We start from the raw sequence: 56,922 nt of genomic DNA, 5'->3' as shown, positions 1-56,922 counted from the left end.
CGTGCTGGGCGTCTTCATCCCGCTGGTGCTCTTCGGCCTGGTCCTGATGGCGATCGCGGTCTACCCGTTCATCGAGTCGTGGATCACCGGCGACAAGCGCGAGCACCACATCCTGGACCGGCCGCGCAACGCGCCGACCAGGACCGCTCTGGGCGTCGCCTGGATCACCGGGTACGTGATCATGCTGCTCGGCGGTGGAAACGACATCTTCGCCACGCACTTCCATCTGTCGATCAACGCGATCACCTGGTTCGTCCGGATCTCCTACTTCGTGGGCCCGGTCCTCGCCTTCGTGATCACCAAGCGGATCTGCCTGGGTCTGCAGCGTCGCGACAAGGACAAGGTGCTGCACGGCCGCGAGACGGGCATCATCAAGCGGCTGCCGCACGGTGAGTTCGTCGAGGTCCACGAGCCGCTGAAGCCCGAGGCCCGCTACACGCTGACCGCGCACGAGCAGTACGAGCCGGTCGAGCTCGGCCCGACGGTCGACGAGAACGGCGTGGAGCGCAAGCCGAAGCTCAAGGAGAAGCTGCGCGCCAAGCTCAGCAAGTCCTACTACGGCGAGGGAAGCCAGATCCCCAAGCCGACGAGCGAGGAGTACAAGGAGATCACCAGCGGCCACGGCCACCACTGATCCCTGACCGACAGGTCGCCACAGCAGGAGCCCCGTCCATTCGCTGGACGGGGCTCTTTGCTGCTCTCGGGGCTGGATAGGGTGGACCCATCCCTATCGGCTGTGGACCCAGGAGCGGACCATGAACGTTGTGACCCCGGTCGGCGGCGACAGCGTGGCGGCTCGTTCCTGGCCGGGCGTGCTGAACCCCCTGCTGCGCGGCGAGAACCTGAGCGTGGACGACACCGCCTGGGCGATGGACCGGATCATGAGCGGCGAGGCCACCGACGCCCAGATCGCCGGGTTCGCGGTGGCGCTGCGGGCCAAGGGCGAGACCGTCGAAGAGGTCTCCGGCCTGGTGCAGGCCATGTACGCGCACGCCAACACCATCGAGGTGCCGGGCGCGACCGTGGACATCGTCGGGACCGGCGGCGACCTCGCCAAGACCGTCAACATCTCCACGATGTCGGCGATCGTGGTCGCCGGCGCCGGAGCCAAGGTCGTCAAGCACGGCAACCGCGCCTCCTCGTCCGCGAGCGGCTCCTCGGACGTCCTGGAGAAGCTCGGCGTCAATCTGGAGCTGACGCCGCGGCGGGTCGTCGAGGTCGCGAGGGAAGCGGGCATCACCTTCTGCTTCGCCGTGAAGTTCCACCCCGCCCTGCGGTACGCCGCGAAGGCGCGCAAGGAGCTCGGCGCGCAGACCACCTTCAACATCCTCGGACCGCTCACCAACCCGGCCAAGGTGCGCTCGCAGGCCGTGGGCGTCGCCGATCTGCGGATGGCGCCCATCGTGGCCGGCGTGCTCGCCGCGCGCGGCAACTCCTCCCTGGTCTTCCGCGGCGACGACGGCCTGGACGAGCTGACGACGACCGCCACCTCCCGGGTGTGGGTCGTACGGGACGGGTCCGTGCGCGAGGAGGCCTTCGACCCGCGCGACATCGGCATCGACCTGGTGCCCGTCGAGTCCCTGCGGGGCGCGGACGCGTCGTACAACGCGGACGTGGCGCGGCGGCTGCTGGCCGGCGAGACGGGACCGGTGCGGGACGCGGTGCTGCTCAACGCGGCCGCGGCGCTGGTCGCGCTCGAGCCGACGGACGGGACGCTCAACGAGCAGCTGGCGGCGGGCGTGGCCCGAGCGGCGAAGTCGATCGACTCCGGGGCGGCGAAGGCGGCCCTGGAGAGGTGGGTCGCCGCGAGCAACGCGTGAGAGTGCGTGCTCGCTGAGTGTGACCAAGGGCGCAGTCCAGAATCCGGACTGCGCCCTTGCGCTCGGCGCGACCTATGGCAGGATGCTTTCAAGGTCATGAGTGACAGCGTTTCAGGCCCCGGCTTGCTGTCCGGCAACCCTCCGTCCGTGGCGGGGTGCCCCGGGTGAAGACCAGGCCGTAGGCAGCGAGGTCTACGGCAAGCGCGGACCCCTGCAAGCCCTGGGGTCCTGGTCCTCAAGGGAGCAGTCTCGTGAGCAAGCGAATGCGATAGGGCGTCTGCGCCCCTCCTTCAACACCCCCTCCGTGCGGCCCTCTTGCCGCGCCTGAGGGGCAGTTCCCGTACCCAGCACGGCTGTTGAGCCGCCAGTACGGGCTTGTTCGAAGACCCCCTCCGACCTCTTCGAGGGGGACCCCACGCCTTGTCTTGCAGGGAGATGCCGCCATGTCCGCACGCCCGAACACCGCCGTCGAAGCCCACGCGCCCGCCGCGCCCGCAGAGTCCGCAGCGCCCGCTGCGTCCGCTGGATCGGCCGAGTCCGCCGCCGAACCCTGCTGCGGCGCCCCGCTGCCCGTGCTCGGCAGGGACGTCACCGTCCCGCTGGTCACCGGCGGCGAAGTCGCCTACGCGGCCCTCGACTACGCGGCGAGCGCGCCGGCCCTCCAGCGGGTGTGGGACGACGTGGCCGCCTACGCCCCGTACTACGGCAGCGTGCACCGCGGCGCCGGATACCTCTCGCAGCTCTCCACCGACCTCTTCGAGAACAGCCGCCAGACCGTCGCGGACTTCCTCGGCTGCCGCCCCGGCGACCAGGTCGTCTTCACCCGGTCGACGACGGACTCGCTGAACCTGCTGGCCGCCGCGGTCCCGGCCGGCTGCGAGGTGTTCGTCTTCGAGACCGAGCACCACGCCTCGCTGCTGCCCTGGAGGGACGCCCGCGTCACCTGCCTGAACGCCCCGCGCACACCCCAGCAGGCCGTCCAGACCCTGGAGCGGGCGCTGGCGGACCGCGACCCCTACGGCCCCGCCCTCGTCTGCGTCACGGGCGCCTCCAACGTCACCGGCGAGCTGTGGCCGGTCAAGGAGCTGGCGGCGGCCGCGCACGCCCACGGCGCCCGGATCGTCCTGGACGCGGCGCAGCTCGCGCCGCACCACCCCGTCGACATCGCCGAGCTGGACGTCGACTGGGTCGCCTTCTCCGGGCACAAGCTGTACGCCCCCTTCGGCTCCGGCGTCCTGGCCGGGCGCGCGGACTGGCTGCGGGAGGCGGAGCCGTACCTCGCGGGCGGCGGCGCCTCGCGCACGGTGGCACGCCGCGTGGACGGAGGCGTGGACGTCGAGTGGCACACCACGGCCGCGCGCCACGAGGCGGGCTCGCCGAACGTCATCGGCGCCTACTCCATCGCCTCGGCGTGCAAGGCGCTGACGGAGGCGGGCTTCGAGGCGCTGGTCGCCCGCGAGCAGGAGCTGGTCGCGAAGGTCCGCGCGGGTCTCGCGGAGGTCCCCGAGGTGAAGGTCCTCTCCCTGTTCGGGGACGACGCGCCGCGCGTGGGCGTCATCTCCTTCGTGGTCGAGGGCTGGAACAGCTCGCACTTCGCCGCCGCGCTCTCCGCGGAGTACGGCATCGGGGTGCGCGACGGCCTGTTCTGCGCCCACCCCCTGGTCCGCACCCTCCTCGGCAGCGCCCCCCAGGACCCGGGCGAGTGCGGCGCGCCGGAGGCCGAGCCGGGCGAGCGGTCCCTGAACGCCATCCGGGTCAGCTTCGGCGCGGGCACGCCGGACGAGCACGTGGAGCGCTTCGTGGGGGCGGTGGCCGAGCTGGTCCGCGACGGCGCCCGGTGGACGTACCACACGCAGGACGGCCGCTGCGTCCCGGCGGTCTGACACAGGACCCGAGGCGAGCCGATTCGAGCCGAGCACAGCCGACAGAGCCCGCGCCACCGGCGCGGGCTCTGTCGGCTGTCGGCTGCTGCGGGCGCCGAGGGCGGCGGCTAGGCGTCCAGGCCGATCGCGAACGCCGCCTCCAGATCGTGCTGGGAGTACGTACGGAACGCGACGTGCGTGTCCGTCGCCTCCACGCCGGGGATCTTGCTGATGCTGCCCGGGATGACGTCCGCCAGATCGTCGTGCCTGGCCACGCGGACCATGGCGATCAGGTCGTAGGTGCCGGTGACCGAGAAGACCTCGCTGACGCTGTCCAGCGCCGCGATCGACTCCGCGATCTCGGGGATGCGGTCCACGCTGGTCTTGATGAGCACGATCGCGGTGATCACGGTTGGCTTTCTCCCTCGGTGGCCGCTGCTTGGGCCTTCACTCTAGTCCCCTGCCGGAACCGTCCCCAGGCGTAGAGGAATCCCACCCCGAACCCCACCAGGTGCGCCAGATACGCCACCCCGGGACCGCTCCCGGCGCCCCGGGCCGCCAGCCACTGCAGGACGAACCAGAAGATCAGCACCGCCCACGCCGGAAACCGCAGCGGCAGGAAGAAGAGGAACGGAAAGAGACTGGTCACCCTTGCCTTCGGGAAGAGGTACAGAAAGGCGCCGAGCACCCCCGAGATCGCCCCCGAGGCGCCCACCAGGGTCTGCTCGGAGCCGGCGTTGGCCGCCGCGTAGGCGAGCAGCGCGAGGTAGCCGCAGCCCGCATAGAACAGGCCGAACTCCAGCTGCCCCATCCGCTCCTCGGCCATCGCCCCGAACACATACAGAAAGAGCATGTTGCCCAGCAGGTGGAGCCAGTTGCCGTGGACGAAGAGGGCGGTGAGCGGGGTGGCCAGCGCGTTCGGGGCGCCGCTCGTCAGGTCGGCGGGGATCACGCCCCAGCGCTCGAAGTACGCGCTCTGCGCGGAGAGCAGCCCGTCGCCGACGCCGTACGACGGATTGAGGCCGGAGACCGGACTGACCAGGAAGACCGCGCAGCAGACCGCGATCGCCGCGTATGTCACGGCGGGTCCCGTCGCCGCGCCCCGTACCGCCCGCCACCAACCGATCATGGACAGAGCATGGCGCAGCGGGACCGAACGGTACAGAGTGCCTCGCCGCGCCACGGGGTACCCGCGAGGCCGTAGGGTTACGGGCAGTACACCCGCAGTTCGACGGCGCACCGCGGCAACCGCACTCGCACTCGTATGACGAAAGAGGACGGCACGATGACGACGGTACCCTCGCCGACCGCCGAGACCCGCTGGCGCTGCACCCTGTGCGGCAACCTCACTCGTTTCGACGTCACCCGCTCGTCCAAGGTCGTCGAATACGTCCATCTGGACCTGGCCGGCGAGCCCACGATCGAGGAGCGCGAGGTGGTCAGTGAGACCATCGAGTCAGTGCGCTGTCGTTGGTGCAACGCTGTGGATCAGATCGAGCTGGTGGACAGGCCGGGCGCGGGCTCCTGACGGAGCCGCCCGAACGGGTAATGGGGTGACGGATTGTGGAGCAGCCTGAAAGCGGCGCGGAGCCGGCCGATGCGGCCGGCGACGCCGCGGAGGCGCTCGACCGCCCGCTGCCCGAAGGCGTACGGCGCAGGGTCGTCGCGCTGGTCTCGGACGCGTTCGGCGGGCTGACCGTCGGCGAACTCCCGGCGCAGCTGCGCCAGTACGCCCGTTTCACCCCCAGCCGGCGGGCCAAGTTCGCGGGCAACGCGATGGCCGCCGCGCTGGAGAGCGACCCCGTCTTCCGCCAGCGCATCGGCGAGCGGCTCAGCAAGGCCCAGCCCGAGCTGTCCGGGGCCCTGGAGTCCGGGTCGCCGCCCGCCGCCGCCGATCCGATCGACGTGGCCGCGGCCGCCTATGTGCTGCGGCCCGCCGGATGGGTGAAGCTCGTCGCCGCCGCGGGCGAGGAGGCCCAGCGGGCGGACGCCGAGCGCGCCGACGAGGCGGGCCGGCGCGAGCTGGAGCGGCTGCGCGAGGAGCTGGCCGAGGCCCAGGCGCACACCCGGGCCGAGACCGAGCGGCTGCGCACCGAGCTGGACGCCGCGCGCAAGGAAGCGGAATCGCTTCGCCGCAAGCTGCGCAGCGCCCTGAGCGATGTGAAGCGCGGCGAGGCGGCGCTCCGCCGCCGGGACGCCGACCTGGAGAGCTCAAGGTCGGAGGCGGCCGCCCAGGTGTCCGCGGCCGAGAGCGAGAGCCGCAGGCTCAAGGCGCGGCTCAGCGAAGCGGAAGCGTCCGTGGAGGCCGGCAGGAGGGCCGCCCGGGAGGGCCGCTCGATCGAGGACATGCGGCTGCGACTGCTCCTGGACACCGTCCTGGACGCCGCCCAGGGGCTCCGTCGCGAGCTCGCCCTGCCGCCCGCCGGGATCCACCCCGCGGACACCGTCGACGCGGTCGAGCCGGGCCGTATGTCGCCCAAGGACATCGCCGCCCGCGCCCTCTCCGAGACCGACCCTGCCCTGCTCGACCAGCTGCTCGCGCTGCCGCAGGTGCATCTGGTCGTCGACGGCTACAACGTCACCAAGACCGGGTATCCCACGATGCCGTTGGAGAAGCAGCGGCTGCGCCTGCTCGGCGGTCTGTCGATGCTCGCGGCCCAGACCGGGGCCGAGGTCACCTGTGTCTTCGACGGGGCGGAGCTGGCCGCTCCGGTGCTGCTCGCGCCGCCGCGCGGGGTGCGGGTGCTGTTCTCCAAGGCGGGCGTGACCGCGGACGAGCTGATCCGTCAGCTGGTGCGCGCGGAGCCGCCCGGCCGGCCCGTGGTGGTCGTCTCCACCGACCGCGAGGTCGCCGACGGGGTGGCGAAGGCCGGCGCCAGGCCGGTCGCGTCCGTCTTGTTGCTGAAGCGGCTTTCGCGCGCCTAGTAACTACCGGGCCGAATGCCCGAATTGATACTCCTCGTGACAGACGTTGCGTCAAGTGCTCATTACAGCGTGTGTGATGCGAGTAAAGAAAACACTCCGCAGCCCATAATTTTGTCGTGAGGATTTGAACTGATCACAGGGAGGTCACTAGGGTCGGGCCTCGAACCTTCGCGCGGTTGATCGTCCATCCGGGACGACGGCGAAGGAACCGCCGAGTTCGTCCAGTTCGCTCCTTTTCTCCCCGGGGTGCGACGTGCGGACGCCGGGGATTGAACCCCCCACAGCCCGGTAGGCGGCTCGAGGAAGAAGGAGCTCGCCTTCGTGGCGTCCCACCGTCGTCCCAAGCAGCCGAGCCGCACCCGCGTGACCGTGCTCACCGCGACCGCCGCCGCGGCCGTGGCCCTGACCGCCCAGACCGCGCAGGCCGAGCCGAAGCCGAGCAAGAGCGAGGTCAAGGCCAAGGTCGACAAGCTCTACGAAGAGGCGGAGAAGGCCACCGAGAAGTACAACGGGGCCAAGGAGCAGCAGGAGAAGCTCGACAAGGAGATCGACGCCCTCCAGGACAAGGTCGCCCGCGGCCAGGACGAGCTCAACACCCTGCGCGACAGCCTGGGTTCGGTGGCCAGCGCCCAGTACCGCTCCGGCGGCATCGACCCCGCCGTGCAGCTCTTCCTCTCCGCCGACCCGGACACCTACCTCGACAAGGCGTCCGCGCTCGACCAGCTCGGCGCGAAGCAGACCGAGGCGCTCGCCGACATCCAGGCCAAGCAGCGCACCCTCGCGCAGCAGCGCCAGGAGGCCCAGGGCAAGCTCGCCGACCTGGCCGAGACCCGCAAGCAGCTCGGGGAGAAGAAGCAGGAAGTCCAGGGCAAGCTGGGCGAGGCCCAGAAGCTGCTGAACTCGCTCACCGCGCAGGAGCGCGCCGCGCTCAAGGCCGACGAGACCCGCGCCGACCGCGCCAGCTCGCGCGCGGACCTCGGTCCGGCCACGCCCGCCTCAGGGCGCGCGTCCTCCGCGTTCGCCGCAGCCCAGAGCAAGATCGGCTCGCCGTACGTCTACAGCGCGTCCGGCCCGAACTCCTTCGACTGCTCCGGGCTGACCTCCTGGGCGTTCGCCCAGGCCGGCATCTCCATCCCGCGCACCTCGCAGGCGCAGGCCAACGCCGGCACCCGCATCTACTCGCAGGGCGACCTCAAGCAGGGCGACCTGGTGATCTTCTACGGCGACCTGCACCACGTCGGCTTCTACGCCGGCAACGGCCAGGTGCTGCACGCCCCGCGGACCGGCACGAACGTGCGCTACGAGTCCATCAACAACATGCCCTTCCAGTTCGGCGTGCGCATCTGACGCCCAATCGGGCGATTTCCCGCACCAAGAGCTGACCTGGCGCCCCGCCGTTGACCTGTGGTCTCCGGCGGGGCGTCACTTTGCGTGCCCGGCGCGGTCTTTGGCGCTCCGTGTCCGCCCGGCTACTGTCTGCCGCGCAACATCCCTCGTACAGCGGAAGGGAGCGCGGCCTGTGGCGTCCCATCGCCGTCCCGCACACCCCGGCCTCACTCAGAGCGCCCGGGTCACCGTCCTGTCCGCCGCGGCGGCCACGGCCGCCGCGGCCCTCGGGGCCGCGCCCGCGGTCGCCGAGCCGCGCGAGACCGCAGAGGCGGTCCGGACCAAGGTCGACCGGCTGTACGAGGAGGCCGAGCGGGCCGCCGAGCGCTTCAACAGGGCCGGCGAGCGGGTGGAGCACCTGCGCGAGCAGGTCGCGCAGGCCCAGGACAGCGTGGCCCGGGGCCAGGAGCGCATCAACCGGATGCGGGGCGCGCTCGGCCTGGTGGCGGGCGCGCAGTACCGCTCCGGCGGCATCGACCCGACCCTGGCGCTGCTGCTCTCCGCGCGGCCGGACACCTACCTCGACCGGGCCGCGACCCTGGACCGGATGACCGCGCTCCAGACCTCCGCCCTCCAGGAGCTCCAGCGAGCCCAGCGCGGCCTCGGCCAGCAGCGCGCGGAAGCCCGTCGCGACCTCGCCGAGCTGGAGCTCAGCCGGGCCGCGGTCGCCCTCCACAAGCGCGCCGTCGAGGGCAAGCTCGCCGCCGCCCGGCGGCTGCTGGACGCTCTGCCGGACTCGGAGCGCGACGCCTTCGAACGGGCCTCTCGCTCCGGACGCGACGAGGCGCCCGAGCTGTCGGACCAGGCGCCCTCCTCGGCGCGTGCGGCGGCCGCCGCGGCGGCCGCCCGCAGCGCGGTCGGCAAGCCGTACGTCTGGGGCGCCAACGGGCCCTCCGCCTTCGACTGCTCGGGCCTGACCCAGTGGTCCTACGCCCAGGCGGGCGTCGCCCTGCCCCGCACCTCGCAGGCCCAGCGGAACGCGGGCCGGCAGGTCCCGCTCTCCCAGGCGCGCCCCGGCGACCTGGTGACCTACCGCGGCGACGCCAGCCACATCGGGATGTACATGGGCAACGGGCAGGTCGTCCACGCGCCCTATCCGGGCGCCTCGGTGCGGTACGACCCGGTGGGCATGATGCCCGTCAACGCGGTCACCCGCGTCTGAGCGGCGACGGCGGCCCAGAGTGCGGCCCCCCTCCCTTGAAGCCCTCGCGCGGCGCGTTCCGTACGATCGGCAGCGTGGCAGGTCAGGGGCGCACACGGCGTGAGGCGATACGGAGTACGGCGGGGCTCGGCCTCGCCGTGCTGCTGTCCGCCTCCGGCTGCACGTCCTCCGAGACCTCCGGGACGGACGTGCGCGCGGTCCAGCGGCTGCTGGACAGCCGCGCGGCCGCCGTGCTCAGCCGGGACCGCGACGGATTCCTCGCCGCGCTGGCACCGGAGGCCGGGCGGCTGCGGGCGGCGCAGCTGAAGCAGCTCCAGAGCCTCGCGGACGTGCCGCTGAGCTCCTGGGAGTACCGGGTGGGCAAGGTCGTGCGGCAGGGCGCCCGAGCCGTCGCCGAGGTCGAGCTGCGCTACCGGATCGACGGCTACGACACCGCCCCGGCGGCCGCCGCGCGCTCCGTAGAGCTCGAGGAGCGGGAGGACGGCTGGCGGCTGACCGCCGACCGGGCCGCTCGCGGCGGGCCGCAGCTGCTGTGGGAGCAGGGCGACGTCGACGCCGTACGGGGCAGTCACAGCCTCGTCCTCGGCGTCGGCCAGACCCGTCAGCGGCTGCGGGCGCTCGCCGCCTCCGCCGACCGCGCCGCGCCCGCGGTCTCCGAGGCCTGGCGCGAGAAGTGGGCCGGGCGCGTGGTCATCCTCGTCCCGCCCTCGCTTCAGGCCATGGGCGCGCTGCTGGGGGCGCCGGCGGCCGGGTACCGGGGGATCGCGGCGGTCACCACCGGGGAGACGGGGGCGCCGGGGACGTCGCCCGCGGACCGGGTGATCGTCAACCCGGAGGCGTACCAAGTCCTCGGCGGCTTCGGGCAGAGCGTCGTGCTGACGCACGAGACCACCCACGTGGCCACCCGCGCGCACACCTCGGCGGCGACCCCGCTGTGGCTCTCGGAGGGCTTCGCGGACTGGGTCGCCTACCGGGGCACGGGCTACAGCGCCAAGCAGGCCGCCCCCGAACTGCTGCGCGCGGTCCGTCGGGGCGAGACGCCCGCCGCGCTCCCGGCGGACGGGGACTTCTCCTTCGGCGGGGACTCAGGCCGGCTGGCACGGGCGTACGAGGGGGGCTGGCTGGCCTGCGAGCTGATCGCCGAGGCGTGGGGCGAGGACCGGCTGCGGACGTTCTACCGGGCCGTGGGCGCGGGCAGGCACCGGGCGGGGGCGGTGGAGAAGGCGATGGTCGAGATCCTGGGGACGACGCCCGCGGACTTCACGGTGCGGTGGCGGTCGTACGTGGAGGAGCGGCTGCCTGCCGGGGGCGGGGAACGGCGGGGCGGCTGACGGTCCTGGACGGGGGTACGTGGGGGAGCGGCTGACTGCCCCCTGGGCCGGGCGGGAGCGGCGGGGCGGTTGACCGGCTCAGGACGCGAGGCCCGACGGCGTGCGCGCTCGGCGCGGCTCACGAGGTCGGCGACCGCCGGTCGTGGGCTGGCTGGGTCCGGTCGTGGCCCGGGGCGGCCGCCGTCCGTCGCCACAGCCGTTGGCAGGCCGTCAGCGGGCGTGGGGCGCTCGGCGCCGGCTCAGGAGGCCAGCGACGGCCGGGCGGCAGCGGCGGGGCGGTTGACCGACTCCGGGCGCGAGGCCCGACCGCGTGCGTGCTCGGCGCTGGCTCACGAGGCGAGCGACTGGCGGTCGCGGGCCGGTTGGGCCCGGCCGTCGCCCGGGGGCGCTGTCGTCCGGCGCCACAGTCGTCGGCAGGCCGTCAGCGTGGCGGCGACCAGCAGCCCGTTCCGTACGGCCAGCAGCAGCAGACCGAGCGGGTCGCTCGCCGCCACATGGTCGAACCAGACGGGGAACTCCAGCAGCGTGACCCCGGTGGCCCCCAGCACCAGCCAGGCCGGAAGCGTCATCGGGCTCGCCCGGAAGGCCATGCAGACCGCCGCCGTGCCGACCAGCCAGACCATGTACTGGGGGCTGATCACCCGGCTCGTGGTCGTGAACAGCAGCACCGCCGCGAAGGCCGCGTCGCACGGCGTGCTCGGCCCGAACGTCCTCGCCCGCAGCCGCCACAGCGCCAGCCAGCACAGGGCGGCGGCGCTCAGCCCGAGGGCCAGCGCGGAGACGAGCGGGACGTAGGGACCGACGAACTCCACCGAGCCGTAGGCGAACACCGTCGTCCCCTGCCACCCGAAGTGCCGCGCCGTGTGGAAGGCCAGCGCGCCCAGGGACTCGATCTCGGTGCCCCGGTCGCTCTGGAAGGCGAGGAAGGCCAGCGAGCCCGGCATCGCGGCGAGGAACGCCAGGGCCAGGCCGCCTGCCGTGAGGGCCGCGGCGGCCCAGGCGCGCCGGGCCGCCCGCCCGTTCGGCACGCCCGTGAGCACCAGCAGCGGCCACAGCTTCAGCAGCGCGCCGAAGCCGGCCAGCGCGCCCAGCGTGCGGGCCCGGCGGGCCCCGGCGAGCAGTGCGGCGACGGCGACGGCAGTGGCCATCAGGTCGTAGCGGGCGTACGCGGTCGGGCCGAGCAGCGGGACGCCCGCGGTCCACACCCACGCGCCGCGCCATGTCCTGCCGGGCCGGGCGCCCGCGTAGGCGAGCAGACCGAGGACGAGCGCGTCGCACAGGGCGCACAGGACGTAGAAGGCGGCGGCGTAGCCGAGGAAGGGCAGCGCGGTGGGGGAGAGGATCGCGAGGGCGGCGGCGGGCGGGTACTGCCAGGTGACGTCGTCCAGCGGGAAGGCGCCCGTCCTCAGCACGTCGTGCCACCCCTGGTAGATCACCGAGACGTCGCTGGTGACGTCGGGGCCGGGGACGACGACGACCTTGAGGACGCAGAGCAGCAGCGCGGTCCGGGTGAGGACCCAGACGGCCAGCAGCGGCGCGGTGCGGCGCCGCAGGCTGGGGGCCGGGGTCAGGGCGGGGTCCGGGACCGGGGCCGAGGCCGTGGCGCCGCTTGCGTCCGCCATGAGCACCTGTCCGTTTCATGGGTGAATGGGGGTGCCCATGATGCCCGGCGAGGCTGCTGGTGAGCGATGAGGCAGGGCCGTTCGGTACTGTCGGCCACGATGCACAAGACCCTGATCGTGACCAACGACTTCCCGCCCCGGCCCGGCGGCATCCAGGCGTTTCTGCACAACATGGCGCTGCGTCTGGACCCCGAGCAGCTCGTCGTCTACGCCTCCACCTGGAAGCGGAGCCGTGAGGGCGTCGAGGCGACCGCCGCCTTCGACGCGGAGCAGCCGTTCACCGTCGTACGGGACCGTACGACGATGCTGCTGCCCACCCCGCGCGTCACGCGCAGGGCGACCCAGCTGCTGCGCGAGCACGGCTGCGAGTCCGTGTGGTTCGGCGCCGCCGCCCCGCTCGGTCTGATGGCGCCCGCCCTGCGCAAGGCGGGCGCGCGGCGGCTGGTGGCCACCACGCACGGCCACGAGGCGGGATGGGCGCAGCTGCCCGCCTCCCGGCAGCTGCTGCGCCGGATCGGCGAGGGCACGGACACGATCACCTATCTGGGCGAGTACACGCGCTCCCGCATCGCCGCGGCGCTGACCCCCGAGGCGGCCGGCCGCATGGTGCAGCTGCCGCCCGGCGTCGACGAGAAGACCTTCCACCCGGACTCGGGCGGCGACGCGGTCCGCGCCCGTCTCGGCCTCGCGGACCGGCCGGTCGTGGTGTGCGTCTCGCGCCTGGTGCCGCGCAAGGGCCAGGACACGCTGATCCTGGCGATGCCGGCGATCCTGGCCCACGTTCCGGACGCGGTGCTGCTCGTGGTGGGCGGCGGTCCGTACGAGAAGGAGCTGCGCAAGCTCGCCCGGGAGACCGGCGTCGCCGACTCCGTGCGCTTCACCGGGCCCGTCCCCTGGGCGGAGCTCCCGGCGCACTTCGGAGCGGGCGACGTGTTCGCCATGCCCTGCCGCACCCGCAGGGGCGGCCTGGACGTCGAGGGCCTGGGCATCGTGTACCTGGAGGCGTCGGCGACCGGCCTGCCGGTCGTCGCGGGCGACTCGGGCGGCGCGCCCGACGCCGTGCTCGACGGCGAGACGGGCTGGGTGGTCCGCGGCGGCTCCGCCGAGGAGTCGGCCGAGCGGATCGTCGCGCTGCTGAAGGACCCGGAGCTGCGGCGGCGCATGGGGGAGCGGGGGCGGGAGTGGGTCGAGGAGAAGTGGCGCTGGGACCTGCTGGCCGACAGGCTCCGGGCGCTGCTCTGACGCCGGGGCGGGGCTGACCGATACCCGCCGGGGCGGACGCCGGCGGGGCGCAGGGCTTCGGACACTTCCCGCCGCGCGACACTTCGCTGATCTGCGTACACTCTTTTTTGATGGGTCGTCAGTTTTAGGCCTCGCGGGTCTGGGCGGAAGACCGAATTCCGCCCATGCTCCGGACATGACACCACTTCTGACGCGCCGTCAAATCCTGGGCGTAGCAGCCCTGCAGACCGCGGCCGCGCTCGGCTTCACCCGTATCGGTCTCTCCTCGGCGACAGCCGCCGAGGAGCCCGCGTCCGCCGACTACGCCCCCGCCGTCGTGATCGGCTCGGGCTACGGCGGCGCCGTGGCCGCCCTGCGCCTCGGCGAGGCGGGCGTGCGCACCCTCGTCCTGGAGATGGGCCGGCTCTGGAACACCCCGGGCCCGGACGGAAAGGTCTTCTGCTCCACCAGCGCCCCCGACAAGCGCTCCATGTGGTTCCGCACCCGCACCGAGGCCCCGCTGGCCACCTTCCTCTGGCTGGACGTCGTCAACAGGGCCATCAGCCCCTACCCCGGCGTCCTGGACCGCGTCCGCTACGCCGAGATGTCCGTCTTCGTCGGACGGGGCGTCGGCGGCGGCTCGCTGGTCAACGGCGGGATGGCGGTCACACCGCTGCCCGCGTACTTCTCCGAGGTCCTCCCGCGGGTCGACGCGGGGGAGATGTACGGAACGTACTTCCCGCGCGCCCGCCAGATGCTCGGCGTCAACACCGTCGACCCGGCCTGGTTCGAGTCCACGGAGTGGTACCGCTTCTCCCGGATCTCCCGCAAGCACGCCCACAACGCCGGGCTGAAGACCGTCTTCGTGCCCAACGTCTACGACTTCGGCTACATGCAGCGCGAAGCCGCGGGCCAGGCGACGAAGTCGGCGCTCGCCGGCGAGGTCATCTACGGCAACAACCACGGCAAGCGCAGCCTCGACAAGACCTACCTCGCCGCCGCGCTCGGCACCGGCAACGTCACCATCCAGAGCATGCACCGGGCCAGAGCCGTGCGCAGAGAGCCCGACGGGACCTATGTCCTGACCGTCGATCGCCTCGACGACACGGGCCGGGCCGTGGAGACCCGCGAGATCGGCTGCCGGCAGCTCTTCCTCGGCGCGGGCAGCCTCGGCACCACCGAACTCCTGCTGCGCGCACGGGAGAAGGGCACGCTGCCCGCCCTCGACGCCGAGGTCGGCAGAGGCTGGGGCCCCAACGGGAACGTGATGACCGGCCGCGCCAACCACCTCTGGGACACCGTCGGCGCGAACCAGGCGACCATGCCCGCCATGGGCATCGACGACTGGGCCAACCCGGCCAATCCGGTCTTCGCGGAGATAGCGCCGCTGCCGATGGGGTTCGAGCACTGGATCAGCCTCTATCTGGCGATCACCAAGAACCCGGAGCGCGGCTCCTTCGTCTACGACGCGGCGAGCGACTCCGCGAAGCTCGCCTGGACCCGGTCGCAGAACCAGCCCTCCGTCGCCGCGGCCAAGTCCCTCTTCGACCGCGTCAACCGGGCCAACGTCACGATCTACCGGTACGACCTGTTCGGCGGGAACAAGACCTTCGCCGACGACTTCACGTACCACCCGCTGGGCGGGTGCGTGCTGGGCCGCGCCACGGACGACTACGGCCGCGCCAAGGGCTATGGCGGGCTGTACGTCGTCGACGGCTCGCTGGTCCCCGGCTCGATCGGGGTCAATCCGTTCGTCACCATCACCGCGCTCGCGGAGCGGAACATGACCCGGATCCTGGCGGAGGATCCCAGCGGATGAGCGTGGGCGAAGCCGAGAGCGGCCGCCCGGACCTCCGGACGACCGCTCACTGCCTCTGCCTGCTACCGCCTGCTCTGCCCGCTCTGCCCGGCCGCCGATCAGCCGCGGTAGATCGCCTCGACCTCGTCGGCGAAGTCCTTCGCCACCACGTTGCGCTTCAGCTTCAGGGAGGGGGTGATGTGCCCCGCCTCCTCGGTGAACTGGGAGCCCAGGATCCTGAACTTCCGCACCGACTCCGCCTTGGAGACGGCCGCGTTGCCCTCGTCCACCGCCCGCTGGACCTCCGCGAGCAGATCCGCGTCCTCGCGCAGCGAGGCGGCCGTCGAACCGGCCGGCTTGCCGTGGTCCGAGGCCCAGCGCCCCAGGAACTCCTCGTCGATGGTGACCAGCGCGCCCACGAACGGGCGCCCGTCGCCCACCACCATGCACTCCGCGACCAGAGCGTGGGCGCGGATGCGGTCCTCGATCACCGCGGGAGCGACGTTCTTGCCGCCCGCGGTGACCAGGATCTCCTTCTTGCGGCCGGTGATGGCGAGGAAGCCGTCCTCGTCCAGGGTGCCGATGTCGCCGGTGTGGAACCAGCCGTCGGCCAGCGCCTCGGCGGTCGCCGCCTCGTTGTTCCAGTAGCCGCTGAACAGGTGCTCGCCGTGCAGCAGCACCTCGCCGTCGTCCGCGATCCGCACCACCGAGCCCGGCAGCGGCTGACCCACCGTGCCGATCTTCTGCCGGTCCCACGGGTTGAACGCGGTCGCCGCACACGACTCGGTGAGGCCGTAGCCCTCGAGCACGGTGAAGCCGATGCCGCGGAAGAAGTGCCCGAGCCGCTCGCCCAGCGGCGCGCCGCCGGAGATCGCGAACTCGCCGCGCCCGCCCAGCACCGCGCGGAGCTTGCTGTAGACGAGCCGGTCGAAGACCTTGTGCTTGAGCTTCAGCCCGAGCGGCACGCCCTGCCCGCTGCCGAGCGCCTTGCTGTACGCGATGGCCGTGTCGGCGGCCTTGTCGAAGATCTTGCCCTTGCCGTCCGCCTGGGCCTTGGCCCGCGCCGAGTTGTAGACCTTCTCGAAGACGCGCGGCACGCCGAGGATCATCGTCGGCTTGAACGAGGCGAGCTCGTCGGTGAGGTGCTTGATGTCCGACACACAGCCGAGCTTGATCGGGGCCATGGCCGGCGCCAGGGCGACCATGCGGCCGAACACGTGCGCGGCGGGGAGGAAGAGCAGCACCGAGCTCTCGCCGGTGCGGAACAGCGGCTTGAGGCGCTCGACCAGGTTGCCGCACTCCGCGAAGAACGCGCGGTGGGTGAGCACACAGCCCTTGGGACGGCCGGTGGTGCCCGAGGTGTAGACGATCGTCGCCGGGTCGTCGGCCTTGGCGACCGCGCTGCGCTCGTCGACCGTCGCGTCGGAGATCTCCGCGCCGGCGGCGTTCAACTGCTCGACCGCGCCCGCGTCGATCTGCCAGACGCTCTTGAGGGCCGTCAGGCCCGCGCGCACCGACTCGACGGCGGCGGCGTGCGCGTCGCTCTCCACGATCACCGCGACCGCTCCGGAGTCGCCGAGGATCCACTGCACCTGCTCGGCGGAGCTCGTCTCGTACACCGGCACGGTGATGCCGCCGGCGCTCCAGATCGCGAAGTCCAGCTGCACCCACTCGTAGCGGGTGCGGGACATCAGGGCGACGCGGTCGCCGGGGCGGATGCCGGCGGCGATCAGACCCTTGGCGGCGGACCGCACCTCGGCCAGGAACTGGGTCGCGGTGACGTCGGTCCACGCGCCCGCGACCTTTCTGCCCATGACCGCGGTATCCGGGTGCTGCGTGGCATTGCGGCGGATCAGATCCGTCAGATTGCCGTCCGAAGGGACCTCGTACAGGGCCGGAAGGCTGAACTCGCGCAAGACTGCTGCTCCTCATCGGGCGCCGGCGCCACGGCTCTGTGTGATGCACCGGCTGCGGTCCAAGATCGGGCGGGTGCTCAGTGGGGGTGAGCACGACTGGACTGCCCGGACGTTACCCACCAGTACTAGGTTCCGGATAGGGGGTTCCGGCCAGATGTTCGCTGCGTCACACGCATATGGCAGTACTTCGCGCAGAGTAGTCCACCCCGGTGACGACCCGGTAGAACGGCTGGTCGGCCCGCTCTACCCAGGCGTAACTCCGAGTCCTAGGGTGATCGCCATGCGAGGCGTGAAGCAAGGCACCCGGATCCATGTGATCAGCGACGTGCACGGCAATGCCAGAGATCTCGCCACGGCGGGCGACGGCGCGGACGCGCTGATCTGCCTCGGCGACCTCGTGCTCTTCCTCGACTACGCCGACCACTCGCGCGGCATCTTCCCCGATCTGTTCGGCGTCGAGAACGCCGATCTGATCGTGGAGCTGCGCACCGCCCGCCGCTTCGACGAGGCCCGCGAACTGGGCCGCAGGCTCTGGGCCGAGCTCGCGACGGACCGCGAGAGCGCCATCGAGTCGGCGGTGCGCCGGCAGTACGCCGAGCTGTTCGCCGCCTTCCCCGCGCCGACCTACGCCACCTACGGCAATGTCGACATACCGTCTCTGTGGCCCGAGTACGCCCGCCCGGGGACCACCGTCCTCGACGGCGAGCGCGTCGAGATCGGCGGCCGCGTCTTCGGCTTCGTCGGCGGCGGACTGCGCACCCCGATGCGCACCCCGTACGAGATCTCCGACGAGGAGTACGCCGCCAAGATCGAGGCCCTCGGCGACGTCGACGTCCTGTGCTCGCACATCCCGCCCGACGTGCCGGAGCTGACGTACGACACCGTCCCCCGGCGCTTCGAGCGCGGCAGCCGCGCGCTGCTGGACGCGATCCACCGCACCCGGCCGCGGTACGCGCTGTTCGGCCACGTCCACCAGCCGCTCGTCCGCCGGATGCGCATCGGCGCGACCGAGTGCGTGAACGTCGGCCACTTCGCGTCGAGCGGACGACCCTTCGCGCTGGAGTGGTGAACGGGGTCCGCACGGGCGCCGCCTCCGCGCGCGGTAGCCTGCACACACACATTCACCCTCGGTTCGTACCGCACTGTGAGGAGCCGCAGCGATGGCGGAACACACCAGCTCGAGCATCACGATCGAGGCGGCGCCGGCCGACGTCATGGGCGTGATCTCCGACTTCGACCGCTACCCCGAGTGGACCGGCGAGGTGAAGCAGGCCGAGGTGCTCGCCACCGACGCCAAGGGCCGCGCCGAGCAGGTGCGGCTGGTGCTGGACGCCGGCGCGATCAAGGACGACCACGTCCTCGCGTACACCTGGAACGGCGAGATGCAGGTCAGCTGGACCCTGGTGAAGTCCCAGATGCTGCGCGCCATCGACGGCTCGTACACCCTCGCGCCGGTCGGCGCGGGCGACCGCACCGAGGTCACCTACCAGCTGACCGTCGACGTCAAGATCCCCATGCTCGGCATGATCAAGCGCAAGGCCGAGAAGGTCATCATCGACCGCGCCCTGGCCGGTCTGAAGAAGCGCGTCGAGAGCAAGCCCGCCGCCTGATGCGCAAGGTCCTCGTCACCGGCCTCGGCGGCGCGGGCCGCACCACCGTCGCCGCGGCCACCGCACTCGCCGCGGCGCGCGCCGGCAAGCGCACCCTCTTCCTGTCGGCCGACCCCGGCGAGGTCCTCGGCGCGCCCGTCGCGGGGAGTCCCGGCGAGCCGCACCCCGTCGCGGACGGCCTGTGGGCCGCCCGCATCGACGCCGGCGCCGACTTCCGCGCCGAGTTCCTCAGCCTCCAGGAGCGCGGCTCGGCCGCCCTCGACCTGCTGGGCGCGCGGCCGCTGGAGGACGAGGAGCTGACCGACCTGCCCGGCAGCGAGCAGTTCGCACTGCTGCGCGCGCTGACCGTGGCCGCCCGCGGCGACTGGGACGTACTGGTCGTCGACATGCCCCCGCTGCACGAGACGATCGCCCTGCTCGCCCTGCCCGAGCAGCTGCGCCGCTATCTGCGCCGGCTGCTGCCGCCGGAGCGGCAGGCGGCCCGCGCCCTGCGCCCGATGCTCGCCCAGCTCGCCGGCGTGCCGATGCCCGCCCAGTGGCTGTACGAGACCGCCGAGCGCTGGGACACGGAACTGGCCGGCGTCCAGTCGGTCGTCGACTCCGAGAACACCAGTCTGACCGTCGTCGCCGAGCCGGGGCCCGCCGCCGGCGACGCCCTGAAGGTCGCGCGCCCCGGGATGGCGCTGCACCAGATGGGCGTCGACATGATCGTGGCCAACCGGCTCGTGCCGGACGCGTCGGCCGACGTCTGGGTCGCCGGGCTCCGCGCGCAGCAGGACAAGTGCGTGAGCGAGTGGCACTCCTGGCTCCCGGCCGGCTCCGTGTGCTCGGTGCCCCACCTGGGCCGCGACCCCCGAGGCCTGGAAGACCTCGCCCTCCTGCACGCCGAGGCGCTGTGCTCCTCCTTCGAGGCGCACTTCGCCGACGACGAGGACGACCCGGTGCTGGACGGGCTGACCATGGCCCTCCACTGGGACAGGGAGGAGCGGCGCGCGAGCTCATGGCGGGTCGAGGACGTGTACGCGGAGGCGTTCGCCGCGCTCGAGCAGAAGCGCGCCCTCGCGGACACGGACAACCACTGGTACGGCAGGAACGGCGTCCTCCGCGCGGAGCTGGACGAGGAGCCCGTCGACGACGGCACGCTCGTCTGGCACATCGCGCTGCCCGGCGCCGTCAAGGAGCAGCTGACCCTGGTCCGCCGAGGGGATGAACTCCTGATCACGGTCGGACCGTTCCGCAGGATCGTTCCCCTGCCGTCCGCGCTGCGCCGCTGCACCGTGGCGGGCGCGGCGCTCGAGGACGGCGAGCTGAGCGTGCGCTTCAGCCCCGATCCCGACCTGTGGCCCCGCGCCCGCTGAACGCGGTACGTCCGTTCGGGTAACGTCGAGCGTACGAACCTCTCAGTCCTGCCGCAGGAGTACGCCATGAGCGATGCCACCGAGCGTCCCACCGCCGATTCGGACGCCTGGGCCGAGGCGTGCGCAGAGGATTTGGCGGCGGAGAAGGCCCGCCGCCGCGCTCAGTACGGGCAGCACGGCCAGGAGCCCGGCTCCGCCGCCGAGGAGCTGCGCAAGCTCTTCGACGTGGTCGCCGACAAGGTCACCGCCCTCCAGACGTCGCTGCCCGGCCTGGCCGCGCAGAACGCCGTACAGCAGCTGGTCACCCAGGCGAAGTCCGCCGTCGAGCCGGTCATCGAGCGCAACCCCGAGATCTTCGACCACCTCGCGGCGGCCGGCAACGAGCTCCTCGCCGCCTATCGATCGGCAGTCGAGGGGCACGAGCGACGCTGGACCCAGGGGCCGGACGGGCCCCGCAGCGGCTCCGCGAGCGACCCCAGGACCGGCTCCAAGGACGCTGAGGACCCCCGCGACGACGGTCCCGGGGCGAGCGAGCACATCGACCTGGACTGACCAGGCGGCGCCCGCCCTCGGGTACGGTTGGCCATAGCGGGGCTCGACCGAATACTGAGGGACACATGGGACTCACCATCGGCGTCGACATCGGCGGCACGAAGATCGCGGCGGGCGTTGTCGACGAAGAGGGCGCCATTCTCGAGACGCACAAGGTGCCGACGCCGTCGACTCCCGAGGGAATCGTCGACGCGATCTGCGCTGCCGTCGCCGGAGCCGGCAAGGGACAGGACATCGAGGCCGTGGGCATCGGCGCCGCGGGATACGTCGACGACAAGCGCGCCACCGTCCTGTTCGCGCCGAACATCGACTGGCGGCACGAGCCGCTCAAGGACAAGGTCGAGCAGCGCGTCGGCCTGCCGGTCGTCGTCGAGAACGACGCGAACGCGGCGGCCTGGGGCGAGTACCGCTTCGGCGCCGGCCAGGGCCACGAGGACGTCATCTGCATCACCCTCGGCACCGGCCTCGGCGGCGGCATCATCATCGGCAACAAGCTGCGCCGCGGGCGCTTCGGCGTGGCGGCGGAGTTCGGCCACATCCGGGTCGTGCCCGACGGTCTGCTCTGCGGCTGCGGAAGCCAGGGCTGCTGGGAGCAGTACGCCTCCGGGCGCGCCCTGGTCCGGTACGCCAAGCAGCGCGCCAACGCCACCCCGGAGAACGCGGAGCTGCTGCTGAGCCTCGGCAACGGCACGGTCGACGGCATCGAGGGCAAGCACATCAGCGCCGCGGCCCGGCAGGGCGACGCGGTCGCGATCGACTCCTTCCGCGAGCTGGCACGCTGGGCGGGCGCGGGCCTGGCCGACCTGGCCTCGCTCTTCGACCCGTCGGCGTTCATCGTGGGCGGCGGCGTCTCGGACGAGGGCGAGCTGGTGCTCGACCCGATCCGCAAGTCCTTCCGCCGCTGGCTCATCGGCGGCCGCTGGCGCCCGCACGCCCAGGTCCTGGCGGCCCAACTGGGCGGCAAGGCAGGCCTGGTAGGCGCGGCAGACCTGGCCCGCCAGGGCTGACCCCGCCCGAACCCTGCAACCCCAAGCGCCGACCGAGCTTCCTCTGCCCGGTCGGCGCGGGTGTTTGCCTATCCAGCGGGGCCTACTCAGCCCCGGTAGGTGCCCGGGTGCGGGGGGCACACTCAGCCCCGTGGGGGTCCCCCCGGACGAAGTCTGGGGGAGTTTGAGGCGCGGGGTCCGGGGCAGCGCCCCGCAAGGGCCTGCACAGTCCGGTCCGGCCGCGGTCTAGGGCTCGGTACCTCAGCCCCGCTGGGCGCCGGGGGTCCGGCGCAGCGCCCCGCAAGCCCCCGCACCACACCCCCGCACCACACCCCCTCGCCACCCCAGAATCCCGCCCCACCCCGCGTATCTTGACCCCCATGGCGATCACCCCATTGCCCAACTCCCGCACCGAACCCGACGGTTCCGCCCTCATCCGGGTCCTCAGCTACAACATCCGCTCCCTGCGCGACGACGAGGACGCCCTCGTCCGCGTCATCCGCGCCTGCAGACCCGACCTCGTCTTCATCCAGGAAGCCCCCCGCTTCTTCCGCTGGCGCAAGCACGCCGCCCGCCTCGCGGCCAAGAGCGAGCTGGTCGTGCTGACCGGCGGGGCGACCGCGACCGGCCCGATGCTGCTCTGCTCACTGCGCGCGACCGTCGAGCGCACACAGGACGTACTGCTGCCGCTCACCCCCGGCCTGCACCGACGAGGCTTCGCCACCGCCGTCGTACGGATCGCCGGCACGCGGCTGGGCCTGCTCAGCTGCCATCTGAGCCTGCAGAGCGACGAGCGCTACGCCCAGGCCGGGATGCTGCTGGAACAGCTCAAGGCGATGGACGTGCCGTACGCCGTCGCCGCCGGTGACCTCAACGACCGGCCCGGCGGACGGACCTTCCGCAGACTGGCGGGAAGCCTCCAGGACTGCCGGGCGGTCGCGCCCTGGGGAGGCGAGCACACCTACTCGCCGGGAGACCCGCACCAGCGGATCGACGCGATCTTCGCGACGGACGGCGTCGAAGTCCTGGGCTGCGGAGTGCCGTCGGGCCTGCCCGGCGTCACCGAGGCAGACCTGCGCGCGGCGACCGACCACCTACCGGTCCTCGCCGCGCTCCGCGTCCCCGCGCTCTGAGCCCGCGCTCCGCGTCCCCGTGCTCTGAGCCCGCGCTCCGCGTCCCCGCGCTCTGACTCAGACGACCGCGCCGCGGCCCGGATCGTCGTCGTCCTCGTCGTCGCCGTGCGCCATCCGGGCCACCAGGGTGACGAACCCGCCCAGGAATCCGCCCACGCAGAGCGTGGTCAGCCACCACGTCATGTCCCACTGCAGCAGCACCGCGACCAGCATGAGGACCGGGCCGCCGACGACCGCGAGCCAGGCGAACTTGGCCGTGGCGTCCGCCTCCGGCAGCGGAGGCGGCTCCGGCGGCACGAAGTGGCCCTCGTCGCTGTCGTCTAGGTCGTCGTCCTTGGGCTCGGCGATCTGGTAGTCGCGCGGTCCGCCCGCGCCGCCGACGCCGGGCGCGAAGGTGATGGAGCTGCCGAGCGCGGGCTTGTCCGCGCCGGACTCCTCGTCCTGCGCCTTCTCCGCCTCCCGGGACGAGTCTTCCCGGGACGAGTCGTCCTTGGGCGCCTGGCCCTTGGACGCCTGGCCCTTGGGCGTCTCGTTCACATCGCTCTCGAGCAGGGCGAGATCCTCCACCGACTTGAACGGCTTCGCCCCCGGCGGATCCGCCGGCTCCTCGCCGTACCCCGCGACGATGGCGGCCCAGGCGGCCTCCTCGTCGATCGGCTGCGGCTCCCGGTCCGCGTCGTGCTGCTCAGCCACCGGTCGTGCTCCCCTTCTTCCCGACACTAGGAGCGAGGCGGCCGATGAACGCGTAACTCTCCTCGAAGATCCGCTCCGCATCGTGGTCCAACGTCGCCACGTGGTAGCTCTGTTCCAGCAGGATCTCGGTGACGTCCGTCGAGGAGACCCGGCTGAGGACCCGCGCCGAGTCGGCCGGCGGCACGACGTGGTCCTGCGGGCTGTGCAGCAGCACCAACGGCTGGGTGACCTGCGGCAGCTCGCCGTCGACCAGCCGGAAGAAGTTCCGCAGGGAGTGCGCGGCGTGCAGCGGCACGCGGTCGTACCCGATCTCCTGCGAGCCCTCCTTGGCGATGTCGCTCGCGATGCCCTTCGTCGTGCGCACCAGATGGCGGACCACCGGCAGCGCGTGCGCCGCCAGTCCGTGCACCTTGTTGCCCGGGTTGACCAGGACGAGACCGCTGATCGAGTCGCCGTGCTTGGCGGCGAGCCGCAGGCTGAGCGCCCCGCCCATGGAGAGCCCGAAGACGAAGACCTGCTCGCACCGCTCGAGGAGCACCCGCAGCTCGCGGTCCACCTCCGCGTACCAGTCCTGCCAGCCGGTGAGCGCCATGTCCTCCCAGCGCGTGCCGTGTCCGGGCAGCAGCGGCAGGGAGACCGTGAGACCGCGCTCCGCCAGATACTCGGCCCAGGGACGCAGCGACTGCGGGGAACCGGTGAATCCGTGGCAGAGAAGGACGCCGACCTCTCCGCCTTCGTGGCGGTACGGCTCAGCTCCAGGAAGGACCGGCACCGGGGTCTCCCGTTCTGTTTGTGAGGCTTCTGTCAGCGAAGCGCGAAGGGTGTACTTCACCGTACGCGACCGGGCTGACACCGACCAGGTCCCTAGGGCCCCCAGCGCAGCGAGTAACGGCCCGCCACGGGTTAAGGTCTGTTCGACAGCACACAGGAGGCACTCGAGTTGATCTACGGCGCAATGAAGTTCTCCATCGGAGGGTCGCTGAAGCTTGCCTTCAGGCCATGGGTGGAGGGCCTCGAGAACATTCCCGCCGAGGGGCCGGCGATCCTCGCGAGCAATCACCTGTCCTTCTCGGACTCGTTCTTCCTGCCCGCGGTGCTGGACCGGAAGGTCACCTTCATCGCCAAGGCGGAGTACTTCACCTCGCCCGGCGTGAAGGGCAAGCTCACCGCCGCCTTCTTCAAGGGCGTCGGACAGCTCCCGGTGGACCGCTCGGGCGCCCGCGGCGCCGGCGAGGCGGCGATCAAGGCCGGTATAGACGTCATCGAGGGCGGCGGCCTCTTCGGCATCTACCCCGAGGGCACCCGCTCGCCTGACGGCCGCCTCTACCGCGGCAAGCCGGGCGGCCTCGCGCGCGTGGCCCTCGCCACCGGCGCTCCGGTCATCCCCGTCGCCATGATCGACACCGAGAAGATCCAGCCGCCGGGCAAGGTCGTCCCCAAGCTGATGCGCCCGGGGATCAAGATCGGCAAGCCGCTCGACTTCAGCCGCTACCACGGCATGGAGAGCGACCGCTTCATCCTGCGCTCGGTGACCGACGAGGTCATGTACGAGATCATGAAGCTCTCCGGCCAGGAGTACGTCGACATCTACGCCACCGCCGCCAAGCGGCAGATCGCCGAGGCGGAGAAGGCCGAGAAGGCGGCGGCCAAGGCTGCGGAGAAGGCCGAGAAGGCAGCGGAGAAGGCCGAGCAGTCCGACACGCCGGAGGACAAGCCGGAGAAGAAGGAACGGCCGGCCGCCTAGCCGCGTCGTCCGTCCTGGGGTGGGGAAATGGCCAAGCGCGAGCACGTCGTGCGGATGTCGGTCGAGCAGCCGCTGTGGCAGGCCCTGACCGGCTACCGCCTGCTGACCATGGTCTACGCGGTGCTGCTCTTCGCGTTCACCCGCGGCAAGTTCGAACGCCCCTGGGTGGCGGTCGCCTTCCTCGCGGTGATGGCGCTCTGGACGCTGGCCACGCTCCCCAAGGTGTCCAACGCGGCCCGCTGCACCAAGGGCTTCCTCGTCGCCGACCTCACGATCGCCCTCACCGGCATCATGCTCACCCCGCTCGCCGACGCCCAGGCGCAGACGGTCGACGGGCCCACCCTGCCGACGATCTGGACCGCGGGCTCCGTGCTCGCGTTCGCCATCAAGGGCGGCTGGCGCTGGGCGGGCTTCGCGTCCTCCTTCGTGGCCGTGGCCAACATCGTCGAACGCGGCGAGCCCAGCCGGGACACCTTCCACAACGTCCTGTTGGTCTGGGTGGCCTCTATAGCGATCGGCTACGTCGTCGAGGTCGCCCGCGCCTCCGAGCGCACCCTCGCCCGGGCCCTGGAGATCGAGGCGGCCACCCGCGAGCGGGAGCGGCTCGCCCGCGACATCCACGACAGCGTGCTCCAGGTGCTCGCCATGGTGCAGCGGCGCGGCACCGCGATCGGCGGGGAGGCCGCGGAGCTCGGCCGGATGGCGGGGGAGCAGGAGGTGGCCCTGCGCACGCTGGTCTCCAGCGGCCTGGTCCCCCCTTCGCGTGCGGCGGATTCGGCCGGCCTCGGCGGCGACCTGAGCGCTTTGTCGGCGCGGCGGCCGGACTCCGGCGGCGAAGAGCCGGACGCCGTCGGAGCGTGCGATGTGCGGACGCTGCTCGCGCCCCGGGTGAGCTCACGGGTTACGCTCGCGGACCCGGGCGCCCCGGTGATGCTCCCCGCCCGCGCGGCGGCCGAGCTCGCCGCCGCCGTCGGCGCCGCGCTGGACAACGTCCGCCGGCACGCGGGGGAGGAAGCCCAGGCGTGGATCCTGGTCGAGGACTGGCCGGACGAAGTGACAGTGACGGTACGAGACGACGGCCCGGGCATTGCGGAGGGCAGGCTCGCCCAGGCGGAGGGCGAGGGGCGGCTCGGCGTCGCCCTCTCGATCCGCGGGCGCCTGAAGGAGCTGGGCGGCACGGCCGAGCTGATCTCGGTCCCCGGCCAGGGCACAGAAGTCGAATTGAGAGTCCCCCGGGGGAAGGCAGCACGATGACGGACCAGCGGACGGACCGTCCGGCACGGCAGCAGACGGGCCAGACGGACCAGACGAGCCCTGCGGGCGCAGAGCAGACGATCAAGGTGATGGTCGTCGACGACCACCCGATGTGGCGGGACGCGGTCGCCCGCGACCTGGCGGCGGCCGGCTTCGACGTGGTCGCCACCGCCGGCGACGGCCCGCAGGCCGTGCGCCGCGCCAAGGCCGTCGCCCCCGACGTCCTCGTCCTGGACCTCAACCTGCCCGGGATGCCCGGAGTCCAGGTCTGCAAGGAGCTCGTCGGCTCGCAGCCCACGCTGCGGGTCCTGGTGCTCTCGGCCAGCGGCGAGCACGCGGACGTGCTGGAAGCGGTGAAGTCCGGCGCGACCGGCTATCTGCTCAAGTCGGCGAGCACCGAGGAGCTGACCGACGCCGTCCGCCGCACCGCCGTGGGCGACCCGGTCTTCACCCCGGGCCTGGCCGGCCTGGTCCTCGGCGAGTACCGCAGGCTGGCGTCCGAGCCCGCCCCCGCCGTCGGCGCCGACGAGCCCAAGGCCCCGCAGCTGACCGACCGGGAGACCGAGGTGCTCCGGCTGGTCGCCAAGGGGCTCTCGTACAAGCAGATCGCCGAGCGGCTCGTCATCTCGCACCGCACCGTGCAGAACCACGTCCAGAACACCCTGGGCAAGCTCCAGTTGCACAACCGCGTGGAGCTCGTGCGGTACGCCATAGAGCGCGGCCTCGACGACGCGTGACCGGCAGGGACGGGCGCGCACCGCTCCCGTCCCGGGCGCGCGTAACCCCCGCCCATTACCCGTACGAGTGAAAGACGTGCGTCAACCACCGCATGACGCCGAGGAATTGACCCTTCGCCCCATCCCTGAGTGACCTGGATCACCATTAGCGTGACGGTCATAAGGCTCACCAGGCGAAGGGAATCTTCCATGCGCGTCGGAGTACTGACCGGTGGCGGCGACTGCCCCGGGCTCAATGCCGTCATCCGTGGCGTCGTCCGCAAGGGCGTGCAGGAGTACGGGTACGAATTCGTCGGCTACCGCGACGGCTGGCGCGGCCCCCTCGAAGGGGACACCGTTCCGCTCGGCATCCCGGCGGTGCGCGGCATCCTGCCCCGCGGCGGCACCGTCCTCGGGTCCTCGCGCACCAACCCGCTCAAAGAAGAGAACGGCATCCGCCGTATCAAGGACAACCTCGCCAAGCACGAGGTGGACGCGCTGATCGCGATCGGCGGCGAGGACACCCTCGGCGTCGCCGCCCGGCTCCACGACGAGTACGGCGTCAAGTGCGTCGGCGTGCCCAAGACCATCGACAACGACCTCTCCGCCACCGACTACACCTTCGGCTTCGACACCGCCGTCGGCATCGCGACCGAGGCGATCGACCGGCTGCACACCACCGCCGAGTCCCATATGCGCGTCCTGGTCGTCGAGGTGATGGGGCGCCACGCGGGCTGGATCGCCCTCCACTCCGGCCTGGCCGGCGGCGCCAACGTCATCCTCATCCCCGAGCAGCGCTTCGACCTCGACCAGGTCTGCGCCTGGGTCACCTCGCGCTTCAAGGCGAGCTACGCCCCGATCGTCGTCGTCGCCGAGGGCGCGATGCCCAAGGACGGCGACGCGGTCCTCAAAGACGGCACGCTCGACTCCTTCGGGCACGTCCGGCTCTCCGGCGTCGGCGAGTGGCTGGCCAAGGAGATCGAGAAGCGCACGGGCAAGGAGGCCCGCACCACGGTCCTCGGCCACGTCCAGCGCGGCGGCACCCCGAGCGCCTTCGACCGCTGGCTGGCCACCCGCTTCGGCCTGCATGCGATCGAGGCGGTGCGGGACGGGGACTTCGGCAAGATGGTCGCGCTCCAGGGCACGGACATCGTGCGGGTGCCGATCGCGGAGGCGACGGCCAAGCTGAAGACCGTCGACCCGAAGCTGTACGAAGAGGTCGGCGTCTTCTTCGGCTGACCGACCGTCCCGGTTCGCCGGCTCGGCTGCCCGAGCTGGCTCTCGGCCGACCGGACCGGCGTGAGGCCTGGGGGTCCGGGGGCTCGACGCCCCGGACCCCGCGCCCCGCGGACGGCGGACGGCGGACGTCTACGAGACGCGTGCGTCCATAGGCGCACGCGACGTGGGTGCGCCTATGAGACTCGCGTGTCCGCCGCCCCCGGGCGCCTCAGACCCCGTGCCGCCTCAGACCCGCCCCCTCACACCCCGTGCCGCCTCAGACCCTGCGCCCCCCTCACACCCCGGACGGGCTGGACGCCGCCGTCACTCCGCTCAGCAGCTCCCGTACCAGGTCCGCGCCCCGCATCGTCAGCACCGACTCCGGGTGGAACTGGAGCCCGGCGAACCCCGGCCCGCGCAGCGCGTGCACATCGCCCGTGACCTCGTCCCGGCTCAGCTCGACGCCGTGCAGGGCCAGCTCCGCCGCGCTCTCCTCGTCGCCGCGCGCCGTGAAGCTGTTGTAGAAGCCCACCGTCTCGCGCTGCCCGAACAGGTCGATCCGCTCCTGCGCCCCCTGCTGCGGCGCGTCCTTCCGGACGATCTCCAGCCCCAGCTCGGCGGCCATCAGCTCATGGCCGAGGCAGACGCCCAGCAGTCCGTGCCCGTGCCCGCGCAGCAGCTCGGCGGCGAGCGACCGCAGAAAGCGCATCTTGGGATCGTCCGCGTCGGTCGGATCGCCCGGCCCCGGGCCCAGCACCACCGGGCCCGCATGGGCGAGCACCCGCTCCCGCAGCCCCGGCTCGTCGTACCGCCGTACCGTCACCTCGAGCCCCGAGGAGCGCAGCAGATGCGCCAGCATCGAGGTGAAGGTGTCCTCGCCGTCGACCACCAGGGCGTGGCCGGTCGGCTGCGCGGCACCTGCAAGAGCCCTCTGAGCAGGGGACACCCCGGCCTGCATCCGCAGCCAGAACGGCGCGAGGTCGGCCCGGCGGGCGTCGAGGGCGGCCCGCACCCGCGGATCCTCGGCGAGCCGGGGCGCCGCCGCGGCCTCGCCCGGCCGCCCCGGCAGCACCCCCAGCGCGGCCAGCACGCCCGCGGCCTTGGCGTGCGTCTCGGCGACCTCGCCCGCCGGGTCGGAGTGGCGCACCAGGGTCGCCCCGACGGGCACCCGCAGGCCGCCCTCGGCGTCGATGTCGGCGGTACGGATCAGAATGGGGGAGTCCAGCGTCTGCGTCCCGCCCGCGTCCGTGCCGAGCAGCGCCAGCGCGCCCGCGTAGTAGCCGCGCGCGACTCCGTCCGGCCCGAGGGGCTCGTAGCGCTCGATGACCCGGCAGGCGTTCTGCACCGGCGAGCCGGTGACCGTCGCCGCGAACATCGTCTCCTTCAGCACCTCCCGCACGTCCAGCGAGCTCTTTCCCCGGAGCTCGTACTCCGTGTGCGCCAGGTGGGCCATCTCCTTGAGCCGCGGACCGATCACGACGCCGCCCATGTCGCCGACGGTGCACATCATCTTCAGCTCCTCGTCGACGACCATGGAGAGCTCCTCGCGCTCCTTGCGGTCGTCGAGGAAGGCGAGCAGGCCCTCCGCGGTCGGCCCCTCGGCGGGATAGCGGTAGGTCCCGCTGATCGGGTTCATCACGACGGTCCCGCCGGACATCCGGACGTGGACCTCGGGGCTCGCGCCGACCAGGGTCCGCTCGCCGGTGTGCACGACGAAGGTCCAGTACGCGCCCCGCTCGCCGGCCAGCAGCCGCCGGAACAGGGCGAGCGCGTCGGCGCGGCCGAAGCCGGGGATGCGGCCGGTGTAGGTGCGGCGGACGACGAAGTTCGCCCCCTCGCCCTGGCCGATCTCGTCCTCGATCACCCGCCGGACGATCTCCGCGTACTCCTCGTCGTCGACGTCGAAGCCGCCGCCCTCCACGCGTACGTCGTGGGCGGGAAGGCTCTCCAGGGCCTCGGCGAGCGGGATCCGGGCGCTCTCGTCGGCGACCAGCACGGTCAGCGGCGTCCCGTCGTCGCGTACGTCGAAGCCGCGCTCTCTGATCTGGCGGAACGGGACGAGGGCGAGCGAGGGGTGTCCGTCGGCGGTGCCGACCGGGATGTCGGCGAGCCGCTCGGCCTCGTGCACGGCGCCGATCAGCACCTCGACGCTGTCGTGGTCGTGGCCGGGGGTGCGCCGGCGCAGCAGGGCGAACGGCGGGCAGTCGTCGTCGAGCAGTCGGCTGATGAGCATCCGGGGGTGTTCCTTCCTCAGGGGAGGAACGGCCGCTTCCCAGAAAACACTGAAGGCCGCCCCTCGGGCGGCCTTCGCGATCAGGTGTGCGCGCGATCAGTCAGTGGGCCGCCGGATGTGCGGTCCACCACCAGTTCTGGATCGATTGCGCGAACATGCCGCGACCCTAGCGTGTCTCGCGCCGCCACGTCTCGTTTGACTGTGTGTGAGTCGCTCCCCGCATCAGCGGGGATGGTCCGACGAGCGGGGGATACGACTCGAGATCCGCGAACTGCTCCCCGCGGCTGTGGGGCTGTCCTGGTGGGACGGTTCTGACCGATCTGTCTCACCAGGCGGGCGGCTGCCAATGCGGTTGGTAGGACCCCGTACGCTTGACCCGTGACCGTGAACGCTGATTCCCAAGCCGTCGCCAGTGCGACCTGGCGAGACCTGCCCGCGGCGCAGCAGCCCGAGTACCCCGATGCCGAGGCTCTGCGCGATGTCGTCGCGGACCTTGCGAGCTATCCGCCGCTCGTCTTCGCGGGCGAGTGCGACCAGCTGCGCGCCCGGATGGGAGCCGTCGCCAAGGGCGAGGCGTTCCTGCTCCAGGGCGGCGACTGCGCCGAGGCCTTCGACGCCGTGTCCGCCGACCACATCCGCAACAAGCTCAAGACCCTCCTCCAGATGGGCGCGGTGCTCACCTACGCCGCGTCCGTGCCGGTCGTGAAGGTCGGGCGGATCGCCGGCCAGTACTCCAAGCCGCGCTCCAAGCCCACCGAGACCCGCGACGGCGTGACGCTCCCGACCTACCGGGGCGACTCCGTCAACGGATTCGACTTCACCGAGGCCGCGCGCATCCCGGACCCCGAGCGCCTGAAGAGGATGTACAACGCGTCCTCCTCGACGCTCAACCTGGTGCGCGCCTTCACCACCGGCGGCTACGCCGACCTGCGCCAGGTGCATGCCTGGAACCAGGACTTCGTGAAGTCGTCCCCGTCCGGCCAGCGCTACGAGCAGCTCGCCCGCGAGATCGACAACGCGCTGAACTTCATGAAGGCGTGCGGCACCGACCCGGCGGAGTTCCGCACGGTCGAGTTCTACGCCTCCCACGAGGCGCTGCTCCTCGACTACGAGTCGGCCCTGACGCGTACCGACTCCCGTACGGGCGATCTGTACAACACCTCGGGCCACATGGTCTGGATCGGCGAGCGCACCCGGCAGCTGGACGGCGCGCACATCGAGTTCGCGTCCAAGATCCGCAACCCGATCGGCATCAAGCTCGGCCCGACCACCACGGTCGACGAGGCGCTCACCTACATCGACCGCCTCGACCCGGACCGCGAGCCGGGCCGGCTGACCTTCATCGTCCGCATGGGCGCCGACAAGGTCCGCGACAAGCTCCCCGAGCTGGTCGAGAAGGTCACCGCCTCCGGCGCGACCGTGGCCTGGGTGACCGACCCGATGCACGGCAACACCTTCGAGGCGGCCTCGGGCCACAAGACCCGCCGCTTCGACGACGTGCTCGACGAGGTCAAGGGCTTCTTCGAGGTCCACAAGGCGCTGGGCACCCACCCGGGCGGCATCCACGTGGAGCTCACGGGCGACGACGTCACCGAGTGCGTGGGCGGCGGCGACGAGATCTTCGTCGACGACCTGCACCAGCGCTACGAGACGGCCTGCGACCCGCGTCTGAACCGCAGCCAGTCCCTGGACCTGGCCTTCCTGGTCGCCGAGATGTACCGCGACCAGTAGTGACGGCGTGATGACGGTGGGGCGCGGATCGATGTGATCCGCGCCCCACGGTCGTTTCCGGGACTTTTGCCGACCCGATCGGGCGGGTAAGGTTAGGTTAGCCTCACCGATCATCGGGAGGACCGCCTACGATCCCCTCCCGGGAGGTGAACCGCGTGTACGTCTGCTCATGCTTCGGCGTTACCGAGAAGCAGGTCAAAGAACACGCGGCGGCGGGCGCCTGCACCCCCCGGCAGATAGCGTCGGCGTCCAAGGCGGGCACCGACTGCGGATCGTGCGTGCGCACCATCCAGTCCATCCTCGGCCGGGGCAGCTGCCCGCGGCGCGAGCTGCTGGAGCAGGGAAAGCCCGCACTCGCCGGCGAGACGGAGTTCGAGCCCGTCATGGCCGAGGCGCTCGACGAGGCTGCCTGAGGGCCAGGCTGCCCCAGAGCGGCCGACGTCTCGACGAGGCTGCCCGAGAGGCGATGGTGCCTGAGAGACCAGGCTGCCCGAGAGCGGCCGACGCCGCTCCGCTCAGCCGACCACCCCGCTCCCGCCTCCCCGCTTGCTGCCGGGCCGGCGGTCCGCGTGGCTGTCAGCTCTCCGGCTGCTCGATCAGCTGGGCGATGTAGAGCCCCTCGCCGAGCTTCTCGACCAGCTCCAGCTGGGTGTCGAGATAGTCGATGTGGTGCTCCTCGTCCGCGAGGATGCTCTCGAAGATGTTGGCCGAGGTGATGTCGCCCTTGGCGCGCATGACCTCGATGCCGCGCTTGAGGCGGTCGATCGCCTCCACCTCGACCTGGCGGTCCGCCTCGAACATCTCCGAGACGGTCTGTCCCACCCGTACATGGAACAGCCGCTGGTAGTTGGGCAGACCGTCCAGGAACAGAATCCGGTCGGTCAGCACCTCCGCGTGCTTCATCTCGTCGAACGACTCGGATCGCGTGTACTTGGCGAGCTTCGTCCAGCCGAAGTTCTCCTGCATCTTCGCGTGCAGGAAGTACTGGTTGATCGCGGTCAATTCGGCGGTCAGCTGCTCATTGAGGAACTCGAGGACCTCGGGGTCGCCCTGCATCGCAGAGGCTCCTTCCGCGCGTGTGGCTTGGCCAGGTGCGCGCATCCTCGCATCGCGACCGGTGACCGTCCAGTAAGTGCATGCTTAGTAGGAGTTGCCCGAATCGGGCCAGACCTGGTCATGACCACCCCTCGCGGTCTGTCACCATTGATGGCATGGGTCAGCCGGAGAGCCGGGAAAACCGCGCATCAGAGCAGTCCGAGCTACCGCCGGGGCAGCGACTGCAGCGTGGATGGCCGGTCACTCACTACGGCCCCGTACCCAAGTTCAAGCCGGACCGCTGGGAGTTCAGGGTCTTCGGCGCCACGGCGGACGGCGACAAGCGCTGCTGGAACCACGAGGAGTTCTCGGCGCTGCCCTTCTCCACGGTCGTGGCCGATCTGCACTGCGTGACGAAGTTCAGCATGCTGGGGGCCGAATGGGGTGGTGTGGCCGCCCGCACGATCGTCGATCTGCATCCGCCGGCCGCGAACGTCACCCATGTCATGGTCTGGGCGGAGTACGGATTCAGCGCCAATCTGCGTCTGTCCGACTTCGTCTCCGAGCGCACTGTCTTCGCCACCCACAAGGACGGCGAACTGCTCACCGCCGAGCACGGCTTCCCGCTGCGGCTCGTGGTGCCGCATCTGTACGCCTGGAAAGGGCCCAAGTGGGTCCGTGGCGTGGAGTACATGACCGCCGATCGCCGTGGCTTCTGGGAGGAGCGCGGCTATCACAACGTCGGGGACCCCTGGCGGGAGCAGCGCTACTCCTACCAGGAGGAGCCGGGGGACGGCCCGGAGCTCTGATCCCGGTCCGCGTTCCGCGGTGGTGACGCGGACTCAGCGACGCCGGTGGCGGTACGGGCTCCGCGGCGCGGTCCGGACTCAGTGGTACTGGTGCACCACCGCGTGGCCCTTGCCGCGGCCGATCATCCACTTGTTCACGGGTGTCGTGACCAGGAAGGCGATGAGGAACGCGAAGGCGAGCGCGCCCCAGAACAGCCCGTCGGACAGATGCGCGTCCATCGCGCCCGGCACGAGCAGCAGCACGCCGTTGTCGACGAGCTCCATCACGGCGATCGAGAGCGTGTCGGCGGCGAGGGCGACCCCGATCGCGGCCTTCAGGCTCAGTCCGCCGCGCACGACCGCGACGAGGGTCAGCGCGTAGCCGAAGAAGAAGGCCAGAACGATGGCGAGGGCCATCGTCGGGGCGTTGCCCCAGCCCAGGGAGGTGCCGATGATCATGCCGAGCACCTCGCCGACGGCGCAGCCGGTGAGGCAGTGAAGGGTGGCCTTGGCGGCCATGGCCCAGCTGGCGCCTCTGCCGTGGTCGCCGTGCCCGTGGTGTCCTGTGTGCTCGCCGTGCGCCCCATGTCTGCTGTGGTCGCGCTGGTCGCTGTGCTCGCTGTGTCCTGCGTGCTCGCCGTGCCCGCTGTGCTCGGAGTGGTGGTGGGCGTGTGCGCCGTGCTGCATGAGACGACTCCCATGGCTGGTAGCGGTTCCTGCCGACAGCAGGAACCGTATACCCCCCTGGGGTATTCCTCAATCAATCTCGGCGATCACGCAGCTTCTTCAGCAGCGCCACATCGGCCGCGTACGCCTCCGTGGGCCCTGGCGTCTCGATGATCAGCGGCACGCCCTCGGTCGCCGGGTGCCGCATCAGCTCCCGGAACGGCTCCTCGCCGATGTGCCCCACGCCGATGTTCTCGTGGCGGTCCTTGTGGGCCCCGACGACGTCCTTGGAGTCATTGGCGTGGATCAGCTTGAGCCGCCCCTCGCCGACCGTCTCCACCAGCTGGTCCAGCGTCTGCGCCATCCCGTGCGGGCCCGCCAGGTCGTGCCCCGCGGCGAAGGCGTGGCAGGTGTCCAGACAGACGCCCAGCTTGGGATGCGCGTCGAGCGCCTCGAAGTACGGACCGAAGTCCCACATCCTGGAACAGAGCGAGAAGCCCTGCCCGGCCGTCGACTCCAGCAGCAGGAACGGGTCGTCGTCGTGCGTCAGCTCGTCGAGCAGCGGCAGCACCCGCTCCCGTACCTGCGCCAGCGCCACCGCGCGAGTGCGGCCGCCGGTCGCGGAGCCGGTGTGCACCACCACGCCCCGCGCGCCGATCGCCCGCGCCCGCCGCAGCGAGTGGCGCATCGACTCCACCGACTTCTCGGCGGTCGCCTCGGTGTGCGAGCCGAAGTTGATCAGATACGGAGCGTGGACCCACGCCGATATGCCCTCGGCGGCGCACTCGGCCCGGAACCGCTCGTCCTGCGCCGGGTTGCCGGCCGGCGTCGCCCAGCCGCGGGGATTGGCCACGAAGACCTGGACCGCCTCCGCCGCCAGCTCGCGGGCGTAGCCGAGTCCGGCCGTGGCGAGGCCGCCGGCCACGGGAACATGGCCGCCGACGGGGTTGCGCATCAGGTCTACAGTCCCTTGATCTTGAGCTTGACGGTGCTGCCCTCGGGAGCCTGGTCGCCGCCGGCGACGGACTGGCTCTCCACGGTGTCGCCGAGGAACGGGAAGCTCTTCTCGGTGTCGACCTGGAAGCCCGCGGCCTCCAGCTCGCTCGTGGCGTCGTCGACGTTGTCGCCGACGACGTCGGGGACCTCGATCATCCGCGGGCCCTTGGAGACCGTCAGCGTGATGGTGTCGCCGCGGGCCAGCTGAGCGCCTTCGGCGGCGGACTGCTTGGCGACCGAGCCCGCCTCCACGGAGGAGTTGATCTGCTCCGAGGCGATCTTGATCTTGAAGCCGGCCTCCTGGAGCTCGGTGGTGGCGTCGTCGACGGTGTCGCCGGTCACATCCGGCACCTCGATCGGAGCGCCCTTGCTGACCACGAGGGCGATGGCCGTGTCCGGGCTGCGCTTGCTCCCGGCGGCCGGGTCCGTGCTGACCACCGCGCCCTGCTCGACCTCGTCGCTGAACTCCTTCGTGACCACGCCGGGCGCCAGGCCCAGCTTCTTCAGCTCGCGCTCGGCCTGGGCGAGGGGCTTGCCCTCCAGCTCGGGCACCTCGACGATCTTCGGCCCCCGCGACACGATCAGCGTCACCGAGCCGTTGCCGCGGATGCGCGCGTTGGTCTTCGGGTCGGTGTCCATGACGGTGCCGCGCTTGACCGTCTCGCTGAAGTCGCGGCGGACCTCGCGCACGTCCAGGCCGGCGCCCTCGAGCTTCTGCTTCGCGGCCTGCTCGGTCTTGCCGATCAGCGCGGGGACACGGGTGAACTGCCCGGAGTTGATGTACCAGACGCCCGCGCCCACGCCGAGCACCACAAGCGCCACCAGCAGCGCGAGGACGCCGCGCCGCTGGAGCGGCCGTCGGCCGGAGCCGGCGCCGGACGGCTGGTACGAGGGCTGGTCCGGCGGCTCTGCGGGCGGCATCGCCAGCCGGGCGGTGTGGTTGACGGCGGGCTCCTCGGTCGGGAGCACCCGCGGGATCACGCTCGTGTGGTCCTCGGACGACGCGGGGGCCGAGCCGTCCTCGGGGCGGCTCTCGCCCTGGTCCCAGGATCCGTCCCAGCCCGCGGCGCCGTCCGCGGCGGCGGGCAGGTCGGCCTCGCCCGCGGTCGTAAGCGCCTGCGGCGGGACGGCGTCCAGCTGCGCGTCGCTCAGCGCGGCGCGGGCCTCGCGGGACTGGGCCAGCAGGGCGACCGCGTCGTACGGGCGGACGTCGGGGTTGCGCGCGGTGGCGCTCGCGACCAGCTCGTCGAGCTCGACGGCGAGCTCGGGGGCCAGCGCGGAGGGCGCGGGAACGTCCGCGTTCAGATGCTGGAAGAGCACCTGCGCCGGCGTGTCGCCGTGGTGCGGCTTGGCGCCGGTCAGCATCTCGTACAGCACGACCCCGCAGGCGTACACGTCGGCGCGGGTGTCGGCCGTGCCGTGCTCTATCTGCTCGGGCGCGAGATACGAGACGGTGCCGAGGACGGTGCCGGTGGTGTTGGTCACGGAGCCCACGGCTCGTACGAGACCGAAGTCGGCGACCTTGACCCGGCCGTCGTCTCCTATCAGCACGTTCTCGGGCTTCATGTCCCGGTGGACGAAACCGGCCCGGTGCGCGGCGCCCAGGGCGGCCAGCACGGGCTCGAGGATGTCGAGCGCGGCCCGCGGCTGAAGCGCTCCGCGCTCGCGCAGGACGTCGCGCAGGGTGCAGCCGGCGACGTACTCCATGGCCAGATAGACGTACGCCCCCTCGGCGCCCTGGTCGAAGACACCCACCACGTTGGGGTGCGCCAGACGGGCGACGGATTTGGCCTCGCGGATGAATCGCTCCACGAAGGAGGCGTCGGCGGCGAGCGCGGGGTGCATCACCTTGAGGGCGAGCACGCGGTCGAGGCGGGTGTCGACGGCCCGGTAGACCGTAGCCATTCCGCCGACGGCGATGCGCGCGTCAACGCGGTAGCGGCCGTCGAGCACCTGCCCGACGAGAGGGTCCTGGAGGGTCGTATCCACGCGGGAGATTCTACGAGTCACCCAAGGCAGGGGGGACGGGCCGGGGTGGGGCTGGGGCGGGACTGAAGCCGACCTGTGACGGTTGCTGCCGTGGTCGCCCGGCGGTCGAGCCCTCTGTCCTCAATCGCCGGACGGGCTGGAATCGTGCCCCCGGCCCTGGGGCGGGGGTCCGTCCTCAAACGCCGGACGGGCTGTAGTCGCGCCCTTGCCCGGGGTGGGGGTTCGTCCTCAATCGCCGGACGGGCTGTAGTCGCGCCCTTGCCCGGGGTGGGGGTCCGTCCTCAAACGCCGGACGGGCTGGAATCGCGCCCTTGCCCGGGGTGGAGGTTCGTCCTCAATCGCCGGACGGGCTGGAGGTGCGCGTGGGACCTGTCCTCAAACGCCGGACGGGCTGGAGGGGCGTGGGACCTGTCCTTGATCGCCGGACGGGCTGGGGGTGGGCGGGCAAATTCAGCCTCGCCGGCGTTTGAGGCGCGGGGTCCGGGGCGGAGCCCCGGCATAGGCCCGCACATCAAGCCCCCGCCGGTGCTCGGGGCGGCCGAATTCAGACCCTCGCGTCCAGCCTCGCGCCCCCGCACGGGCCCGCACATCAAGCCCCGCCGGCGATTGAGGCGCGGGGTCTGGGGCAGAGCCCCAGCCGGGGCGGTCGCGGGGCCGTGAGGTCAGAACGCCGGGCGTTCGGGGTCCAAGGCCGCCCGGCCCTCCGCAGGAGACGACGCCTCCGCGAAGTGGCGCCGCGGAATCCGCCCCGCCCGCCGCGCCAGCCGCCCCGCCTCCACCGCGTGCCGCATCGCCTCCGCCATGAGCACCGGCTCCTGCGCCCGCGTCACCGCCGACGCCAGCATCACCGCCGCGCACCCCAGCTCCATCGCGAGCGCCGCGTCGGACGCCGTGCCCGCCCCGGCGTCCAGGATCACCGGCACGCGCGCGTGCTCGACGATCAGCTGGAAGTTGTGCGGGTTGCGGATGCCCAGCCCAGAGCCGATCGGCGACCCCAGCGGCATGATCGCCGCACAGCCCACGTCCTCCAGCTTCCGGGCGAGCACCGGGTCGTCGTTCGTATACGGAAGGACGGTGAACCCCTCGTCGACCAGGGTCTCCGCCGCGTCCAGCAGCTCGATCGGATCGGGCAGCAGCGTGCGCTCGTCCGCGACGACCTCGAGCTTGACCCAGTCCGTGCCGAGCGCCTCGCGCGCGAGGCGGGCGGTGAGGACGGCCTCCCCGGCGGTGAAGCAGCCCGCGGTGTTGGGCAGGAGGCGGATGTTCAGCCTCTCCAGGACGGAGAGCACGGAGCCCCGCACGGTCGGGTCGACGCGGCGCATCGCGACGGTGGTGAGCTCGGCGCCGCTCGCGACGAGGGAGCGTTCCAGCACGTCGAGGCTTGGCGCCCCGCCCGTGCCCATGATCAGACGGGACGAGAACTCCGTGCCGCCCAGGACGAAACGGTCGTCGGCCATGGCTGATCAGCCTCCCTGCACTGCGGTGAGGACCTCGACCCGGTCGCCGTCGCCGAGCCGGGCGCCGGCCCACTGGCTGCGCGGGACGACGGTCTCGTTGAGGGCGGCGGCGACCCCGGAGGGCGCCGCGGTGAGCGTGGCGACCAGCGTGTCCAGCGTCGTGCCGGCCGCGACGTCGCGTGGCTCTCCGTTCACTGACACGGTCATACGAGTCACTGACACGGTCATACGAGCTGCTCCTGACGTACGGGGGAGAAGCGGCGGGGAGTGAAGGGGCGGGCCTCGTCCGGGAGCTCGCCGGCGACCAGCGCGTGCGCCATGACGTCGCCGGTGAGAGGGGTGAGCAGGACGCCGTTGCGGTAGTGCCCGGTGGCCAGGTGCAGGCCGGGCAGCGTGGTCGGGCCCAGCAGCGGGGCGTTGTCGGGGGAGCCGGGCCGCAGCCCGGCGCGGGTCTCGGTCAGGGGCAGCTCGGTGATGCCGGGCACCAGCTCGTGCGCGTCGCGCAGCAGCTCGTACACCCCGCCCGCGGTGACCGTGGTGTCCCAGCCGAGCTCCTCGCTGGTCGCGCCCACGACCAGCTCGCCGTTCTCGCGCGGCACCAGATAGACATGGCTGCCGCGCACCACGGCCCGTACGGTCCGCGACAGGAAGGGCGCGTACGCGCGCGGCACGGTCAGCCGCAGCACCTGCCCCTTCACCGGCCGTACCGGCGGCAGCACGGCGTCGGGCACCCCGCCCAGCCGGCCGCTGAGCGAGCCGCCCGCCAGGACCACCTGGTCCGCTGCGAGCTGCGTTCCGTCGGTCAGCACCACGCCCGCGGCGCGGTCCCGTACCACCGAGAGCCGCTCGGCCCAGCCGTGGCGGAACTGCACCCCGGCCCGCTCGCACGCCACCGTCAGCGCCTTCGCCAGCCGCCGCGGGTCGACCTGGTGGTCGCCGTCCACCCGTAGCCCGCCGCGTACGCCGGGCGCGAGCATCGGCTCCAGGCGACGGCACTCGCGGCCGGTCAGCCACTCCGACTCCAGCCCGGACCGGCGCTGGAGTGCGTGCAGCTCCCGCAGGTGAGCGCGGTCGTCGGAGTCGAGCGCGACGGCGAGGGTGCCGCAGGCGCGGTAGCCGACCGGCTCGCCGCTCGCCTCCTCCAGCTCGGCGACGAAGGCGGGGTAGCGCCGCGCGGACTCCAGGTTGAGGCCGAGGAGCGTCTGCTCGCCGTAGTGGAGCTCGGTGACGGCGGCGAGCATGCCGGCCGCGACCTGAGCCGCTCCGCCGCCCGGCTCCGGATCGGCGACGGTGACGCGCAGTCCGCGCTGCGCCGCCCGCCAGGCCGTGACCAGGCCGATGATTCCGCCCCCGACGACGAGGACGTCGGATGAGTCTTCGGATGAGTCTTCGGTACGAGGCATGGGCGTCCAGCCCCTCCCTTCGCCGGCATGACCCGGATCAGGTTCGTACGGTCGGAGGCCGCCCAGCCTCCCTCTCAGCCCGGTGCGTCCGGGCTCCCGCGAGTGCTTTACGGTGGCCACCCTAACCCCAGGCCCCAACTGTCAGTAAGGGAGCAGCCGCTGTGGCGAAGTCGCTCGACGGACTCGTACTCTCCCCGGTCGCCGACCAGGCTCCGGGCCAGGTGGGCACGCGGACCCGGTTCGCGTACCACGAGGCACAGGGGAGGATCTGGGCCGAGTACGAGGGCGGCGACGTGGTCCGCGGACACCTCGTCGGGACGCGGGAGGGCGACCGGCTGGACTTCCGTTATGTCCAGTTGAAGACGGACGGCGGGACGTCCTCGGGGCACTGCGTGTCCACGGTCGTCGAGCTGGCGGACGGGCGCGTGCGCCTTGAGGAGAGCTGGGAGTGGGAGTCTCAGGAGGGCAGCGGGACCAGCGTCGTGGAGGAACTCCCTTCCTGACGGATCGTCAGATGCGTAAGGTGATCGGGTGAGCGAGCGGCAGCAGGAGACAGAGCAGCGGACCGACCCGGCGCCGGACTGGCGGGCCGAGGCGTCGGAGCGGCGGACCGACCCGGCACAGGGCCGGCAGTCCGACCCGGCGGCGGAGCAGGGCGCCGCCGCGCCCGGGACGCGGCGGATCGTGGTCGTCGGCGCGGGCATGGCCGGCGTCCAGACCGCGGTGGCCCTGCGGGAGAAGGGCTTCACCGGACCGGTCACGCTGATCGGCGCCGAGCCCCATCAGCCGTACGACAGGCCCCCGCTCTCCAAGGCGATCCTGCTCGGCAAGGCCGAGGACTCCGCCTTCGAGGTCGACTTCGAGGACCTCGACGTCGAGCTGCGGCTCGGCTGCGAGGTGACCGGCGTCCGCCCCGCGGCCCACGAGCTGGACACCGAGGCCGGCCCCGTCCCGTACGACGTCCTGGTCATCGCCACCGGCGCGGAGCCGATCACCCTGCGAGGCTCCGAGGGCGTCCCCGGCGTCCATCTGCTGCGCACGGTCGACGACGCCGCGCGGCTGCGGCCCGTCCTCGCCGAGCAGCACGACGTGGTGGTCGTCGGCGCGGGGTGGATCGGCGCGGAGTTCGCCACGGCCGCCCGCGAGGCGGGCTGCGCGGTCACCGTGGTCGAGGCCGAGGAGCGCCCGCTGGCCGGCGCCCTGCCCGCGGAGGTCGCCGCCCCGATGGCCGACTGGTACGCCGAGTACGGCGTCGAACTGCTCACCCACGCGCGCGTGGCCGACGTCGAGCCCGGCGCGGTGCTCCTCGCGGACGGCCGGCAGCTCCCCGCCGGCGCGGTGGTCGTCGGCATCGGCGCGCGGCCCGCGACCGCGTGGCTGGCCGGCTCCGGCGTCGAGCTGGGCCCGGACGGCGCAATCACGGCGGACGATCATCTGCGCACCTCGCAGCCCGACGTGTACGCGGTGGGGGACTGCGCCTCCTTCCCCTCCGGCCGCTATGGCGAGCGGCTGCTCGTGCACCACTGGGACAACGCCCTCCAGGGGCCGCGCACGGTCGCCGCCGACATCGTCGCGGGCGACGGCGGGACCTCGGAGGCGTACGACCCGGTGCCCTACTTCTGGTCGGAGCAGTTCGGCCGGTTCGTGCAGTACGCGGGCCATCACGCGGCCGCCGACACGACCGTGTGGCGCGGCGACTCCGCCGGCGAGGCGTGGTCGGTGCTCTGGCTGCGGGAGGGCGTCCTGGTGGCGCTGCTGGCCGTGGGGCGGGCCCGTGACCTGGCGCAGGGCCGCAAGCTCATCCAGTCCGGGGCGCGGCTCGATCCCGAGCGCGCCGCCGACCCGGCCGTCCCTCTGAAGGCCGCAGCTCTGTAGGCCCGGCTACCCACTGTCAGTCCGGGATGGCACGCTTGTCCTGTGACCGAGATTGACGCAAAAACCGATGCTCTCGTCCCCGCCTGGCTCTACCTTCCCGACATCGCGGAAATGCTCGATGTCGAGGTGACACGCGTACGGCAGCTGGTCAAGGAGGGCCAGCTGATCGCCGTGCGCCGCGGTGAGAACCGGGCGCTTCAGGTGCCTGCCGCCTTCATCGACGGCGACAAGGTGGTCAAGGGCCTCGCCGGGACCCTGACCCTTCTGAGGGACGACGGCTTCACCGACGAAGAGATGCTCGAGTGGCTCTTCACCCCCGACCCGACCCTGCCGGGCACGCCCGCGCAGGCGCTGGGCGAGAATCGCGGCACGGAGGTGAAGCGCCGGGCTCAGGCGCTCGCCGTCTGACGTCCTCAGAGATTCCGACGTTCCCAGGGGCCTGAGCACCCTGGACACTCCGGCGTCCCTGGACACCAGGGACGCCGCCAGCTGCGGTGTGCGTGCCGGGGCTGCCTGGCCCCTGCCCGCACACCGCCGACCCAACGGGGGAATTGCCCATGTCCACGGCCCGCGCCGCGTTCTCCGACGCCCGGCTCTACCTCTGCACGGACGCGCGCAAGCGGCAGGGAGACCTCGCCGCGTTCCTCGACGCCGTCCTCGGCTCCGGGGTCGACGTCGTGCAGCTGCGCGACAAGGGCATGGAGGCGGGCGAGGAGCTGGAGCATCTGGAGGTCTTCGCCGACGCCTGCCGCCGCCACGGCAAGCTGCTCGCGGTGAACGACCGCGCGGACGTGGCGCACGCCGTCGGCGCCGATGTGCTGCACCTGGGCCAGGGCGATCTGCCCGTCCCGGCGGCCCGCGCGATCCTCGGGGACGACGTGGTGATCGGCCGCTCCACGCACGCCGAGTCCGAGGCCGCCGCGGCCGCGGCCGAGCCCGGCGTGGACTACTTCTGCACCGGCCCCTGCTGGCCCACCCCGACCAAGCCCGGACGGCACGCCCCGGGACTGGACCTCGTGCGCTACACCGCGGCGCTGGAGACCGACCGCCCGTGGTTCGCGATCGGCGGCGTCGACGCGGCCAACCTCGACGAGGTGCTGGACGCGGGCGCCCGCAGGATCGTCGTCGTACGAGCGCTGACAGAGGCCGACGACCCGGCCGCCGCGGCCGCTGACCTGGCCAAGCGCGTCCGCGAGCGCAGTGCATGATCGCCTGCTTATGACGTTGTCACATGACTCGTGCGTGTTCGGGTGACTCCATCCTGTAATCGGATCGCATAACTGTCCGAAGGGTGGACAGTAACCCGGCAAAACGGCCATTTTTCCTTGATCTGGTTGGGCGACTGCCACCGCGTGGTTAACCTGCGGGTATGGCCCTCGGTACAGCTTCGACCAGGATGGATCGCGCGCGAACAGTGCGCGAACTCCTTGCGACCGGCAAGACTTCCTACTCCTTCGAGTTCTGGGCGCCCAAGACCGAAAAGGGCGAGCGGAACCTCTGGAACGCGCTGCGCAGGGTCGAGGCGGTGGCCCCGAACTTCGTCTCCGTGACCTACGGCGCGGGCGGCTCCACCCGCGCCGGCACCGTGAAGGCCACCGAGCAGATCGCGGCCGACACGACGCTCACCCCCGTCGCCCACCTCACCGCGGTGAACCACTCCATCGCCGAGCTGCGCAACATGATCGGGCAGTACGCCGACGCCGGAATCCGCAATATCCTCGCCGTCCGGGGCGACCCGCCCGGCGACCCCATGGGCGAGTGGGTCAAGCACCCCGAGGGCGTGCGGTACGCCGCCGAGCTCGTCGCGCTGATCAAGGAGTCCGGCGACTTCTGCGTCGGCGTCGCGGCCTTCCCCGAGATGCACCCGCGCTCGGACGACTGGGAGACCGACGTCCAGCACTTCGTGGACAAGTGCCATGCCGGCGCCGACTACGCGATCACCCAGATGTTCTTCCAGCCCGAGGACTATCTGCGGCTGCGGGACCGCGTCGGGGCGGCGGGCTGCCAGACCCCGATCATCCCCGAGATCATGCCGGTGACCAGCGTGAAGCAGCTCGAGAGGTTTGCGCAGCTCAGCAACGCCTCGTTCCCGCCCGAGCTGAAAGAGCGGATCCTCTCGGCTCAGAACGATCCGGCCGCTGTACGCTCCATTGGCATCGAGTACGCGACGGAGTTCTGCGCCCGGCTGCTCTCCGAGGGTGTCCCCGGACTGCACTTCATTACGCTCAACAACTCCACGGCAACGCTCGAAATCTACGAGAATCTCGGACTGCACGAGCAGTCGTGACCGGCCGCACCCGCCCCTACCCGGGGCGGGCGGCCGTATGAGAGGGGCGGGCATGGGCTGGACGGTCCTCTACATCGCGTTCGGCATCGTCGCGCTGTGGCTGCTCGGTGAGGTGCTGCTGCAGTACAAGGCGCGGCTGCGCTGGCGGATGCTCGCCTTCGGCGGCTTCCTCGTCGTCGTGCTCGGCGTGCTGATGCCGTCGGTCCCGGTGATCGGGTTCGGCGCGATCGCCTTCGCCGTCGGCCAGACCTATGTCACGCTCTCGTTCCGCCGGGGCTTCTCGACCGGCTGGGCGCTCGGCGGCAGTCCCGGCGCGAGCCGGCGGCGCAAGTCCCCCGGCCAGGACGCGATGCGCGAGCCCACCCTGCAGGTGTCCGACCTCTCCTACGAGCCGGGCGCCGCGGACGGCGAGAGCGCCGTCTACGAGCCGGAGCCGCTGCCCGAGGACACCGGGCAGTACGGCGTCTACAGCGGCGGCGCGGCGTACGCGCCGGCCCCGGACGACAGCCAGAACTTCGCGTCGTACGGCAGCGGGTTCGACGGCTATGACGGCTACGGCCAGCAGACCGCCGGCCAGGACGCCTACGCGGGCATGTACGACTACGGCGGCGGGCAGCAGCAGTACGCCGCGTACTCCGACCCCTATGTCGGCGGCCAGCAGTACGCCTCGTACGACAACTACGACAGCTATGGCGGCCAGCAGCAGTTCGCCGACCCGTACGCCACGGGGTACAGCGACACGCCGCCGGGCGGGGTGTGGGTGCCGCAGCAGCGCGACGGCGAGCAGCAGGTGCCGCCGATGCCGCAGGAGCAGCCTTCGCAGTACGGCTACGACGCGGGATACAACGAGCAGCAGTACCGCTACTGACCTGGCGTGGTGTCGGACGGCTCTCGACCCGGGAGGCGTCGAACCGCTACTGGCCCCGCTCGGCGCCGGACCGCCTTCGCCACGGCTCGGCGCCGGACCCTCTTCGACCCGGCTCGGCGATGGATCCGCTTCGACCCGGGTCGGCGCGAGACCGGTCTCGAACCGGCGAGGTGTCCAGTCGGTTTCGCCACGGCTCGGCGCGAGACCGCTTTTCGCGCCCCGGCTCAGCGTCGGACCTGTCTCGGACCCGGCGAGGCGTCAACCGCTCCTGACCCTGCTCGGCGTCGGACCGCTTTCGCTCCGGCTCGTTGCCGGACCGGTCGCGGCCCGGCAACGAGCCGGACCCTCTTCGTCCCCGCTCCGCGCCGGACCCTCTTCGCCCGGCTCGGCGCCCGCCGTGGGGCGGGTGCCGCCGGCCCCTTGGCCTACTGCGAGCCGCGGAAGTCCGCGCCCTCCACGATCAGGCCGGCCACCAGCGCCCCCGACATCCCCGCGTGCGCGAGTCCGCCGCCGGGGTGTGCCCAGCCGCCCGCGACGTACAGGCCGGGCAGGGGGGAGCGGTTCGCCGCCGGCAGGAAGGCGCCTTCCGCGCCCGCCAGCGCCGGCGCGGGCACCTCGGGTGCGCCGGTCTCCCGGACGGTGTCCGCGGGGGTGCGCACCTCGCGCCAGAGCAGCCGGTCCGCCAGACCGGGAACGGCGACCGCGGCCGCCTCGACCATCCCGTCGGCGAGCCTCCCGGCAGCCGCGGGCCACGACCCCCCGCCCCGGAGCACGGCGGGCACGGTCGCGGTGAGCGTCAGCGACTCATGGCCGTCGTCGGGCCGCAGCCCGGGATCGTCCGGCCGCAGCACGGTCACGGTGGGCCGGCCGCACAGTCGCCCCGCGGCCAGCGCGTCCAGCTCCGCGTCCCGGTCCACGGCGTGCACCACCGTGCGGTGCACCGCGTCGGCGGGACGCGCCCCGCGCAGCGCGAGGAACACGGAGACCCGGCCGCTCACGACGCCCGACTGCCAACGCGGCCACTCGTCCTGGCGGTCCCAGGGGACCACCTGGTCCCGGTACAGCGCGGGCAGCGGGGCGCCGGCCACCACCAGGTCCGCCTCGATCCTCTGGTCGTGGTCGAGCTCCACACCGGCCGCCCGGCCGTCCTTCTCCAGCACCTCCGTCACCGCTGCGCCGAAGACGAACTCGACCCTGCGGGCCAGGCACCGCTCGTACACGGCGTCCGCGAGCGCCCGCATGCCTCCCTGGACGCGCCAGCTGCCGAAGGTCTGCTCCATGTACGGCAGCACGGCGGCGGAGGCGGGCCCGGTGCGCGGATCGACGCCGTACGCCAGGGCGTACCAGTCCAGCAGCGCGGCGAGCCGGGGATCGCGCAGCTCCCACGCCCCCACCTCGCCGAGGGTGCGCGCCGGGCGCCGCAGGAACCGCCGGCTCAGCGCAGGGTAGGGATCGCGCTCGAACCGCGTCGGGTCGTCGGGCAGCGGCTCCTCCAGCAGCGGGCGCCGCGAGCGGTCCCAGGCGTCCCGGGCGCGGCCCAGGAAGTCGCCCCACCGCTCGCCCGCGCCCGCCCCGAGCGCCGCGTCCAGGGCCGAGACGACGCCCGCCCGGGAGGCGTTGGGCAAGGACACCGACGTGCCGTCCGCGAAGCAGTGCCGGCTCGCCGGGTCGGCCTGGACCATCTCGACGCACTTCTCCAGCGGCTCCTTGCCCGTCTTGACGAACAAGTCCCGCCAGACGGCGGGCAGATGCAGCAGCCCCGGTCCGGTGTCGAAGGCGAAGCCGTCCTTCTCGAAGCGGCCCACCGCGCCGCCGTACGTCGTCGAGCGCTCGAACACCGTCACCCGGTGGCCCGCGACGGCCAGCCGGGCAGCAGCTGCCATCGCGCCCATGCCTGCGCCGATCACCGCAATCCGTGCCATGTCAGCGACTTTATCCGCCGCCTGTGACAACCGGCCGAGCCGGTCCGAGCTCGCGGCGGCGCGCTCACTCGGGGAGTCTGGGAAGCCCGGACTGCGCGACCCGCCGCTCCTCGCGGCGCTGCGCTCTGCGCCGCAGAAAGCGGCGGATCCTCGAGGCGAGGAAGACGACGGTCACGATGCCCAGCGCCAGCAGGACCGCCGCGATGATCGCGGCCGCGAGCGGATGGAATATCGCGAAGGTGATCACCCCGGCGACGCCCAGGTCCTCCGCCGTGCTCACGGCGATGTTGCTGAACGGCTCGGGCGAGGTGTTGATCGCCATCCGGGTGCCGGCCTTGACCAGATGGCTCATCAGCGCGGTCGAGCCGCCGACCGCGCCCGCCGCGAGCTCGGGCAGCGAGCCGCTCTCCCCGGCCAGCAGGGCCGCCACGACCGCCCCTGCCACCGGGCGGATCACGGTGTGCACGGAGTCCCATATCGAGTCGACGTACGGGATCTTGTCCGCCACCGCCTCGCACAGGAAGAGCACCCCGGCGACGATCAGCACATCGGTGCGCTGAAGCGACTCGGGCACTTCGTCGGTGAGGCCCGTGGCCCCGAAGACGCCGAGGAGCAGAACCACCGCGTAGGCGTTGATCCCGCTGGCCCAGCCGCTGGTGAAGACGAGAGGGAGTACGGACACGGACGCGATCGTAACCAGAGGGGCGAGCCGCCGGGTGGGGATGAGCGCGCACAGCTGAGTACCCGTACCTAGTACGGGAGATGAGTACGGGCGCGGATGGGCCCGACCTGCGGAGAAGGAAGAGTAGGGACCACGGAAGGGGCGCGGCGCCGGCACCGACGACACGGGGCGGCGGAACGGCGCGGCTCCCCTGACGGAACGGGGGTTGCACGACGGGGACCCGTTGACCGGGGCTCTCCGCTCCACGGGGGATACGGGGAGATCGGGGGGCACGGGGGACTACGGGGGATCACGGGGGAAACCACGCCGGTCCGGCGGGGCTCGGGGGGATCGAGCCTCACCGGACCGGCTTTTCTCTGTCCTGCCGCCGGCGCCCGCTCCCGCGGCTTGACCACTGGCGCCCGCTCACGCAGCTCCGCCTCTAGCGCCCGCTCACGCGGCCGTGCAGCAGCCGCGACAGCGCCGCGTGCACATCGTCGAGCGAGCGCTCCGGCTGGAACGCCTGCCAGTCCAGCGCCGCCACCAGCACCATCCCCACCAGCGCGGCGGCCGTCAGCTGAACGTCGATCTCCTCGCTCAGCTCGCCGTTCTCGACGGCCTCCCGCAGCACCGTCTCGACCACGGCGACCGCCTGCTGCCGCACCACCAGAAGCGTCGACTGCCAGGCCCGGTTGGTGCGCCAGAGCTCGGCGACGTACAGCTGGGTGAAGGCCGGGTACCGGTCGATGAAGACCAGACCCGCCTTGATCATCGCGTCCAGCGCCTCGACCTTGGAGCCGCCGCGCTCCGCCGTCTCGTCGGCGGCGGACTGCAGGGACGCGGTCAGCAGGCCGACGCCGAACCGCAGCAGCTCCTCGAACAGCTCGGTCTTGCTCTTGAAGTTGTAGTAGACCGTGCCCTTGGCGACCCCGGCGCGTTCGGCGATCTCGTCCACCGTGGTGGCTGAGAAGCCCTGCTCGGCGATGAGCGTCACCGCCGCCTCGTAGAGCTTGGCCCGGGTCGCCCGCCGTCTTGTGCTGCTGCTGTCCATGGCGTCCATGACGTCGATTCTCACAGGTCCGCTCCCTGTCAAAGGCTCAGCTCGGGGTGGAGGCGGTCCAGCGTCCACACCTGCTTGCTCCGCGCGGTGAGGGCGGTCAGCGCGAGCGCGCCCGCCGTGAAGGCGGCCAGAACCGCGCACGCCTGCAATACCGGGCCGAGTCCGCCGCCGGTGATGAGGATCCGCAGCGACTCGACGACGTAACTCATCGGCAGGAAGGGGTGGATCGCGTTGAAGAACGCCGGGCTCGTCTGCACGGGGTAGGTGCCGCCTGCGGAGGTCAGCTGGAGCATCAGGACCGCCAGGACGAAGATCCGGCCGGCGGCCCCGAACCGGGCGTTCAGCCACTGGATGATCGCCGAGAAGCAGCAGGTCACCAGGGCGAGGAAGCCGACCGTTCCGGCCGCGTACGCCATCTCGAGGCCCAGTCCCCAGTGCAGTACCGACATCAGCGCGCCCACCTGGAGCAGGCCGATCGCGGCGACCGGCAGCCAGCCCGCCATAGCGATCCGCCAGGCGGAGGCGCCGGCGGCGAGCGCACGCCGGTTGAGCGGCTGGATGATCATGTACGCCACCATCGAGCCCACCCATAGCGAGAGCGGGATGAAGTAAGGGGCGAAGCCCGTGCCGTAGTTGGCGGCCTTGTGCAGGGACTGGTTGGCCAGCTGCACCGGGTCGGACATGACCTCCGTGCGGCGGTCGCGGTCCTTCTTGTCGTAGTCCGGGATCTTCTCCACGCCGTCGTTGAGGCCACCGGCCAGATCCGTGGAGCCGTCGGCCAGCTTGAAGAGCCCGCCGTCGAGGCTCTTGGCGCCCTTCTTGAGCTTGCCGACGCCGGTGTCGAGGTCGGTCGAGCCGCTCTTTGCACTGGTCAGCCCGGTGTGCAGCCGGTCGGCGCCGGCGGCGACCTCCTTGGCGCCGGAGTTGAGCCGGTTGACGTCCCGTACGGACGACTCGATGTCCTCGTCCAGGCGCGGGGAGCGCTTGGCGAGGTCGTCCGCGTTCTTCTGGAGCGTGGCGAGGTGCCCGTCCAGCTTCTTGAGGTCGCCGCTGTTGTTCTTCACCAGGGCGTTGACGTCGTCGGCGATCGTGGCGACGTCGTCGGCGGCGATCTGAGCCTGCTTCAGATCCGGGCAGTAGGCCGGGTCGGGGAGGACTGCCTCCTCGCAGCGAGCGCTATAGAGCTCGCGCAGCTTGTCGGCGGCCTTGTGGGCGCGGTCGGCGGTGCCGGGGGCGCGCTCCACGAGCAGGTCCAGGTTGTGGCGCACGGCCTTGGAGCCGTCGGAGACCAGCCGCGCTGAGTCGCCGATCATCTTGCCGTTGTCCTTGAGGTACGGGCGGATGTCGGCGGCGTACCCGTTGATCTTGTCGGCGAGCTGCTGGGTGCCGGCGGCGACCTTGAGGGAGCCCTTCTCGAGGTCGTCGGCGCCCGTTGCCAGCTTGGTGATGCCGCCGGCCAGCTTGCCGCTGCCGTCCTTGGCGTCCTTCAGGCCGTCCGAGAGGTCCTTCGAGCCCTTCTTCGCCTTGCCGACGCCGTCCTTGAGCTCGTCGGCGCCCTTCGCGGCCTTCTCGGTCGCCTGGTGGATGTCGGAGAAGGAGATGAAGATCTTGTCGAGGAACGAGCGCGAGGCGTCGGTGGAGGCGGCGGTGCGCACCTCGGAGAAGACGGTCCGCGAGATCTGCCCGACGATGTAGTTGTTGGCGTCGTTCGTGCGCACCTGGAGGGCGCCGGTCTCGGGAGAGTCGCCGGAGCTGGAGGCGATGCGCTTGCTGAAGTCCTCGGGCATGGTCAGCGAGAGGTAGTACGAGCCGTCCTCGACGCCCTCGCGGGCCTCGTCAGCGCTCACCTCGTGCCACTGGAAGACGTCGCTGTCGAGCAGGCCCTCGGTGATCTCGTCGCCGGCGCTGATCTTCTTGCCGTCGGCCGTCGCGCCCTTGTCGTCGTTGACGAGGGCGACGGGAATCCGGTCGAGCTTGCCGTACGGGTCCCAGAACGACCACAGGTACAGCGCGCCGTACAGCAGCGGCAGCAGCAGGATCGCGACGAGCGCGGCGCGCGGCAGCTTCCCCCTGCCGAACCGCGTCAGCTCAAGCGCGGCGAGTTTCGGCGAGCGCATCGGACGTCCCCTCCTCGGTGGTGTCTTCGGACTTGGCGGCGGGCGCGTCGGCAGGCGTGTCTTCGGACTTGGCGGCGCTCGTGTCGGCAGGCGTGCCGGCCGACCGGTCCGCGGGCCGGTCCGCGGGCTCCGCGGCGCTGGGCTGCACGGCCTCGGGCTCGGGCTCGGCGGCCTTCTCCGGTCCGGCCGGCTCATCCGACTCGGACGGCTCGGGCTTCCCCGGCGCGGGCGTCGCCTTCGAGGCGGCCTTCGGCGCGAGTCGCTTCCGCGGCGCCGTGCCGGCCTCGGGCTGCGCGGCGTCCGGCGCCATGCGGACGACGGTCGCGCCCTCGGGCGCCTGGCTGCACACCGCGAGCACGGTCACACCGCTGTCGGCGATCGAGCGGAGCAGCTCCCAGGCCTTCGCCCGGTCGGCGTCGGAGAGCTTCAGGTCGGCGTCGTCGACGGCGAGCAGCCGTGGGCGGCCGATCAGCGCGAGGGCGACGGACAGCCGCAGCTCCTCCAGCCGCTCCAGGTCGCGTACCGAGGTGCGCTCCTCCTTCGGCAGGGTCGCCAGGTCGAGCCCGGCGGCCGCCAGGGCCTCGTCGACGCGGCTGCGGGCCTCGGCCGCCCGCTCGGCGCGCGGCCGCAGCAGGGTGCGCAGCGAGCCGTCGAAACGGCGCTGCAGCAGGGCCCGCTCGCGCAGATGCTCGGCGACCGTCAGCGCCGGGTCGAGGTCGCTGACGCCCGGCATCGGGCCCAGCGCGCTGATCCGGCGTACCGCGGCCATCTTGCGCGGCAGCTGCAGTCCGCCCACCTCCGCGCGGCCCGCGGCGGGCCGCATGCGGCCGGTGAGCGCGAGCAGCAGGCAGGTGCGCCCCGAGCCGGAGGGCCCTTCGACGGCGACGAGCGAGCCGGGCCCGGCGTCGACGTCCACCGAGCGGAACGCCCAGCCGCGCGGGCCCTTGAGCCCGAAGTCCTCGGCGACGACGGCCGCCCCTCGCGGGCTGTCGCCCTGTGGGCTGTCCACGTAACCCCTCCCCGATTTTTAAACTGACCAGTCAGTGCAAAAACTACCCCCGAACCCGCGCTCGAACCAAAACCGCTGGTCAGGGCCGATTGTCAGTGGGTCCCCCCACGATGGACACATACGGCCACAGCGCCGTCACACGACGACAGGAGGTTCGTCATGGCCAACTCCTACGCAGCCGCCGCACACCGGCGCCGCGCCACCGGCCCTGCACCCTCACTGACCGGACCGGCGGGCGACGTTCACCCCGTCCTCCGGCGGGCCTCTGCCCCGCCGGCCGCCCTCGACCTGCTCGCCCAGGCCCGCTCGGGACTGGACGAGGCCGCCGACCTCGAGATGCCCAACGAGCGGTATGCCACGGCCCATCTGGCGGCCCTGCGCACCGCGGCCGCGGTCCTCGCGGCGCGCGGCCGGCCCGAGACCAACGAGCGCCGGCGCCAGCGCATACGAAGCGCCTGGGAAGTCCTGCCCGAGATAGCGCCCGAGCTCGCCGAGTGGAGCGCGCTGTTCGCCTCGGGCGCGCAGCGGAGGGCGCGCGCCGAGGCCGGCATCCAGGGCGCCGCGACCCTGCGCGACGCCGACGACCTGCTGCGCGACGCGGCGATGTTCCTGCGGCTGGTCGAGCGGCTGCTGGTGCTTCAGCCGGTGCTGCCACAGCCCGGGACCGAGCCGGAAGGGACGTCGGAGGCCGCGGGATGAGACGGAGAGCGGTGAGGAGGCGCTGAGGCAATAGGGTGGGCGGAGTATTCGACGTAATACGCCCCGCAGGTCGGGGCGAGCACCGCCCGAGGAGTCAACTGCCGTGTCGGACCCGATGCGCCCCCGTGCCTCTCTCCGTACCGCCGTGGTCTGGGAGGTCCTCAGGGACGCTCTCGACCGCCGGGTCAAGGCAACCGGGTCCGCCGCCCTGGATGTCCTGGACACCGGAGGCGGCAGCGGCAACTTCGCGGTGCCCGTGGCTCAGCTCGGGCACCGCGTGACCGTCGTCGACCCCAGCCCCAACGCCCTGTTCGCGCTGGAGCGCCGTGCCGCGGAGTCCGGCGTCGCCGACCGCGTCCGCGGCGTCCAGGGCGATGTGCACGGCCTGTTCGACGTGGTCGAGCGCGGCGGGTACGACGCCGTGCTCTGCCACGGAGTCCTGGAGTACGTGGACGATCCCGGCGAGGGCGTGCGCAATGCCGTGGAGGCGCTCCGGCCCGCCGGCGCGCTCAGCCTGCTCGCCGCCGGGCTCGGCGGGGCCGTCCTCGCCAGGGCGCTGGCCGGGCACTTCACCGAGGCCCGCCACGCGCTTTCCGACCCCGCGGGCCGTTGGGGCACGGGCGATCCGGTGCCCCGGCGCTTCACCGTCGAGCAGCTGACCGAGCTGGTGGCAGCGGCCGGCGCCGAGGTCGGCGCGGTGCACGGCGTACGGGTCTTCGCGGACCTGGTTCCCGGCGTTCTGGTGGACACCGAGCCCGGCGCGCTGGACGCGCTGCTCAAGCTGGAGGCGGCCGCCGCCGAACAGCCCGCGTTCCACTCTGTCGCCACCCAGCTCCATCTGCTCGCCGAGAAGCAGGGCTGATCAGCGGCGCAGCCGCAGATGGAGTACGCCACAGACCGCCCGATCGTGGCCGTCGCCCCGTATGATCGGGGGACACCATCCGGCATGACGGATCGGACGTTGGGGAATCTACGCCTCAGCACCCCGAGCCGGTCATGGCGGCCCGGACTGGCGAAGTTGGCGTTGAGGGCGGGTTTCACGGGGGCGATTCCCTGCCTATCCTGAAAGGGCCGCATTGGTCGCCCCCCGCGACCGACGACTAGGAGGACTCCGTGCCGCTCTCGGAGCACGAGCAGCGAATGCTCGAGCAGATGGAGCGAGCGCTGTACGCCGAAGATCCCAAGTTCGCTACAGCGCTTGAGGGAAGCGGGCTGCGTACGTACACCCGGCGACGGGTCTACCAGGCAGTCGCAGGCTTCCTGGTGGGTATCGCGCTCCTCATGGCCGGAATGGTCGCTCAGCAGATCTGGATCAGCGTGGTGGGGTTCCTCGTCATGCTCGGCTGTGCGGTCCTCGCGGTCACCGGCTGGCGCAAGGCGCCTAAACCGGGTGAGCAGCAGACCCTTGGGGACACGGCGGCGACAGCCCGCCGACACCCACGTCAGCGCAAGTCGATGATGGACCGGATCGAGCAGCGGTGGCAGCGCCGTCGCGACGAACAGGGCCACTGACGACACCGTCCGCAGATCGCTGAGACCGCGGCTCTCGCCAGTCGCGGGCCCACGACACGCGGAACTCACACTTGCCGTACGGGTGAGGGGCGACGCTCGAGAGAGCGCCGCCCCTCACCCGTACAGCCATGTCTGAAGCCTGGCCCCAGGCGGTCTGAGGCCAGGCCCGAGCGGGACGCGTCCGGAGGCCCGGCTCGGTCCCGCACGGCGGCCTCTGCGGTGGCGGTCCGTGCGGTTAGCGGTCCGTGCGGCGGATCGGGCGCTGGGCAGGGCTCACGGGCCGGGCTGACGAGCAGGGCAGGCGGGTAGGGCCCCCGACGGGCGCAGCTGGAGCCGGGCCCGGTACAGCTCGTACGCCTACGCCCGACCCGCACGTCAGACGCGTACGCGCGACCTCTACGGGCCGACCCGTACGCCCCACCAGCACGCCAGACCCGTACGCGCGACCCGTACGCCCGACCCCTACCGCGCCAGTCATAAGACGGCGGCGCCTCGGGTCGGACTCGCGTCCGGCCCGAGGCACCGTGTCCCCAGTGATCAGCGGTTCAGCGGATCAGCCTCGCTGCCGGGACGGGCGGCGCAGGAGTCCCGCCCACCGGTCCAGACGCCACCGGCGCACGCCCCAGCGGTCCGTGAGCGACGTCCAGCGGGCCGACAGGGCCCAGATCACCCGGATGGACGAACGGGGCGCGAGAAGAGCCCTCAGGCGCGTCTGGGTGCTCGCCGAGGCGCGCAGTCCGGCCGCTGCCTTCTCGACGTCGTCCGCGAGCCCCGAACCCGGCCTGGGCTCGGGTGCGTACAGCACCTGCTCCACCGCCCTGGCCACACGGTGCACCGCGTCCGCGGAGCCGCCCTCCAGCGTGCCCAGCCGGACGATGCGGGCGGCGGCCTTGCGGGCCGTCAGCGACTCGTCGGGCAGGATGCCGTGGTCCCAGGCGGTGTCGCCGATCTCCTGCCAGGCCGCGAGCGTCCGGGCGGCGGCGTCCGCCGGCGTGCGCCCACGGGTGCCCAGCCGGCGCCCGCGCAGGGTGATCCGCCAGAGCATCGGCAGCAGAGGCAGCAGCACCGCGAGAACCACGCCCAGCGCCACCAGGAGCACCGTCCCCAGCGGGAAGCCGGGGTCCTCGGGCGGCAGGACCGGCGCCGGAGCGGCCGCCCCGCACTCGCCGAGCTGCCGCGCCTGCGGCGGGCAGCTGTCCGAGGCCGACGGCGCGGCGGACGGCGCGGCCGAGGCGCTGGCCTCGGGCTGCGCCGGGTCGCTGGGCCCGCCGGACGGGGTCTGCTCACGGGTGTACTCAGGCGTGCTGCCCCGGGTCGGGGTCGGCTCGAACCGCGTCCAGCCCACACCCTCGAAGTACAGCTCGGGCCAGGCGTGCGCGTCGCGCAGACCGACCGACATGGTGCCGTCCGAGCGCGGGGACCCCGGAGTGAAGCCCACCGCGACCCGGGCCGGAATGCCCAGCGTCCTGGCCATCGCCGCCATCGAGAAGGAGAAGTGAACGCAGAACCCCTCCTTCTGCTTCAGGAAGCGAGTGATCGCGGCGACGCCGGTGCCCGACTGGACCTCCTGGGTCTCGTAGCGGAAGCCGCCGTCCACGGCGAACCAGTCCTGGAGCTTCACCGCCCGCTCGTAGTCGTTCGACGCGCCCTTGGTGACCTGCTTCGCGGTCTCCTTGACCACGTCCGGCAGCACGTCGGGCACCTTCGTGTACTCGCGCAGCAGCGCCGCCGGGGCTCGGGACGCGGTCGCGAGCTGCTCGGCCGTCGGCTTCACGACGAGGCTGGTGACCGAGTACTGCGCGCCGCCGGTGTCCTGCTTGCGGTCGCCGACCAGGGTCCGGCCGGCGGGCTCGAAGCGCCAGCGGCCGTCGATGTCCACCTTGACCGCGGGGAACGGCATCGGCAGCCAGTTCTGCTTGTACGAGTCGGCGGCCGACAGGTTCGTCTTGACCTCGGTGACCCCGACGGAGGGGCTGAGGCCGTCCGGCTGCGGGAGCCGGTCGGGGACGTCCTTGACCTTGCGCTCCGAGGACTTCCACTGGGTGCCGTCGAACTGGTCCAGCGCCACGATCCGCAAGTACATGTCCTGCGTGTTCGTCGCGTTCGTGCGGTACCGGATCACCTCGCGGTCCTGCGGCTGGTTCAGGCTGTCCTGTAGCGAGACCAGCGGGTTCACCGCCGAGATGGTGCCGCCGCCCGACCCCGGGCCGTCGCCGCCGCCCGGGCCGCCCAGCAGGCCGCCGTCCAGCGCGGGAAGGGCCGCCGGGACCACGAGGGCGACGCCCAGCGCGAGCGCGCCGATCCGCC

General features: G+C 72.2%; 53 protein-coding genes and 2 riboswitches (1 of these 55 only partly in view). Of the genes, 32 read left to right on the top strand and 21 right to left on the bottom strand.

All coding sequences use genetic code 11. The features are described from left to right. From AB0M39_RS16680 to AB0M39_RS16670, 3 genes are all read left to right on the top strand, one after another. On the top strand, positions 1–634 hold the end of the coding sequence (locus tag AB0M39_RS16680) for a cytochrome bc complex cytochrome b subunit (RefSeq protein ID WP_365364786.1). The gene continues 998 nt to the left of window position 1, outside the view; only the last 634 of its 1,632 coding nucleotides appear in the window; its start codon lies beyond the left edge, outside the window; the stop codon is at positions 632–634. Positions 635–755: 121 nt separating this feature from the next. After that, positions 756–1,820 carry an anthranilate phosphoribosyltransferase gene (trpD, locus tag AB0M39_RS16675; RefSeq protein WP_365364784.1) on the top strand — a complete coding sequence of 355 codons (1,065 nt, stop codon included), beginning with the start codon at positions 756–758 and terminating at the stop codon, positions 1,818–1,820. 92 nt (positions 1,821–1,912) lie between these two features. Then, positions 1,913–2,030, top strand: a riboswitch (SAM riboswitch). A gap of 233 nt (positions 2,031–2,263) precedes the next feature. Beyond that, entirely contained in the window at positions 2,264–3,703 is a 1,440-nt protein-coding gene (locus AB0M39_RS16670; protein WP_365364782.1) for an aminotransferase class V-fold PLP-dependent enzyme, read from the top strand. Positions 3,704–3,810: 107 nt separating this feature from the next. Here AB0M39_RS16670 and AB0M39_RS16665 read toward each other — a convergent pair whose 3' ends face one another. Both AB0M39_RS16665 and AB0M39_RS16660 read right to left on the bottom strand, forming a co-directional pair. After that, positions 3,811–4,092 carry an Lrp/AsnC ligand binding domain-containing protein gene (locus AB0M39_RS16665; RefSeq protein WP_242334674.1) on the bottom strand — a complete coding sequence of 94 codons (282 nt, stop codon included), beginning with the start codon at positions 4,090–4,092 and terminating at the stop codon, positions 3,811–3,813. Next, positions 4,089–4,811 (bottom strand): rhomboid family intramembrane serine protease, encoded by a 723-nt coding sequence (locus tag AB0M39_RS16660; protein ID WP_365364780.1) that lies wholly within the window; start codon positions 4,809–4,811, stop codon positions 4,089–4,091. Before AB0M39_RS16660 ends, AB0M39_RS16665 begins: the two co-directional genes overlap by 4 nt. 156 nt (positions 4,812–4,967) lie before the next feature. Between AB0M39_RS16660 and AB0M39_RS16655 the strand changes: the two genes are divergently transcribed. From AB0M39_RS16655 to AB0M39_RS16635, 5 genes are all read left to right on the top strand, one after another. Beyond that, positions 4,968–5,210, top strand: coding sequence for a hypothetical protein (locus AB0M39_RS16655; protein WP_365364778.1), 243 nt, complete (start codon positions 4,968–4,970; stop codon positions 5,208–5,210). Between the two features lie 35 nt (positions 5,211–5,245). After that, on the top strand, positions 5,246–6,607 hold the full coding sequence (locus AB0M39_RS16650; protein WP_365364776.1) for an NYN domain-containing protein: 1,362 nt from the start codon (positions 5,246–5,248) through the stop codon (positions 6,605–6,607). A gap of 321 nt (positions 6,608–6,928) precedes the next feature. Then, positions 6,929–7,954: an NlpC/P60 family protein gene (locus AB0M39_RS16645; RefSeq protein WP_365364774.1), complete on the top strand. Its 1,026-nt coding sequence runs from the start codon at positions 6,929–6,931 to the stop codon at positions 7,952–7,954. A 172-nt stretch (positions 7,955–8,126) separates the two neighbouring features. After that, positions 8,127–9,155, top strand: a complete 1,029-nt coding sequence (locus AB0M39_RS16640) for an NlpC/P60 family protein (protein WP_365364772.1) — start codon at positions 8,127–8,129, stop codon at positions 9,153–9,155. Between the two features lie 74 nt (positions 9,156–9,229). After that, positions 9,230–10,486 carry a hypothetical protein gene (locus AB0M39_RS16635; protein WP_365364770.1) on the top strand — a complete coding sequence of 419 codons (1,257 nt, stop codon included), beginning with the start codon at positions 9,230–9,232 and terminating at the stop codon, positions 10,484–10,486. A gap of 329 nt (positions 10,487–10,815) precedes the next feature. Here AB0M39_RS16635 and AB0M39_RS16630 read toward each other — a convergent pair whose 3' ends face one another. Then, positions 10,816–12,108, bottom strand: coding sequence for a glycosyltransferase 87 family protein (locus tag AB0M39_RS16630; protein WP_365364768.1), 1,293 nt, complete (start codon positions 12,106–12,108; stop codon positions 10,816–10,818). A 99-nt stretch (positions 12,109–12,207) separates the two neighbouring features. Between AB0M39_RS16630 and AB0M39_RS16625 the strand changes: the two genes are divergently transcribed. After that, positions 12,208–13,350: a glycosyltransferase family 4 protein gene (locus tag AB0M39_RS16625; RefSeq protein ID WP_365364766.1), complete on the top strand. Its 1,143-nt coding sequence runs from the start codon at positions 12,208–12,210 to the stop codon at positions 13,348–13,350. 175 nt (positions 13,351–13,525) lie between these two features. After that, positions 13,526–15,148 (top strand): GMC oxidoreductase, encoded by a 1,623-nt coding sequence (locus AB0M39_RS16620; RefSeq protein ID WP_365364764.1) that lies wholly within the window; start codon positions 13,526–13,528, stop codon positions 15,146–15,148. 98 nt (positions 15,149–15,246) lie between these two features. On the opposite strand, the gene AB0M39_RS16615 is transcribed toward AB0M39_RS16620, so the two are convergent. Next, positions 15,247–17,043 (bottom strand): AMP-dependent synthetase/ligase, encoded by a 1,797-nt coding sequence (locus AB0M39_RS16615; RefSeq protein ID WP_365364762.1) that lies wholly within the window; start codon positions 17,041–17,043, stop codon positions 15,247–15,249. A gap of 313 nt (positions 17,044–17,356) precedes the next feature. On the opposite strand from AB0M39_RS16615, the gene AB0M39_RS16610 reads away from it, so the two are divergent. From AB0M39_RS16610 to AB0M39_RS16585, 6 genes are all read left to right on the top strand, one after another. After that, positions 17,357–18,112, top strand: a complete 756-nt coding sequence (locus AB0M39_RS16610) for a metallophosphoesterase (protein WP_365364840.1) — start codon at positions 17,357–17,359, stop codon at positions 18,110–18,112. A 91-nt stretch (positions 18,113–18,203) separates the two neighbouring features. After that, positions 18,204–18,653, top strand: a complete 450-nt coding sequence (locus AB0M39_RS16605) for an SRPBCC family protein (protein ID WP_365364760.1) — start codon at positions 18,204–18,206, stop codon at positions 18,651–18,653. Beyond that, a complete protein-coding gene (locus AB0M39_RS16600; protein ID WP_365364758.1) occupies positions 18,653–20,011 on the top strand; it encodes an ArsA-related P-loop ATPase in 1,359 nt (452 codons plus the stop codon). The genes AB0M39_RS16605 and AB0M39_RS16600 overlap by 1 nt, the downstream gene beginning before the upstream one ends. A 66-nt stretch (positions 20,012–20,077) precedes the next feature. Beyond that, positions 20,078–20,563, top strand: coding sequence for a DUF5304 domain-containing protein (locus tag AB0M39_RS16595; protein WP_365364756.1), 486 nt, complete (start codon positions 20,078–20,080; stop codon positions 20,561–20,563). A 65-nt stretch (positions 20,564–20,628) separates the two neighbouring features. Next, a complete protein-coding gene (locus tag AB0M39_RS16590) occupies positions 20,629–21,570 on the top strand; it encodes an ROK family glucokinase (RefSeq protein WP_365364754.1) in 942 nt (313 codons plus the stop codon). 359 nt (positions 21,571–21,929) lie between these two features. Beyond that, a complete protein-coding gene (locus AB0M39_RS16585; RefSeq protein WP_365364752.1) occupies positions 21,930–22,682 on the top strand; it encodes an endonuclease/exonuclease/phosphatase family protein in 753 nt (250 codons plus the stop codon). Between the two features lie 57 nt (positions 22,683–22,739). On the opposite strand, the gene AB0M39_RS16580 is transcribed toward AB0M39_RS16585, so the two are convergent. Continuing rightward, positions 22,740–23,375 (bottom strand): hypothetical protein, encoded by a 636-nt coding sequence (locus AB0M39_RS16580; protein WP_365364750.1) that lies wholly within the window; start codon positions 23,373–23,375, stop codon positions 22,740–22,742. Next, positions 23,368–24,147 (bottom strand): alpha/beta fold hydrolase, encoded by a 780-nt coding sequence (locus AB0M39_RS16575; protein WP_365364748.1) that lies wholly within the window; start codon positions 24,145–24,147, stop codon positions 23,368–23,370. The genes AB0M39_RS16580 and AB0M39_RS16575 overlap by 8 nt, the downstream gene beginning before the upstream one ends. A 183-nt stretch (positions 24,148–24,330) precedes the next feature. Here AB0M39_RS16575 and AB0M39_RS16570 point away from each other — a divergent pair, with 183 nt between their 5' ends. The 4 genes from AB0M39_RS16570 to AB0M39_RS16555 all read left to right on the top strand — a co-directional run bounded on the left by AB0M39_RS16570 (position 24,331) and on the right by AB0M39_RS16555 (position 28,328). After that, positions 24,331–25,119 carry a lysophospholipid acyltransferase family protein gene (locus AB0M39_RS16570; RefSeq protein ID WP_365364838.1) on the top strand — a complete coding sequence of 263 codons (789 nt, stop codon included), beginning with the start codon at positions 24,331–24,333 and terminating at the stop codon, positions 25,117–25,119. A gap of 27 nt (positions 25,120–25,146) precedes the next feature. Then, positions 25,147–26,373 (top strand): DUF5931 domain-containing protein, encoded by a 1,227-nt coding sequence (locus AB0M39_RS16565; RefSeq protein WP_365364746.1) that lies wholly within the window; start codon positions 25,147–25,149, stop codon positions 26,371–26,373. 89 nt (positions 26,374–26,462) lie between these two features. Further along, positions 26,463–27,110 carry a response regulator transcription factor gene (locus tag AB0M39_RS16560; protein WP_365364836.1) on the top strand — a complete coding sequence of 216 codons (648 nt, stop codon included), beginning with the start codon at positions 26,463–26,465 and terminating at the stop codon, positions 27,108–27,110. A 189-nt stretch (positions 27,111–27,299) separates the two neighbouring features. After that, a complete protein-coding gene (locus AB0M39_RS16555; RefSeq protein ID WP_365364744.1) occupies positions 27,300–28,328 on the top strand; it encodes a 6-phosphofructokinase in 1,029 nt (342 codons plus the stop codon). 274 nt (positions 28,329–28,602) lie between these two features. Here AB0M39_RS16555 and AB0M39_RS16550 read toward each other — a convergent pair whose 3' ends face one another. Beyond that, entirely contained in the window at positions 28,603–30,540 is a 1,938-nt protein-coding gene (locus AB0M39_RS16550) for an anthranilate synthase family protein (RefSeq protein WP_365364742.1), read from the bottom strand. Between the two features lie 100 nt (positions 30,541–30,640). Further along, on the bottom strand, positions 30,641–30,697 hold the full coding sequence (locus AB0M39_RS16545) for a trp operon leader peptide (protein WP_365364834.1): 57 nt from the start codon (positions 30,695–30,697) through the stop codon (positions 30,641–30,643). Positions 30,698–30,924: 227 nt separating this feature from the next. Between AB0M39_RS16545 and AB0M39_RS16540 the strand changes: the two genes are divergently transcribed. Both AB0M39_RS16540 and AB0M39_RS16535 read left to right on the top strand, forming a co-directional pair. Continuing rightward, on the top strand, positions 30,925–32,271 hold the full coding sequence (locus AB0M39_RS16540) for a class II 3-deoxy-7-phosphoheptulonate synthase (RefSeq protein WP_365364832.1): 1,347 nt from the start codon (positions 30,925–30,927) through the stop codon (positions 32,269–32,271). 146 nt (positions 32,272–32,417) lie between these two features. Beyond that, complete coding sequence (locus tag AB0M39_RS16535) at positions 32,418–32,684, top strand: (2Fe-2S)-binding protein (RefSeq protein WP_365364740.1); 267 nt, start codon at positions 32,418–32,420, stop codon at positions 32,682–32,684. A gap of 163 nt (positions 32,685–32,847) precedes the next feature. On the opposite strand, the gene bfr is transcribed toward AB0M39_RS16535, so the two are convergent. After that, on the bottom strand, positions 32,848–33,327 hold the full coding sequence (gene bfr / locus AB0M39_RS16530) for a bacterioferritin (RefSeq protein ID WP_365364738.1): 480 nt from the start codon (positions 33,325–33,327) through the stop codon (positions 32,848–32,850). Positions 33,328–33,482: 155 nt separating this feature from the next. On the opposite strand from bfr, the gene AB0M39_RS16525 reads away from it, so the two are divergent. After that, a complete protein-coding gene (locus tag AB0M39_RS16525) occupies positions 33,483–34,115 on the top strand; it encodes a sulfite oxidase-like oxidoreductase (protein WP_365364736.1) in 633 nt (210 codons plus the stop codon). A 78-nt stretch (positions 34,116–34,193) separates the two neighbouring features. Here AB0M39_RS16525 and AB0M39_RS16520 read toward each other — a convergent pair whose 3' ends face one another. From AB0M39_RS16520 to thiO, 6 genes are all read right to left on the bottom strand, one after another. After that, positions 34,194–34,781, bottom strand: a complete 588-nt coding sequence (locus AB0M39_RS16520; RefSeq protein WP_365364734.1) for a DUF4396 domain-containing protein — start codon at positions 34,779–34,781, stop codon at positions 34,194–34,196. 73 nt (positions 34,782–34,854) lie between these two features. Then, complete coding sequence (locus AB0M39_RS16515) at positions 34,855–35,715, bottom strand: deoxyribonuclease IV (RefSeq protein WP_365364732.1); 861 nt, start codon at positions 35,713–35,715, stop codon at positions 34,855–34,857. Between the two features lie 5 nt (positions 35,716–35,720). Next, positions 35,721–37,745, bottom strand: a complete 2,025-nt coding sequence (gene pknB, locus AB0M39_RS16510) for a Stk1 family PASTA domain-containing Ser/Thr kinase (protein ID WP_365364730.1) — start codon at positions 37,743–37,745, stop codon at positions 35,721–35,723. 662 nt (positions 37,746–38,407) lie between these two features. Beyond that, positions 38,408–39,202, bottom strand: coding sequence for a thiazole synthase (locus AB0M39_RS16505; RefSeq protein WP_365364728.1), 795 nt, complete (start codon positions 39,200–39,202; stop codon positions 38,408–38,410). Between the two features lie 6 nt (positions 39,203–39,208). After that, a complete protein-coding gene (thiS, locus tag AB0M39_RS16500; RefSeq protein WP_365364726.1) occupies positions 39,209–39,409 on the bottom strand; it encodes a sulfur carrier protein ThiS in 201 nt (66 codons plus the stop codon). A 17-nt stretch (positions 39,410–39,426) separates the two neighbouring features. After that, positions 39,427–40,605 carry a glycine oxidase ThiO gene (gene thiO, locus AB0M39_RS16495; RefSeq protein WP_365364724.1) on the bottom strand — a complete coding sequence of 393 codons (1,179 nt, stop codon included), beginning with the start codon at positions 40,603–40,605 and terminating at the stop codon, positions 39,427–39,429. Then, positions 40,603–40,715: riboswitch (TPP riboswitch) on the bottom strand. It overlaps the preceding gene by 3 nt. A 51-nt stretch (positions 40,716–40,766) precedes the next feature. On the opposite strand from thiO, the gene AB0M39_RS16490 reads away from it, so the two are divergent. From AB0M39_RS16490 to AB0M39_RS16465, 6 genes are all read left to right on the top strand, one after another. Next, the gene (locus AB0M39_RS16490; protein WP_365364722.1) at positions 40,767–41,108 is read left to right on the top strand and encodes a hypothetical protein; all 342 of its coding nucleotides are present in this window, start codon (positions 40,767–40,769) and stop codon (positions 41,106–41,108) included. A 199-nt stretch (positions 41,109–41,307) separates the two neighbouring features. Further along, positions 41,308–42,480 (top strand): FAD-dependent oxidoreductase, encoded by a 1,173-nt coding sequence (locus AB0M39_RS16485; protein WP_365364830.1) that lies wholly within the window; start codon positions 41,308–41,310, stop codon positions 42,478–42,480. 42 nt (positions 42,481–42,522) lie between these two features. After that, positions 42,523–42,888, top strand: coding sequence for an Rv2175c family DNA-binding protein (locus AB0M39_RS16480; RefSeq protein ID WP_365364720.1), 366 nt, complete (start codon positions 42,523–42,525; stop codon positions 42,886–42,888). A gap of 149 nt (positions 42,889–43,037) precedes the next feature. Beyond that, the gene (thiE, locus tag AB0M39_RS16475; RefSeq protein WP_365364718.1) at positions 43,038–43,688 is read left to right on the top strand and encodes a thiamine phosphate synthase; all 651 of its coding nucleotides are present in this window, start codon (positions 43,038–43,040) and stop codon (positions 43,686–43,688) included. A 161-nt stretch (positions 43,689–43,849) separates the two neighbouring features. Beyond that, a complete protein-coding gene (metF, locus tag AB0M39_RS16470; protein ID WP_365364716.1) occupies positions 43,850–44,767 on the top strand; it encodes a methylenetetrahydrofolate reductase [NAD(P)H] in 918 nt (305 codons plus the stop codon). A 52-nt stretch (positions 44,768–44,819) separates the two neighbouring features. Beyond that, a complete protein-coding gene (locus AB0M39_RS16465) occupies positions 44,820–45,635 on the top strand; it encodes a hypothetical protein (protein ID WP_365364714.1) in 816 nt (271 codons plus the stop codon). A gap of 425 nt (positions 45,636–46,060) precedes the next feature. On the opposite strand, the gene AB0M39_RS16460 is transcribed toward AB0M39_RS16465, so the two are convergent. From AB0M39_RS16460 to AB0M39_RS16440, 5 genes are all read right to left on the bottom strand, one after another. Next, positions 46,061–47,557 (bottom strand): NAD(P)/FAD-dependent oxidoreductase, encoded by a 1,497-nt coding sequence (locus AB0M39_RS16460; RefSeq protein WP_365364712.1) that lies wholly within the window; start codon positions 47,555–47,557, stop codon positions 46,061–46,063. Positions 47,558–47,621: 64 nt separating this feature from the next. Beyond that, entirely contained in the window at positions 47,622–48,239 is a 618-nt protein-coding gene (locus AB0M39_RS16455) for a DUF4126 domain-containing protein (RefSeq protein ID WP_365364710.1), read from the bottom strand. Positions 48,240–48,660: 421 nt separating this feature from the next. Continuing rightward, positions 48,661–49,269: a helix-turn-helix domain-containing protein gene (locus AB0M39_RS16450; RefSeq protein WP_365364828.1), complete on the bottom strand. Its 609-nt coding sequence runs from the start codon at positions 49,267–49,269 to the stop codon at positions 48,661–48,663. 38 nt (positions 49,270–49,307) lie between these two features. Further along, positions 49,308–51,395, bottom strand: a complete 2,088-nt coding sequence (locus AB0M39_RS16445) for a YhgE/Pip domain-containing protein (protein ID WP_365364708.1) — start codon at positions 51,393–51,395, stop codon at positions 49,308–49,310. Next, positions 51,367–52,404 (bottom strand): ATP-binding cassette domain-containing protein, encoded by a 1,038-nt coding sequence (locus AB0M39_RS16440; protein WP_365364706.1) that lies wholly within the window; start codon positions 52,402–52,404, stop codon positions 51,367–51,369. Before AB0M39_RS16440 ends, AB0M39_RS16445 begins: the two co-directional genes overlap by 29 nt. 159 nt (positions 52,405–52,563) lie before the next feature. Between AB0M39_RS16440 and AB0M39_RS16435 the strand changes: the two genes are divergently transcribed. The 3 genes from AB0M39_RS16435 to AB0M39_RS16425 all read left to right on the top strand — a co-directional run bounded on the left by AB0M39_RS16435 (position 52,564) and on the right by AB0M39_RS16425 (position 54,615). After that, a complete protein-coding gene (locus AB0M39_RS16435) occupies positions 52,564–53,103 on the top strand; it encodes an SAV_6107 family HEPN domain-containing protein (protein ID WP_365364704.1) in 540 nt (179 codons plus the stop codon). A 103-nt stretch (positions 53,104–53,206) separates the two neighbouring features. Further along, positions 53,207–53,965 (top strand): methyltransferase, encoded by a 759-nt coding sequence (locus AB0M39_RS16430; RefSeq protein WP_365364702.1) that lies wholly within the window; start codon positions 53,207–53,209, stop codon positions 53,963–53,965. A 251-nt stretch (positions 53,966–54,216) separates the two neighbouring features. After that, on the top strand, positions 54,217–54,615 hold the full coding sequence (locus AB0M39_RS16425) for a DUF3040 domain-containing protein (protein ID WP_365364700.1): 399 nt from the start codon (positions 54,217–54,219) through the stop codon (positions 54,613–54,615). Between the two features lie 553 nt (positions 54,616–55,168). Here the strand turns inward: AB0M39_RS16425 and AB0M39_RS16420 are convergent. Continuing rightward, positions 55,169–56,922, bottom strand: a 1,754-nt coding sequence (locus AB0M39_RS16420) for a DUF3488 and transglutaminase-like domain-containing protein (protein WP_365364698.1), incomplete at its 5' end; no start/stop codon positions are given.

Origin of the sequence: Streptomyces sp. NPDC051907, assembly GCF_040681075.1 — a bacterium.
Classification (GTDB): domain Bacteria; phylum Actinomycetota; class Actinomycetes; order Streptomycetales; family Streptomycetaceae; genus Streptomyces.
This window is presented reverse-complemented; position numbering and strand designations above follow the sequence as displayed.

Coding starts and splice junctions, on each gene's coding strand:
- AB0M39_RS16565 (WP_365364746.1), top strand. CDS start 25,147: ATGGCCAAGCGCGAGCACGTCGTGCGGATGTCGGTCGAGCAGCCGCTG.
- trpD (WP_365364784.1), top strand. CDS start 756: ATGAACGTTGTGACCCCGGTCGGCGGCGACAGCGTGGCGGCTCGTTCC.
- AB0M39_RS16630 (WP_365364768.1), bottom strand. CDS start 12,108: ATGGCGGACGCAAGCGGCGCCACGGCCTCGGCCCCGGTCCCGGACCCC.
- bfr (WP_365364738.1), bottom strand. CDS start 33,327: ATGCAGGGCGACCCCGAGGTCCTCGAGTTCCTCAATGAGCAGCTGACC.
- AB0M39_RS16465 (WP_365364714.1), top strand. CDS start 44,820: ATGGGCTGGACGGTCCTCTACATCGCGTTCGGCATCGTCGCGCTGTGG.
- AB0M39_RS16595 (WP_365364756.1), top strand. CDS start 20,078: ATGAGCGATGCCACCGAGCGTCCCACCGCCGATTCGGACGCCTGGGCC.
- AB0M39_RS16515 (WP_365364732.1), bottom strand. CDS start 35,715: ATGCGCAACCCCGTCGGCGGCCATGTTCCCGTGGCCGGCGGCCTCGCC.
- AB0M39_RS16560 (WP_365364836.1), top strand. CDS start 26,463: ATGGTCGTCGACGACCACCCGATGTGGCGGGACGCGGTCGCCCGCGAC.
- AB0M39_RS16590 (WP_365364754.1), top strand. CDS start 20,629: ATGGGACTCACCATCGGCGTCGACATCGGCGGCACGAAGATCGCGGCG.
- AB0M39_RS16605 (WP_365364760.1), top strand. CDS start 18,204: ATGGCGGAACACACCAGCTCGAGCATCACGATCGAGGCGGCGCCGGCC.
- AB0M39_RS16655 (WP_365364778.1), top strand. CDS start 4,968: ATGACGACGGTACCCTCGCCGACCGCCGAGACCCGCTGGCGCTGCACC.
- AB0M39_RS16505 (WP_365364728.1), bottom strand. CDS start 39,202: ATGGCCGACGACCGTTTCGTCCTGGGCGGCACGGAGTTCTCGTCCCGT.
- thiE (WP_365364718.1), top strand. CDS start 43,038: ATGTCCACGGCCCGCGCCGCGTTCTCCGACGCCCGGCTCTACCTCTGC.
- AB0M39_RS16445 (WP_365364708.1), bottom strand. CDS start 51,395: ATGCGCTCGCCGAAACTCGCCGCGCTTGAGCTGACGCGGTTCGGCAGG.
- AB0M39_RS16450 (WP_365364828.1), bottom strand. CDS start 49,269: ATGGACAGCAGCAGCACAAGACGGCGGGCGACCCGGGCCAAGCTCTAC.
- AB0M39_RS16625 (WP_365364766.1), top strand. CDS start 12,208: ATGCACAAGACCCTGATCGTGACCAACGACTTCCCGCCCCGGCCCGGC.
- AB0M39_RS16570 (WP_365364838.1), top strand. CDS start 24,331: ATGAAGTTCTCCATCGGAGGGTCGCTGAAGCTTGCCTTCAGGCCATGG.
- AB0M39_RS16485 (WP_365364830.1), top strand. CDS start 41,308: ATGGCCGGCGTCCAGACCGCGGTGGCCCTGCGGGAGAAGGGCTTCACC.
- metF (WP_365364716.1), top strand. CDS start 43,850: ATGGCCCTCGGTACAGCTTCGACCAGGATGGATCGCGCGCGAACAGTG.
- AB0M39_RS16520 (WP_365364734.1), bottom strand. CDS start 34,781: ATGCAGCACGGCGCACACGCCCACCACCACTCCGAGCACAGCGGGCAC.
- AB0M39_RS16435 (WP_365364704.1), top strand. CDS start 52,564: ATGGCCAACTCCTACGCAGCCGCCGCACACCGGCGCCGCGCCACCGGC.
- AB0M39_RS16600 (WP_365364758.1), top strand. CDS start 18,653: ATGCGCAAGGTCCTCGTCACCGGCCTCGGCGGCGCGGGCCGCACCACC.
- AB0M39_RS16585 (WP_365364752.1), top strand. CDS start 21,930: ATGGCGATCACCCCATTGCCCAACTCCCGCACCGAACCCGACGGTTCC.
- thiS (WP_365364726.1), bottom strand. CDS start 39,409: ATGACCGTGTCAGTGAACGGAGAGCCACGCGACGTCGCGGCCGGCACG.
- AB0M39_RS16620 (WP_365364764.1), top strand. CDS start 13,526: ATGACACCACTTCTGACGCGCCGTCAAATCCTGGGCGTAGCAGCCCTG.
- AB0M39_RS16550 (WP_365364742.1), bottom strand. CDS start 30,540: ATGCTCATCAGCCGACTGCTCGACGACGACTGCCCGCCGTTCGCCCTG.
- AB0M39_RS16555 (WP_365364744.1), top strand. CDS start 27,300: ATGCGCGTCGGAGTACTGACCGGTGGCGGCGACTGCCCCGGGCTCAAT.
- AB0M39_RS16660 (WP_365364780.1), bottom strand. CDS start 4,811: ATGATCGGTTGGTGGCGGGCGGTACGGGGCGCGGCGACGGGACCCGCC.
- AB0M39_RS16460 (WP_365364712.1), bottom strand. CDS start 47,557: ATGGCACGGATTGCGGTGATCGGCGCAGGCATGGGCGCGATGGCAGCT.
- AB0M39_RS16525 (WP_365364736.1), top strand. CDS start 33,483: ATGGGTCAGCCGGAGAGCCGGGAAAACCGCGCATCAGAGCAGTCCGAG.
- thiO (WP_365364724.1), bottom strand. CDS start 40,605: ATGCCTCGTACCGAAGACTCATCCGAAGACTCATCCGACGTCCTCGTC.
- AB0M39_RS16670 (WP_365364782.1), top strand. CDS start 2,264: ATGTCCGCACGCCCGAACACCGCCGTCGAAGCCCACGCGCCCGCCGCG.